The sequence below is a fragment of the Streptomyces sp. NBC_01006 genome (assembly GCF_045162725.1).
In the GTDB taxonomy this organism is placed as follows: domain Bacteria; phylum Actinomycetota; class Actinomycetes; order Streptomycetales; family Streptomycetaceae; genus Streptomyces.
In genome coordinates, this window is sequence record NZ_CP108700.1 from 344,731 (window position 1) to 402,401 (window position 57,671).

At 69.4% G+C, this 57,671-nt stretch carries 50 protein-coding genes, 1 tRNA gene and 5 pseudogenes (2 of these 56 only partly in view); 33 read left to right on the forward strand and 23 right to left on the reverse strand.

All coding sequences use genetic code 11. The features are described from left to right. A protein-coding gene (locus tag OG509_RS01540) for an RICIN domain-containing protein (protein WP_406179390.1) crosses the window boundary here: on the reverse strand, positions 1–738 show its 5' portion. The gene continues 561 nt to the left of window position 1, outside the view; the window shows 738 of its 1,299 coding nt (coding positions 1–738); the start codon lies at positions 736–738; its stop codon lies beyond the left edge, outside the window. Positions 739–2,818: 2,080 nt separating this feature from the next. Beyond that, positions 2,819–4,936, reverse strand: a complete 2,118-nt coding sequence (locus OG509_RS01545; protein WP_406179392.1) for a ricin-type beta-trefoil lectin domain protein — start codon at positions 4,934–4,936, stop codon at positions 2,819–2,821. 120 nt (positions 4,937–5,056) lie between these two features. Here OG509_RS01545 and OG509_RS01550 point away from each other — a divergent pair, with 120 nt between their 5' ends. Continuing rightward, positions 5,057–8,203 carry an ATP-binding protein gene (locus OG509_RS01550; protein WP_406179394.1) on the forward strand — a complete coding sequence of 1,049 codons (3,147 nt, stop codon included), beginning with the start codon at positions 5,057–5,059 and terminating at the stop codon, positions 8,201–8,203. A 206-nt stretch (positions 8,204–8,409) separates the two neighbouring features. On the opposite strand, the gene OG509_RS01555 is transcribed toward OG509_RS01550, so the two are convergent. The 6 genes from OG509_RS01555 to OG509_RS01580 all read right to left on the reverse strand — a co-directional run bounded on the left by OG509_RS01555 (position 8,410) and on the right by OG509_RS01580 (position 14,524). Beyond that, entirely contained in the window at positions 8,410–9,648 is a 1,239-nt protein-coding gene (locus tag OG509_RS01555; RefSeq protein ID WP_406179396.1) for a PucR family transcriptional regulator, read from the reverse strand. 356 nt (positions 9,649–10,004) lie between these two features. After that, positions 10,005–11,135 (reverse strand): phage tail sheath family protein, encoded by a 1,131-nt coding sequence (locus OG509_RS01560; protein ID WP_406179397.1) that lies wholly within the window; start codon positions 11,133–11,135, stop codon positions 10,005–10,007. A 119-nt stretch (positions 11,136–11,254) separates the two neighbouring features. Then, the gene (locus OG509_RS01565; protein WP_406179399.1) at positions 11,255–11,734 is read right to left on the reverse strand and encodes an ATP-binding protein; all 480 of its coding nucleotides are present in this window, start codon (positions 11,732–11,734) and stop codon (positions 11,255–11,257) included. 67 nt (positions 11,735–11,801) lie between these two features. Continuing rightward, positions 11,802–12,743: an ornithine cyclodeaminase family protein gene (locus tag OG509_RS01570; protein WP_406179401.1), complete on the reverse strand. Its 942-nt coding sequence runs from the start codon at positions 12,741–12,743 to the stop codon at positions 11,802–11,804. Continuing rightward, the gene (locus tag OG509_RS01575) at positions 12,740–13,873 is read right to left on the reverse strand and encodes an aminotransferase class I/II-fold pyridoxal phosphate-dependent enzyme (RefSeq protein ID WP_406179403.1); all 1,134 of its coding nucleotides are present in this window, start codon (positions 13,871–13,873) and stop codon (positions 12,740–12,742) included. Before OG509_RS01575 ends, OG509_RS01570 begins: the two co-directional genes overlap by 4 nt. A 6-nt stretch (positions 13,874–13,879) precedes the next feature. Beyond that, a complete protein-coding gene (locus OG509_RS01580; protein WP_406179404.1) occupies positions 13,880–14,524 on the reverse strand; it encodes a transcriptional regulator in 645 nt (214 codons plus the stop codon). 43 nt (positions 14,525–14,567) lie between these two features. On the opposite strand from OG509_RS01580, the gene OG509_RS01585 reads away from it, so the two are divergent. Beyond that, positions 14,568–14,870: a DUF6233 domain-containing protein gene (locus tag OG509_RS01585; RefSeq protein WP_406179406.1), complete on the forward strand. Its 303-nt coding sequence runs from the start codon at positions 14,568–14,570 to the stop codon at positions 14,868–14,870. A gap of 656 nt (positions 14,871–15,526) precedes the next feature. After that, positions 15,527–15,955, forward strand: a pseudogene (locus OG509_RS01590) (TetR/AcrR family transcriptional regulator); the annotation flags it as partial. 35 nt (positions 15,956–15,990) lie between these two features. Here the strand turns inward: OG509_RS01590 and OG509_RS01595 are convergent. Both OG509_RS01595 and OG509_RS01600 read right to left on the reverse strand, forming a co-directional pair. Further along, positions 15,991–16,827, reverse strand: coding sequence for an alpha/beta fold hydrolase (locus OG509_RS01595; protein WP_406179407.1), 837 nt, complete (start codon positions 16,825–16,827; stop codon positions 15,991–15,993). Positions 16,828–16,888: 61 nt separating this feature from the next. Further along, positions 16,889–17,809: an SDR family oxidoreductase gene (locus OG509_RS01600; RefSeq protein WP_406179409.1), complete on the reverse strand. Its 921-nt coding sequence runs from the start codon at positions 17,807–17,809 to the stop codon at positions 16,889–16,891. A 116-nt stretch (positions 17,810–17,925) separates the two neighbouring features. On the opposite strand from OG509_RS01600, the gene OG509_RS01605 reads away from it, so the two are divergent. Beyond that, positions 17,926–18,528, forward strand: coding sequence for a TetR/AcrR family transcriptional regulator (locus OG509_RS01605; protein ID WP_406179411.1), 603 nt, complete (start codon positions 17,926–17,928; stop codon positions 18,526–18,528). Between the two features lie 38 nt (positions 18,529–18,566). Here OG509_RS01605 and OG509_RS01610 read toward each other — a convergent pair whose 3' ends face one another. Further along, positions 18,567–19,853: a serine hydrolase domain-containing protein gene (locus OG509_RS01610; RefSeq protein WP_406179412.1), complete on the reverse strand. Its 1,287-nt coding sequence runs from the start codon at positions 19,851–19,853 to the stop codon at positions 18,567–18,569. Positions 19,854–20,318: 465 nt separating this feature from the next. After that, positions 20,319–20,990, reverse strand: a complete 672-nt coding sequence (locus OG509_RS01615; RefSeq protein ID WP_406179413.1) for a cupin domain-containing protein — start codon at positions 20,988–20,990, stop codon at positions 20,319–20,321. Here OG509_RS01615 and OG509_RS01620 point away from each other — a divergent pair. The 5 genes from OG509_RS01620 to OG509_RS01640 all read left to right on the forward strand — a co-directional run bounded on the left by OG509_RS01620 (position 20,880) and on the right by OG509_RS01640 (position 24,915). After that, the gene (locus OG509_RS01620) at positions 20,880–21,152 is read left to right on the forward strand and encodes an aromatic-ring-hydroxylating dioxygenase subunit beta (RefSeq protein ID WP_406179415.1); all 273 of its coding nucleotides are present in this window, start codon (positions 20,880–20,882) and stop codon (positions 21,150–21,152) included. The two genes, OG509_RS01615 and OG509_RS01620, sit on opposite strands and share 111 nt — an antisense overlap. Positions 21,153–21,364: 212 nt before the next feature. Next, on the forward strand, positions 21,365–22,216 hold the full coding sequence (locus tag OG509_RS01625; RefSeq protein ID WP_406179417.1) for a 2Fe-2S iron-sulfur cluster-binding protein: 852 nt from the start codon (positions 21,365–21,367) through the stop codon (positions 22,214–22,216). Then, on the forward strand, positions 22,213–23,649 hold the full coding sequence (locus tag OG509_RS01630) for an MFS transporter (RefSeq protein ID WP_406179418.1): 1,437 nt from the start codon (positions 22,213–22,215) through the stop codon (positions 23,647–23,649). The genes OG509_RS01625 and OG509_RS01630 overlap by 4 nt, the downstream gene beginning before the upstream one ends. A 42-nt stretch (positions 23,650–23,691) precedes the next feature. Then, positions 23,692–23,895 carry a hypothetical protein gene (locus OG509_RS01635; protein WP_406179420.1) on the forward strand — a complete coding sequence of 68 codons (204 nt, stop codon included), beginning with the start codon at positions 23,692–23,694 and terminating at the stop codon, positions 23,893–23,895. 714 nt (positions 23,896–24,609) lie between these two features. Then, positions 24,610–24,915, forward strand: a complete 306-nt coding sequence (locus OG509_RS01640; protein WP_406179421.1) for a hypothetical protein — start codon at positions 24,610–24,612, stop codon at positions 24,913–24,915. Between the two features lie 71 nt (positions 24,916–24,986). Here OG509_RS01640 and OG509_RS01645 read toward each other — a convergent pair whose 3' ends face one another. Further along, on the reverse strand, positions 24,987–25,463 hold the full coding sequence (locus OG509_RS01645) for a MarR family winged helix-turn-helix transcriptional regulator (RefSeq protein ID WP_406179423.1): 477 nt from the start codon (positions 25,461–25,463) through the stop codon (positions 24,987–24,989). A gap of 70 nt (positions 25,464–25,533) precedes the next feature. Here OG509_RS01645 and OG509_RS01650 point away from each other — a divergent pair, with 70 nt between their 5' ends. The 4 genes and pseudogenes from OG509_RS01650 to OG509_RS01665 form a co-directional block, all read left to right on the forward strand. Then, positions 25,534–26,457 carry an alpha/beta hydrolase gene (locus OG509_RS01650; protein ID WP_406179425.1) on the forward strand — a complete coding sequence of 308 codons (924 nt, stop codon included), beginning with the start codon at positions 25,534–25,536 and terminating at the stop codon, positions 26,455–26,457. A gap of 66 nt (positions 26,458–26,523) precedes the next feature. Next, positions 26,524–26,682 (forward strand): annotated as a pseudogene (locus OG509_RS01655) (IS5/IS1182 family transposase); the annotation flags it as partial. A gap of 468 nt (positions 26,683–27,150) precedes the next feature. Then, positions 27,151–27,474: a hypothetical protein gene (locus tag OG509_RS01660; protein WP_406179427.1), complete on the forward strand. Its 324-nt coding sequence runs from the start codon at positions 27,151–27,153 to the stop codon at positions 27,472–27,474. A gap of 1,007 nt (positions 27,475–28,481) precedes the next feature. Continuing rightward, a pseudogene (locus OG509_RS01665) lies at positions 28,482–28,565 on the forward strand (IS5/IS1182 family transposase); the annotation flags it as partial. Between the two features lie 276 nt (positions 28,566–28,841). On the opposite strand, the gene OG509_RS01670 reads toward OG509_RS01665, so the two are convergent. Beyond that, complete coding sequence (locus OG509_RS01670) at positions 28,842–29,858, reverse strand: endonuclease/exonuclease/phosphatase family protein (RefSeq protein ID WP_406179428.1); 1,017 nt, start codon at positions 29,856–29,858, stop codon at positions 28,842–28,844. A 175-nt stretch (positions 29,859–30,033) separates the two neighbouring features. Here OG509_RS01670 and OG509_RS01675 point away from each other — a divergent pair, with 175 nt between their 5' ends. From OG509_RS01675 to OG509_RS01695, 5 genes and pseudogenes are all read left to right on the forward strand, one after another. Continuing rightward, positions 30,034–30,489, forward strand: a complete 456-nt coding sequence (locus OG509_RS01675; RefSeq protein ID WP_406179430.1) for a hypothetical protein — start codon at positions 30,034–30,036, stop codon at positions 30,487–30,489. 166 nt (positions 30,490–30,655) lie between these two features. Continuing rightward, a pseudogene (locus OG509_RS01680) lies at positions 30,656–30,830 on the forward strand (IS5/IS1182 family transposase); the annotation flags it as partial. Between the two features lie 176 nt (positions 30,831–31,006). After that, positions 31,007–31,762, forward strand: a complete 756-nt coding sequence (locus OG509_RS01685) for a hypothetical protein (protein WP_406179432.1) — start codon at positions 31,007–31,009, stop codon at positions 31,760–31,762. A 513-nt stretch (positions 31,763–32,275) separates the two neighbouring features. Further along, entirely contained in the window at positions 32,276–34,195 is a 1,920-nt protein-coding gene (locus OG509_RS01690; RefSeq protein WP_406179434.1) for a hypothetical protein, read from the forward strand. A gap of 479 nt (positions 34,196–34,674) precedes the next feature. Beyond that, entirely contained in the window at positions 34,675–35,544 is an 870-nt protein-coding gene (locus OG509_RS01695) for an MBL fold metallo-hydrolase (RefSeq protein WP_406179435.1), read from the forward strand. A gap of 492 nt (positions 35,545–36,036) precedes the next feature. Here OG509_RS01695 and OG509_RS01700 read toward each other — a convergent pair whose 3' ends face one another. Further along, positions 36,037–36,573: a GNAT family N-acetyltransferase gene (locus OG509_RS01700; RefSeq protein ID WP_406179437.1), complete on the reverse strand. Its 537-nt coding sequence runs from the start codon at positions 36,571–36,573 to the stop codon at positions 36,037–36,039. Positions 36,574–37,103: 530 nt separating this feature from the next. Here OG509_RS01700 and OG509_RS01705 point away from each other — a divergent pair. Continuing rightward, positions 37,104–38,042: an NADP-dependent oxidoreductase gene (locus tag OG509_RS01705; protein WP_406179439.1), complete on the forward strand. Its 939-nt coding sequence runs from the start codon at positions 37,104–37,106 to the stop codon at positions 38,040–38,042. Between the two features lie 136 nt (positions 38,043–38,178). Here OG509_RS01705 and OG509_RS01710 read toward each other — a convergent pair whose 3' ends face one another. The 3 genes from OG509_RS01710 to OG509_RS01720 form a co-directional block, all read right to left on the reverse strand. Continuing rightward, the gene (locus OG509_RS01710) at positions 38,179–38,409 is read right to left on the reverse strand and encodes a hypothetical protein (RefSeq protein WP_406179440.1); all 231 of its coding nucleotides are present in this window, start codon (positions 38,407–38,409) and stop codon (positions 38,179–38,181) included. A gap of 187 nt (positions 38,410–38,596) precedes the next feature. Continuing rightward, positions 38,597–38,905: a hypothetical protein gene (locus OG509_RS01715; RefSeq protein WP_406179442.1), complete on the reverse strand. Its 309-nt coding sequence runs from the start codon at positions 38,903–38,905 to the stop codon at positions 38,597–38,599. 153 nt (positions 38,906–39,058) lie between these two features. Beyond that, positions 39,059–39,892, reverse strand: coding sequence for an AraC family transcriptional regulator (locus OG509_RS01720; protein ID WP_406179443.1), 834 nt, complete (start codon positions 39,890–39,892; stop codon positions 39,059–39,061). 50 nt (positions 39,893–39,942) lie between these two features. Between OG509_RS01720 and OG509_RS01725 the strand changes: the two genes are divergently transcribed. Beyond that, complete coding sequence (locus OG509_RS01725; protein WP_406179445.1) at positions 39,943–40,416, forward strand: DUF2000 family protein; 474 nt, start codon at positions 39,943–39,945, stop codon at positions 40,414–40,416. A 65-nt stretch (positions 40,417–40,481) separates the two neighbouring features. Next, positions 40,482–40,772, forward strand: coding sequence for a hypothetical protein (locus OG509_RS01730; protein WP_406179447.1), 291 nt, complete (start codon positions 40,482–40,484; stop codon positions 40,770–40,772). Positions 40,773–40,950: 178 nt separating this feature from the next. Here the strand turns inward: OG509_RS01730 and OG509_RS01735 are convergent, their stop codons facing one another. Together OG509_RS01735 and OG509_RS01740 are read right to left on the reverse strand one after the other, a co-directional pair. Next, the gene (locus tag OG509_RS01735; RefSeq protein WP_406179449.1) at positions 40,951–41,454 is read right to left on the reverse strand and encodes a hypothetical protein; all 504 of its coding nucleotides are present in this window, start codon (positions 41,452–41,454) and stop codon (positions 40,951–40,953) included. Between the two features lie 500 nt (positions 41,455–41,954). Then, positions 41,955–42,107, reverse strand: coding sequence for a hypothetical protein (locus OG509_RS01740; RefSeq protein ID WP_406179450.1), 153 nt, complete (start codon positions 42,105–42,107; stop codon positions 41,955–41,957). Positions 42,108–42,194: 87 nt separating this feature from the next. Between OG509_RS01740 and OG509_RS01745 the strand changes: the two genes are divergently transcribed. From OG509_RS01745 to OG509_RS01760, 4 genes and pseudogenes are all read left to right on the forward strand, one after another. Next, positions 42,195–42,268 (forward strand) — tRNA-Trp (locus OG509_RS01745). Positions 42,269–42,346: 78 nt separating this feature from the next. Continuing rightward, positions 42,347–42,802, forward strand: a complete 456-nt coding sequence (locus OG509_RS01750) for an RpiB/LacA/LacB family sugar-phosphate isomerase (protein ID WP_406179451.1) — start codon at positions 42,347–42,349, stop codon at positions 42,800–42,802. A 118-nt stretch (positions 42,803–42,920) separates the two neighbouring features. Next, the gene (locus tag OG509_RS01755; protein ID WP_406179452.1) at positions 42,921–43,085 is read left to right on the forward strand and encodes an IS3 family transposase; all 165 of its coding nucleotides are present in this window, start codon (positions 42,921–42,923) and stop codon (positions 43,083–43,085) included. A 44-nt stretch (positions 43,086–43,129) separates the two neighbouring features. Continuing rightward, a pseudogene (locus tag OG509_RS01760) lies at positions 43,130–43,249 on the forward strand (hypothetical protein); the annotation flags it as partial. 75 nt (positions 43,250–43,324) lie between these two features. Here OG509_RS01760 and OG509_RS01765 read toward each other — a convergent pair. Then, a complete protein-coding gene (locus OG509_RS01765; protein WP_406187849.1) occupies positions 43,325–43,603 on the reverse strand; it encodes a hypothetical protein in 279 nt (92 codons plus the stop codon). A 312-nt stretch (positions 43,604–43,915) separates the two neighbouring features. Beyond that, entirely contained in the window at positions 43,916–44,977 is a 1,062-nt protein-coding gene (locus OG509_RS01770) for a PucR family transcriptional regulator (protein ID WP_406179454.1), read from the reverse strand. A 468-nt stretch (positions 44,978–45,445) separates the two neighbouring features. Between OG509_RS01770 and OG509_RS01775 the strand changes: the two genes are divergently transcribed. The 7 genes from OG509_RS01775 to OG509_RS01805 all read left to right on the forward strand — a co-directional run bounded on the left by OG509_RS01775 (position 45,446) and on the right by OG509_RS01805 (position 54,572). Further along, positions 45,446–47,728, forward strand: a complete 2,283-nt coding sequence (locus OG509_RS01775; protein WP_406179456.1) for a hypothetical protein — start codon at positions 45,446–45,448, stop codon at positions 47,726–47,728. A 73-nt stretch (positions 47,729–47,801) separates the two neighbouring features. Next, a complete protein-coding gene (locus OG509_RS01780) occupies positions 47,802–48,776 on the forward strand; it encodes a hypothetical protein (protein WP_406179458.1) in 975 nt (324 codons plus the stop codon). A 386-nt stretch (positions 48,777–49,162) separates the two neighbouring features. Next, entirely contained in the window at positions 49,163–50,413 is a 1,251-nt protein-coding gene (locus tag OG509_RS01785; RefSeq protein ID WP_406179459.1) for an esterase/lipase family protein, read from the forward strand. Between the two features lie 409 nt (positions 50,414–50,822). After that, positions 50,823–50,957, forward strand: coding sequence for a hypothetical protein (locus tag OG509_RS01790; RefSeq protein ID WP_406179461.1), 135 nt, complete (start codon positions 50,823–50,825; stop codon positions 50,955–50,957). A 159-nt stretch (positions 50,958–51,116) separates the two neighbouring features. Then, the gene (locus tag OG509_RS01795) at positions 51,117–51,608 is read left to right on the forward strand and encodes a 2'-5' RNA ligase family protein (protein WP_406179462.1); all 492 of its coding nucleotides are present in this window, start codon (positions 51,117–51,119) and stop codon (positions 51,606–51,608) included. Positions 51,609–51,971: 363 nt separating this feature from the next. Further along, a complete protein-coding gene (locus tag OG509_RS01800; RefSeq protein WP_406179464.1) occupies positions 51,972–52,274 on the forward strand; it encodes a hypothetical protein in 303 nt (100 codons plus the stop codon). Positions 52,275–52,373: 99 nt separating this feature from the next. After that, positions 52,374–54,572, forward strand: coding sequence for a SpoIIE family protein phosphatase (locus OG509_RS01805; RefSeq protein ID WP_406179465.1), 2,199 nt, complete (start codon positions 52,374–52,376; stop codon positions 54,570–54,572). 60 nt (positions 54,573–54,632) lie between these two features. Here the strand turns inward: OG509_RS01805 and OG509_RS01810 are convergent, their stop codons facing one another. Further along, positions 54,633–56,135, reverse strand: coding sequence for a lipase family protein (locus OG509_RS01810; RefSeq protein ID WP_406179467.1), 1,503 nt, complete (start codon positions 56,133–56,135; stop codon positions 54,633–54,635). Positions 56,136–56,520: 385 nt separating this feature from the next. Here OG509_RS01810 and OG509_RS01815 point away from each other — a divergent pair, with 385 nt between their 5' ends. After that, a protein-coding gene (locus OG509_RS01815; protein WP_406179469.1) for an erythromycin esterase family protein crosses the window boundary here: on the forward strand, positions 56,521–57,671 show its 5' portion. 232 nt of this gene lie beyond the right edge of the window; 1,151 of the gene's 1,383 nt are visible here — the first part of the coding sequence; the start codon lies at positions 56,521–56,523; its stop codon lies off the right edge, out of view.

The window sequence follows — 57,671 nt, forward strand, 5'->3', positions numbered from 1 at the left end:
AGCGGGGGTCATGGTGGATGGAGCAGGGGACGCCGTGGTGGCAGCGGCGGCCGCAGGTATGGGGGGCACGATGCTGGCGTGAGTCGGGGGGGTAGGGGCGGTGTCGGAGGGGCCGGTCGTCTCAATGGCGGTGACGATGGCCGTGGCCGCTACGGTGACGGAGAGGGCTGCCACGAGGAGCGAAGCGCGGGGCCGCGTGACGATCCGGCTGCGGGGACTTGGCACCGGGGGTGGGGAGCCTGGGCCGGCCGTGGCGCTCATGTCGAACGCCGCGGGCGTCGGTGCTTCCGAGTCGACGTCGGGGTTGGCAGCGCGGGGCATGGCTGCGTTCTGCGCCGCGTCCAGGAGAAGGCCGGTGAGTGCTGCCTGGCTTCCGCTGCGAAGGATGGCGAGGTCGGTCCGGGCCTCTGAGCAACTACGACAGGTTGTGGTGTGCTGGGCGAGGACGTTCGATGAATCGGAGACGTCTCCTTGGACCGTGTCGCCCATCGAGGCGGTCAGATGCCGGCAGGTCCGGCTTGGGGCCTGTGCGACGTAGGTGCGCAGGTATGCCTCGCACAGCTGCGTCCGGGCCGAGGGGGTGAAGGAGGTGTCGCGTTCGGGGCGCTCCGCCTGAAGGAGCCTGGTGCTTCCGGGGACTTCGGCTATTTCGGGGCACAGAGCCTGCTGCGATGCGGGGGACAGTGTACGGAAGGCCAGCAGGACCAGGGGGTCCTCGCCGGCAGCCGTCTGGGTCACGGTGCTCCTTGTTGCAAGTACGCAAGACGCCGCGATGTGCGGAGAGGGAAGTCATGAGCCGGCCTGACGGGTCGGGTGACGGGTGGAGCCGCCCGATGAGGGGAACCGCAACGACCTGTGCCTGTGGTTCGACACAGGGACGGTGCGCTCTCCTTGGCCTTCTTGGTGAAATGCAGAGTGCAGGCGAAAGGCAAAGCGAGTCAAGTGGCGAAATCCTGAACGAGGTTGAGCACCGAACTGACTCATTTTCAATAGGTCACGAACAGGTATCAGCTGTCCAACCACTATGCCCCGTTTCAGGATTCCGCCGCATCCTTGGGCCTGACTCGCATTTGGTGTTGGCGGAGGGTGGCCCTATCCGAGGAGGCCGGTGGCGGAGGAGTCGAAGCGCCCTCCGGCCGTTGGGGACGCCGGCAGAGCACCACATCCGGGAAGCATCCCCCTTCTGGGCCGCGCCGGACAGGCCGAAGGCGCAAGCGAAGTCGCTGCCCTGCGCCACCTCCTGACCGTCCGCCGCCGCCTGGTTCCCGGCCGTCGTCCGCGTCCGCGACCGCGCCAATGCGGCGGTGAACGCCAGGACTTGCCCTAGGCAAACGAGCGGTCGATCCCGGCAGTTCGTCGCCGGCGAGGCCATGTGCACGGTCATTCCTGCGGGCTCCCTGCAGAGAGAACAGCGCATTCGGCCCGACTTGGCCGCGCCACACCGCGATCACCCTTTCGACGACCGCCCACAGCCGCACACGAGCAGCTTGCGGGTCTTCAGCATTCCCCACGATTGGACTGTAAGTCCAGACTGGACATAAAGTCCACAGATCGGACCCCTCCCCGCGGCCACGAGGTCGACGTCGGCTTCCGCCCGCGCCATAGATCTTTGTGAGGCCGCATCCGGTTGCCGCCCGAACCTCCTTGGATGCGGCCTGGTCGACGCCCAGCCCGGCCACGAACGGGAGCAGCTGGTCAAGACGATCCGCACGGCCGATGGCCGGCCGCAGCCGACCAGGAGCTGGACCTCTCAGCCCTGAAGTCGCAGGGTCACAGATGTTCGCGTGTACTGCCGTGGCAGGGGCCAGATGCCGGGCCTGGCCGGCTTCTGGCGTGGTGGCTGGTGTTCCCCTGGGGGCAGATGTCCGGATCAGCAGTAGCCGCGGACGCGATGCAGGCGGCGCGGTTGTTCATGTTCACCGTGCTGGACTTCCAGCGGTAGCGGCCACCGCCCCTGGACCTGGCTAGCCATCGGGCGCCCCTCCCGAGTGGCATCCGTCCGCAGGTCAGCGTGCCGGGGCGCGGAAACATGCCGGGCAGGTCCGGGGAGTCGGTTAGCACCGGGTGGGGAAATGCAAGGCTCTGGCCGCAGTTTCGTGAAGCCGGTTCGCCCGCCCCGCCTTGGCTACAGCGGATGCCGTCTTGGATCATCGGTGCGCCTATCCGGGTGCCTTCCGGATCTCCCGCGAGCCAGCGACGCACGGTGGGGGTAGGTCGTTTCGCACGAGGTGACCTTGGGATCCGTGAGGAGATCAGCCGTGTACGCAGTGGTTCGACGGTATGAAGGGGTGACTGATCCTGCCGAGGCGGGGCGCCGAGTGGAAGAGGGGTTCGTACCTCTCCTTCGCCAAGTGCCTGGATTCGTGGCCTACTACTGGGTTGACGCGGGGGGTGGAGTGATGCTCTCTACCAGCGTCTTTGAAGACCAAGCCGGGGCCGAAGAATCGGTCAAGAGGGCCGCTGACTTCGTACGGGACAACCTCGCGTCGCTGCTGCCTGAACCTCCCCAAGTCACGGCCGGCCAGGTTGTGGCTGATGGCTAACGGCCTCCGGATTGGTTCTGGATCCACGCGCCCTTCATACCGGTGACCAGGCATTTCACGGAACTCCGACCAGAGCCAAATGCTTTGCAGTCGGTGTTCTCATACAGGCAGACCGCGACCGGCAGGTCGGGCGCCGCCGCCGACGGGGCCCAGGCCCGTGCCGTCGGCGGCGAGGGCGGCGCGGCGGGACTCGTTCTGTCCGGACGGACTCCGATCCGACGCACCGGTCGTGCACGGAGCCGCACTCGGCGAGTGCGGCTCCGTGCACCGCCGTCTCAGCTGATCGCGATGTCGTCGATGTAGCCGCGGTAGCTGCCGGAGCCCGGGTTCTTCTGGTCGTAGCCGACCAAGATCCGGCTGATCTGCTTGCCCGCGTTCTCGTCGAGGCTGACCGTGACCTGGTTCCAGGCGTCGAGGGTGAGGGCCGTGCACTGTTCGGCGGGGCTGGCCCGGTGGCCCCTCTGGTCCCAGGACCAGCTGTCACGCAGGGTGCTGCCGTCGGTGAATACCAGGTCCACGGCGGCACATGCGCTGTTTCTCGACCCTTCGGTGACCGACGCGGCGGTGACGTGGCTCTGCGGGTAGATCCAGTAGCTGAGGGTCTTTCTGTCAGGCATCGCGGTGCCGATGGCCAGCGGGCTGCTGCTCAGGTCGTAGACCTTCATGTAGGCGTCGGCGTGGTCCGTGCCGGCCTGGGTGGATCCGGAGTACACCAGTGCGCCATTGCCGGTGTGGGCGGTTCCATCGCTGCCGCTGCCCGCCTGAGGGCCGTCGACGTTGTGGAGGCCTCCACCGGCCGTGTCGACTGCGTGGGTCCAGGCCGGTACCGGGTCGCTCGACTCGAAGCCAGAGCGGAAGCTGCTGGCCGTGGCCGGCTTTTGCGGCTGAACGGGAGCCGGTGCGGGCTGATCCGGTGCGGGCTGATCCGGTGTGGTCATGCTCCGGGTCGGTCCGTCACTGACGCAGGCGGGCTGCCGTACCCATTGGCCGTTCTCGTTGAGCTTGTCCGCGGCGACACCCGAGTCGTACATCATGGTGGCCCCCGACCCGGCGGGGTAGGTGACGGTGATCTCGGCGTCGGTGGAGTAGGTCCACTCGTCCCAACTGCCCTTGGCGAAGACGAACCGGCCGGTGTAGGTCTTGCTGACCGGGAAGGCCTTCACCCAGGTCGTGGAGTGTGCGGGCGCCGCGGGGACCACGGCGTGGTAGGTCTTCTCCTCCGTGTTGGTCGTACCGGTCTGGACCGAATGGGTGATCAGCTGGGATGCCTCGACTGCGAAGTCGGCATGCCAGAAATCGCTGGAGGAACCCAGCTTGACGGTGATGGTTTCCTTCGTGCCGTTGGCGATGGAATCCGTCGTGATGGTGGAGGTGCTGTTGGTCACCTTGTAGTCGACGGTGGTCGACGGGATCGCCGCGTCGGTGTGCTGCGCCTGCAGGCACAGGGCCACCCCTGCATCGTTGCCGGTCACCGCTGCCTGCGTCTGGCTGTAGCTGCAGTACGGGTAGGCCGAATGCGCAAGGACGGCGGCATCACATTTGGTCAGCGCGTACTTGGCGGCCCAGTCAGTGGTGAAGTCCTTGCCGCCGCCGAAGCGGGAGTCCCACAACTGGTTCTCCTTGCCGTGACACGGCCACATGTTCAAGTAGTCGGTGTGTCCGGCGAGCCAGCTGCTCGCCACGTCCATGCACTGGTCGTCGACCACGCTGCGGATCATGAACTTCGCTCCCGAGCCTTTGACCTGACCCGGCTCGAAATACCAGTACTGATACTTCTGGGAACCGTCGCACCGCTGCTGCTCCACAGGCCGCATCCGCCACGTGGAGTCCCACCATCCCGGCATCAGACACAACCCGGAATTCGTCTTGATCTGGAAACTTCCGTCACCCTGCGGGTACAACGAAAACACCTGGTTGGAGCCGTCATTGCGGTCATAGGCCTGCAGCCACGCCCCTGAATCGGACGAACTCCAGGGCACGTCCATCGCCCGCTGGTCCTTGGCGAGCATGAAGACACAGTCCTCGGCGCTCTTGCCTTCACCGGCATAGTGGCACTGGTGGGACGTCTCGCCGGCCGCCTGTGCCTGCTGGGCCCCCGCCCCCAGTAGGGCGGCTACCAACGCGAAAATCGTCGACACCAGGACCCCGATGGGAACCGGGGGTCTGGGGCGCCGTCTTCTGGGCACGTGGGCCCGAACGGCATCGCTTCTGTGCATCTGCCACTTCCTCATTCGTCGTGGCCCCCTGCACGGTGCGCCTCCGTCTCCGGGGATCAGAAGCGGCCCCAGGACTTCGCCGCACCAGGTGAGGGCCCGTTCGTTCGATCCGACGGTCCTGCGAGGAGGGGGCCGTCGTAGCACCGCCAAAGTAGGAACGCGCAACTGCCGATACATCCGTCACCTGACGTAGGAATGCTTGGGGTCGGCGGCTGTCCGGGCCAGGGCCATCGGGTGTGGCTGGCCGACGCCGGAGAAAGGCGCCCCGGATTGGCTGTCCGGCCTCCGAAGCCTCTTATGAAGCTCAAATGTGCGCCACCCGGTACGTATCGGAACGGGACTGCGTCTATTGTCTGCTGTCGTGGAGTCAGCTCGACGAGTCGCAGCCCGGCGCGTGTGACTCGTAGAGATGAAACCTGGCCGAATTGCGGGAAGGCGACCATCACCACCTGCTGTCGGGGAAGGGCAGCCAGTCGGAGGCCGCTACCTCTCGTCGGGCAGCTGACTCTTCTGGACCCGACACCGCGGCACCGCCGGTCGGTTCCGGCACGAGGCTGCCTGGTTCTGCAGGCAGACGGCACCACTACGGGAGAGACGGCCGTGCAATTCTTGGGGCCTCGCCTCGTCGGGCGCGATGCCGAAACGGCGATGCTCGCCACTCTGGCGCTACGTGCCGCGCGCGGCTCGGGGCAGGCCGCGTTCATCGCCGGCGAGGCCGGAGCGGGCAAGACAGCGCTGCTTCGGCGCGCGGCGGCAGACGCCGAAGGCGCCGGCCTCCAGCCGTTGTGGGGCTCGGCACGCGAGCTGGAGGCGCATCGCCCGTTCGCGGTGGTATCGGCCTGCCTGGGGATCGATGACGCCCCTACGGACCCGCTGCGCGCACGGGCCGCCGAAGTCCTCCTGGGGCAGGCTCGGTACGGGCTGCCGGGCACGCCGGGAGGCGCGGATTTCCCCACTGTGGAGGCCATGTGCGTTCTGGTGGAGGAGATCTGTGCACAGGGGCCAGTAGCGCTCTTCCTCGATGATCTCCAGTGGGCCGATCGGGCCAGTGCGCTGGTATTGCAGCGGCTCGTGCAATCGGTCGCTCAGTTGCCGCTGCTGATCGTCGGGGCCCTTCGCCCGGTCCCCCGGGTAGCCGAGGTCGACGTACTCGCCCGCGGGCTGCGAGGCAGCAATCGCACGGTGCTGCAGCTCGGTCCACTCGCCTCCTCAGCCGTGCCCTTGTTGGTGGCCGACACGATCGGGCATGAACCCGGCCCTCGGTTGCTTCGGCTGTGCGAGGGGGCGGCGGGCAACCCCCTGTACCTGGAGGAGCTGATCGCCGCCCTTCAACGGGAAGAGGCGATCACGCTGCGCGGGGCCGTCGCAGAGGTCACGGCCGATTGCCCCGTTCCGGCGATCGACACGCTGATCACTCACCGGCTGGCATACCTGCGTGACGAGGTCCTGCAGGTGTTGCGCGTGGCGTCCGTGCTGGGAGCCGGCTGCACACTCCACGATCTGGGAGCAGTACTGGAGGTGCCGGCCCACGTCCTGCTCACCAGCATCACTGATGCCCAAGCGGCCGGAATCCTGACTCCCGACGGCCCACGTGTCGTCTTTCGTCATGACCTGGTGCGCCAAGCTCTGCACGACGCCGTGCCGAGTTCCGTACGCTCGCTGCTGCACATCCGGGCCGCGCAGGCTCTGACCCGGGCCGGGGCGGCACCCGAGCGCGTTGCCGGACATCTGCTGGAAGCTGCCCCTCCGGACGGGGAGTTCCTGGTTCCCTGGATATCCGGGTCCGCAGCGCAACTCACCGCACGTGCACCCGGTCTGGCCCTGCGGCTGCTGGGCACGGCGCTGGAGATCGCCGACCCCGCTGACCCCCGCTACGAGCAGTTACGTCTGCACCATGTCGTCGCGCAACTGTCATCAGGTCTTCTGACCGAGGCCGAGGAGAGCGCCCGCATCGCTCTGGCCAGACCCGCCGATTCCGGTCTGGCAGATCTGTTTCGCTGGATCATCGTGCAGGCCTCGTTCGCGCGCGGCCGCCCCGACATCGCTCTGGCAGAAACCCGTCTTGCGTGCGGAACAGCGGGCCCGCCGACACTCGATGCGGTCCGACTCCAGGCATTTGCATCGGTATGCCTCTTCGCCCTGGGGCGGCTGCCGGAAGCGGGAGCCGCCGCTGCCGCTGCACGGCGAGCGGCTGCCGAGCTGGGCGACGCAATGGCGTTGGCCCATGCCCTGCAAGTGCTGGCCGCCAAGCATTTCCTGGAAGCTCCCGGCCTTGAAGCACTGGAGCTCGCCCGTCAGGCGTCGCGTCTGACACCCGAGACGATCCACCCGGCGCAGTGGCTCGGGCTGCAGCTCGCGCTGGCCAACTGCTACATGGAACTGGACCTGACCCCGGATGCGGAGCGCACCTTGGCGGGCGTCCGCCCGAGCGCCGAGCACCTCGGGGGTGTCTTCCTGCCGTGGTACCACCTGTCCTGTGCGCTGCTGGCGTTCCATGCCGGCCGGTGGGAGGACGCGATCGCAGAGGTGGACGCCGGCCTCGACCCCGGCGTCCACTTTGCGATGAGCCGGGCGTTGAGAGCGCTGGCGGGGGCAATAGCCGTCCATCAAGGCCGACGGGACGACGCCGAGACCCACATGAGCCAGGCTGAAGCGGCACAAGACAGCGGAACGGTCTCCTGGTTCTACGAGTACGTCCTCTTGTGCACCCAGGCCCTGCTGGACGAGGCACAGGGCCATCCCGAGCGCGCCTTCCGCCGCCTGGCGCACAGCTTCGATGCCGGAATCGGGCATCTGCCCGGTCAGCTGATCCTCAGCTTCCTGACACCCGACCTGGTCCGACTCGCGCTTGACCAGGGCGACTCGTCGGCAGCCCGACGTTACGCGCAGGCGGCGCGCTCGCGTGCCGCACACAGCAGCGCTCCCTACCACCTGGGGGACGCCTGCCGGTGCGAGGGGCTCATCGCACAGGACCCGGAGCTGCTGCTGGAAGCAGCCCGTCACTACCGTGAAGCCACACGGCCACTGAACCAGGCGCACGCCCTCACCGACGCCGCCGAGCTGCACGCGATACGCGGCCGGCCCTCCGACGGCCGCGCCCACCTCGAACGGGCCCTGGCGATCTACGCCGGCCTGGGCGCGGTGTGGGACGCGGCACGTGCCACCGCCCGCCTTCGCGCGGTCTCCGTGAGCCGCGGCAACCGCGGCCCCCGCAACACCGCCCGCCTGGGATGGGAAGCACTCACTTCCACGGAGCGCATCATCGCCGGTCACGTCGCTGCCGGACACTCCAACCCCGAAACAGCCGCCCGCATGTGCATCTCGCGCCGCACCGTCAGCACCCACGTCTCCAACATCCTGCGCAAGCTCGGACTGACCTCGCGAGTAGAGTTGGCCACCGAAGTGATCCGCCGCAACAGCCCGCCCGAACACCAGCAGCCCTGAACCGTCAATCAGTCGGCACAGGGCTCCTCGTACACCCACCACCGCGCCATGCCGACGCCGTACGTCCACCAGGTCACCGAACACGTCCACATGCGCGACGTCGCCGGCAAGCCCGCGATGAACAGGTCGCCGTCACGGCGGTCAGCGTCCGGCCGCGGATGGGGCCCCGCCCGAGGGGCGGAGCCCGCCGGGGCGGACCGCTGCGGTCACAGGCCGTTGACGCGGGCGCTTCTTTCCACGGCCAGCGGTGTGAAGTTCGCTGCGGTGACGCGGTCCGCTCTACGGCCCTGCCGCACGTGCGGAATCCGAATCTGCGTCATCAGCCGGCGGCTGTGCAAGGTCATCTCCAGTTCGAACCGGGCACGGGGGTCACGTAGCTGCGGGCCGAAGAGTTTCTCCAGTCGCCGCATCCGGTACCGGACGGTCTGCGGATGCACGTTCAAGGCCTTCGCGGCCTCCGGGGCGCCACCGCATTCGAGCCAGGCGAGCAGGGTCGCCTCCAGCCGCTCGCTCTGGCGTGGGGTCAGGCCTGCCAGGGGCCGCAGCCATTGGGCGGCCAGCGCCTGGGCCAGCGGTTCGTCCTGGAGGAGGATCAGAGTGGAGAGGTGGTCGTCGACGAAGACGGGCTGGGTCTCGGACCCTTGGCGGGCCGGAGTGAGGGTGAGCAGGCGCAGGGCGCAGCGCAGGGAGGACGCGGTGTCTTTCAGGGGAACCTCGTGGCCCACCACTGCGAGGCGTCCGCGCAGCGCAAATCCCAGCCGCGCCCGGGCGTCCGGGCCCGGGCTGGGGCTGAGGCTGGGGACGAGCAGGCAGGGCCGACCGGCGAACATGCCGGCGAGGGATTCGTCCAGCACGGCCGCGAGCTGTTGAGTCTCGCCGGGGGTGGCCAGTACGACACCCCGCACGGCTGGCGCAAGGGGCCAGCCGGCCGCCTCGGCCAGCTCGGTGAGGGAGCGCCGCGGGGCGGCCCTGGCGTCGGTGAGTGCCGTGAACAGTTCCTGACGTGGGCGGGCGCACGGGGCCCGGTCAGACGGTGCGGCGGGTTGTTGTTGGTCCCTGGCATGGTTCTGCTCCGTGGCCGCGTGTCCGCCATGGCGAGCGGGTCCGGGGCCGGTGTGGCGAGCGAGTTCCCGGGTGTCTGGGCGGCTTGCCTCGTGCCTGCCGTCATGTGGGCCGTCGCTCTCGTGGTCGGGGCCGCGATCCCCGCCGCTCGGGTTCTGGTCTTCCGGCCGCTGGAAGCCGAGGGCCGTGAACAGGACTTTTCCCACCGATCGTCTGAGCGATTCATCGTCGATGGTCTCGTTGGCGTTGACGAGTGCGGACAATCCCGGGGTTCCTCGCAGGAGCTCCTCGACTATCTCGTCGGCCAGCACGGTGAGTTCCGTGTGCAGGAGGCGGATCCGCTCGCCTGGGGGCGGGACCAGATGCGGTTCAGGAGTTCGCACATCGTTTCCTCGTCGATTCGGGGTGAGGCCACTGGGGTGGGAGGCGATGAACCCACCCGTCTCTTGAGGGGCCCGGTGCTTGGGGCCGCGGGCCTCGGGGGAAGGTCCGCAGAGCTGGCCGGGGGCCGGTTCGGTATGGAGCGGGATCTTCAGCAGTCCCGTTCTCCACGCCCCGGTTCACCTGCGGTGTCCGTGTCGGGGTGACGAAGCCGAGCCTCATGTCGCGGTCTCTGCAGTGCGGGCACCGCACGCCAGCCGCACTGTGGGTTGGGTCCGGGCCCAGCGGCGCATGAGGATCCAGCAGCGCGGGCCGGTCCCGGCGTTGGGCCGCGTTGTGCTGGCGGCGACTGCCGGGTCTATTCGGCGGCCGTCTGGTGGACGATGACGATGCTGATGAGCTCTGCGGGCCGCAGGGCGGCGAAGCCGACGTGGATGGAGAGACTCCCTTGTCCCGTCTCGGGCGGGTTGTTGCTCTCGTCGCAGATCACGTGGAAGGAATCCTCCGGGGTTTCACCGAGGAGTGCGCCGGTGCGCCACTTGCTCGTGAGGAAGGAGGTGACGTACGCGCGGACGGCGGCTCGCAGTCTCTCATCGTTCCGCCGGCAGGCGGCCCAGCGGGTTTCGCTGCTGATCGATTCCGTGAGGTGGCCGGCGAGGCGCCGGACGTTCAGATAGCGCCAGTCACTGTCCTGGGAGAGGGTGCGGGCGCCCCAGATCAGCGTTCCCTGGCCCGGGAAGGCCCGCAGGCAGTTCACTCCCATGTGGTTCAGTGCGCCCTGCTCGGCAGCGGTGAGTCTGCGCTGCAGCCGCGTACTCCCACGGAGTGCCACGTGGACCGGCGCCGTGTGCACACCGTGCTCGGCGTCGGTGCGTGCCCAGGTGCCCGCGACGTGCCCGCATGGCGGTATCAGCCGGGGCTCTCCTTGGCTGACGTCGCTCACCGACAGCCAGGGGTGGTAGAGCGTGGTGTGCTGAGCCTCCTCTTCGTTCAGACCGAGCAGCTTCGGCAGCGCGGCGGCGTCCGCGTCTTTGGCGGTGTGCAGGAGGGCCATCCGGTTGGGAGCCGCCGTGCAGTGGCGGGCGAGGACCCTCGCGATCGCCGCACCGTCGTCCCCGCCCTCCCACAGGTCCGGGGCGACGACGATGTTCACCTCGGGGTCGAGGCAAGCCAGGGCCACCTCGTATCCCGCGACGGAGCCGTCTTGTCCCGCGCCCACGATCCAGCAGGCACCGCCTCCGTTGGCGAACCAGCCGGACACGGTGGCAGCCAGGTACGGGGATCGCGCCCCACCCGATTCAGCGGCCCGCTTGTCCTCATCTGCCGTCGAGGCGTCCTCGTTGAACTCCTTCCACGTCGTGATCCTGCGGGGCTCGCCCGCTTCCAGGTGGCCGACAAACGCAGCGATCGACGTTGAGGAACCCGACAGCGGCCGAACTCCGCACGACGACGACTCGTTGCCGAAGACGCCGGGTGCATGGTCATTCATGCGGGCTCCTTGCGGGGAGAACAGAGGCTTCGGCCGGACTTGGCCGCGCCGCGCCGCGTTGACCCGTCGACGGTCAGGTTCGGGCGGAGGCCGGCGGACTCGGAGGGACCGACGAGTGTTCAGGCGGCGGCCGGGAGGACTGCCCAGTAGGTGACGGTGTGGGCCAGGATGCGGGTGCCGTGGGCGCTTGCCAGCAGGGCGATGATGCTCACGCCGCGACCGTGCTCTTCCGGTGCGCAGCTGGTGGTCCAGGTGCCCTGATCGGCGGCGGGGCCGCCGTCGCCGACCTCGATGCGCAGGGCGCCGTCGTTTCCGGGGCGATGGAGGTGGAGGGCGACGGGGGGCCGGGCGTGTTCGACGGCGTTGGTGACGAGTTCGGAGACGACGAGCAGTGCTTGGTCGATGGTCTCTTCGGCTACGTCCCATCCGTCGAGGACGGCCGTGGTGATGCGGCGTGCTGTGCCGGCGGACGCGGGATGGTGCGGGAGCTTCCAGACGCATGGACACGAGTCGGCCCGTGCGTGGGTGGCGGGCTGCGGTGGGACGGGCGTCACGGCGGCCGGGGAGGCGGCCGTTTCGATGTCGGTGCTGGCGTCCATGGCAGGGTCCTGGCGGTGGGGGTTGTGAGCGCTGTCGGCGATGCTTCGCCGGTCCGGGCCGCGGTGGTCACCGCAGGAGGTGGTCGAGGATGGCCGAGGCGAGTGCCGCGTCGACGGCGCCCACACCGGTGAGGTCGGCGACCGTGATCGCCGTTTCCGGGCGGTCCCGGGGCGTATTGAGGAGTTGGCCGGCCGCGATGTCGCTGTCGGGGGCGGCGGCTCCGGCGCGAACGGCGTGGCCGAAGTCCCCGTGGTCGAGGCACTGGGCGTGGTCGTCGGTCGCGATGAGCTGCGCACGGGCGAAGAGCGCCGGTGGCAGCTCGTTCTTGTGGGGCATGTCCGTGCCGATGCCGGTCACGTGGGTGCCCTCGGGCACGTCGGCGGCGTTCAGGACGGGTGCTGTCGCCGGTGTGGTGGTGATGATCATGTCGGCTCCGGCAGTCTGCTGTGCGGAAGCGGGCCGGGCTGGGAGGCCGTTCTTGTGGAGTTCCTCGCACAGGGCTGCGGCGTTGTGCAGGTTGCGGCCGTGGACGAGGATCTGGCTGATGGGGCGGAGTCTGGCCAGCCAGACGGCCTGGAGGAGGGCTTGTTCGCCGGTGCCGAAGAGGCCCAGGGTGAGGGCTTCGGGCCGGGCCATGGCGTGGGTGACCAGTGCGCCCGCGGCGGCGGTGCGCCAGGCGGTCAGCATGCCGCGGTCGTTGAGGATGGCCCGTATCTGCCCGGTACGGGCGCTGATGACGCAGACCAGACCGTGGTTGGAGCGGAGGCCGAGACCGTGGTTGCCGTAGAAGCCGGTCGCGATCTTGACGGTGAAGTCGGTGGCGTCGGTGATCCAGCCGGCTTTGACGTGGCAGTCGCCGTCGGCTTCGGGGAATGCCATGTGCAGAGGCGGCGGCACCAGGGTGCGGTCTTCGGCGTGGGCGATCAGCGCGTCCCGGACCGCGTCGAACACCAGCTGCGGGGTGGCGGCCGCTTCGATGGCGGCCGGGTCGAAGACGGGGAGGGTCATCGGCTTGTCCGCATCCACGTGGCGAAGGCGGCCAGGCCTTCTTCCGGGTCGCTGCGGCCGATGCCGATGCGGAACCGGTCGCTCGGGGTGGGGGTGAGTTCGGAGTGGTAGATGCTGGCGGGCAGCAGCAGGACGCCTGCTTCTTCCACCAGACGGGTGCAGAATTCCTCCACCCCCTCGGGGCCGAGGTAGCGGGGGTAGGCGACGCATCCGCCGTCCGGGGCCTGCCATTCGAAGTCGTCCGCGAACTCGGCGAAGAACGCTTCGAACGCCGGCAGGTTGGCTGCGATGAGCGCACGGTTGCGGCGCAGGATCGGCTCGCGGGCCTTCAGCGCGATGCGGGCCAGGACCTCGCTGGGCGCGGAGTTGCAGATGGTGGTGTAGTGCTTGGCCCGCTCCAGGCGCGAGAGCAGCTCGCGGTCGCGGCAGGTGATCCAGCCGATCCGCAGCCCCGGCAGCCCCAGAGATTTCGACGTCACGTTCAATGACAAGGCGCGCTCGGAGAGATCGGTGGCCTGCGGCAGGATGCGGGCCGGGTCGCGTTCCAGGCCGCGGTAGACCTCGTCGCTGAACAGGTGGATGCCGCGCTCGTCGCACAGGCGGGCCAGCGCGGTGAACTCGGCCGAGTCGATGACCTTGCCGGTGGGGTTGTTGGGGAAGTTCACCGAGACGAGGCGGGTATTGGGTCGTATGGCCGCCGCCACCTCGTCGAGGTCCAGGGCCCAGTCCCGCTCGGGGTCGAGGGCTACGCCGGTGACCTCGCACAGTGCGAGCGGCACGGTCTCGGCGGCCTGGTAGTTCGGCGTCACCACCACGGCGTGGTCCCCGGCGTCGAGCAGGACGTGCATCGCCAGGTAGAGGGCCTCCTCGGCCCCGGCGAAGCAGATGACGTCGTCCGCGTCGGCGTGCTCGTAGGTCTGTGCGATCACTTCGCGCAGGGCACGGTCACCGAACGTCTCGGTGTAGCCCAGGGACAGGTTCTCGAAGGCGTCGCGATCCTTGTCGTCGGCCAGCGAGAGGAGCTCGCCGAGTGTCAAGGTCTGGACGTCGGAGGCGGTCAGGTGGTGGCGGGCGGTGAACTCCCACCGCGAGAAGTACGTTTCCAGGCGGAAGTCGGGCAGCCGGGTCATGGTGCATCAGTCCTTCACGTTCGGTGATCTGAGCTCGGCCAGCAGGCCGTAGACGGTGGAACGGGACACCCGCAGGGCGCCGGCGACGACCGGGGCGGCGCGGCGCACCGCGAACACCCGCGCCTCATCCAGCCGGCCAAGGATGGCCAGGCGGTCCTGGCGGGTCATGCGCTCCACGGGGCGCCCCGTCTCACGGACGTAGCTTCCGATGATGTGCTGGATCCGCTCGGACCAGTCCTGCTCGAACAACGGCTCCGGGCGCTGCACGGTGGGCGCGCCGAAGGCCGACAGGACTGCGGCTGCCTGTTCCAGCGGGGTGCGGTCGAGATTGATGCACAGCACCGCCGATGGTTGGCCCTGCGCATCCCGCAGAACCGAGCTGACCGACGTCAGACGGCGGCCGTCGACGAGCAGCCTCTCGTACGGCCCGAACACGTCCTGTGCCGACGGCTCAAGATCGTCCAGCTCGCCGAGCAGCGAAGGATCCCCCGGGCCCCGGGCCGTCATCGGGTTCCAGATCTCCAGAACCTGATCGGTCTGCGGATCGTGCAGGACGACCTCGGCGTACGGGCCGAGCAACAGCGCCACCGCCTGGCACACCGGCCCCCACATCCGAATACGAGGGTCCCGGCCCTCTTCCACTTCACCCATACCTGGACTGTACGTCCAGACTGGACAGAAAGTCCAGAACCTTTTGCGGACGACACGGGACACCGGTCCCCCGCCCCAGACGGCCGGCACCAGCACAGCTGGCAGGCTCGCACTGGCAAACCATCGGGAAGGAGAGCCTGGGCGCGGCCCGGATTTCACCCGCGCGGCTGATCGAGCGGAGCATCGGTGCCGGCCGACTGCCGGTCCGCGCACACGCCGGGGCTGCCGGGGCGCACGAAAGCGCTGCACGGCCATGACCCTGGAGGAGGCGCGCCGGGCCTTGGCCGAAGAGAATCCCGCCTCCCCGCACTGCCGGCCTGACACCGCCCTCGGAATGCCGGAGTGACCGGCCGACTGCACGGTGGAGCAATGCCCCATGCCCAACGCGTGATCGTCTACCCGCCCGATACCGAAGGCGGGCACCGCGTCCGGCGCGACGGCGAGATCCTCGGCCGCGCCCTGGGCCCCGGCGATCTACTGGAGTTCCTGCGGCGCGCCGGCCTGGACCCTGACCAGAAGCCAGCCGGCGCCCGCCGCATACTCGGCCCGTCAGGGCCATGTCCTTCGCCCGGCGCGTGCGCGGGCCGCGCCAACAGCCCCGTAGCGCTGCTCCCCGCAGCCTGCCCCTCGTCGAACACCTCACGCACCGAACGCACCCCCATCGCACACCGCAGCCTGGCTACACCCTCGCCAACAACATCGCCGACCAGTCCAACGTCGCCCTCATCAACACCGCGAGGGTCGCTGAAGACGCACTCGTGACCGCCTGAACCCACTCGCCCGACCGTCATCTGCGGGGTGTGAGACATAACAGGCCCCGAAGCCAAGACGGCCTCTCGCGGGACATGCAGGACGCGGGCCAGGGTCCGCCCTCCGAGCCCTGCACCGATGATCGTGACCGGAGTGGTCATGGCGATTCCTTCCTGGTGCCTGATCGGGGACCGAGGGGGGCACCCCGCAGGAGTGCAATGCCGTTCCAGAGGAGCGGGCACTTCAGGGGACGACACCGACGCGACACCGCAGGAAGCGATCCGCGCCCTCGTGCTCGGCCTGTTCGAAGCGATCGACGCCCACCCGTGGGTCGGCGCACAGCTCGCCCGGACGTCGTGGCAGTCGCCGCTGCTATGGGTCTTCGAGCAGATCGGTCGCCAGGTGCAGGCGCTCCGAGTGCCCGAAGCGGCCCAGTTCACCGTTGCGTCCACGCTGATGAGCTACACCCTCGGAGTGGCGGGCCAGAACGCCGCCAACGCCCGGATGCTCCGGCCGGACACGGACCGGACCGAGTTCCTCGACTCAGTGGCGACCGCTTGGGCGGAGCTCGACCCCGACCAGTACGCGTTCACCCGGAACGTCGCCGGCCAACTGCGCGAGCACGACGACCGAGCGGAGTTCCTCGCCGGGATCGACCTCGTCCTCACCAAAATCACCGCTCACCAGCAGCCGGCCGCCCCGTCCCGTGCGCAGCCTCAACGTGGTGAACCTCCGCTCCCGGCTCGGGCATCGAGCGAGGAGATCCAGTCGCGCAAGGTTGCGGCGTACAGCTGTGGGCCGCTCTGATGCATGGCGTGGCCCGTCTGCGGGAACGACTTGTAGTCGAACCGCTGCCCGGCCCGGATGATGAGCTCGCGGACGTGGTGCACCTGGAGGTCCGAGATGGTTCCCTGGAGTCGGCCCGTCTCCTCGTCGACCTTCCGGAAGTGGTGGGTGAGCATCACCGGGACTTTCACCGCCGCGAGCATTCGGGTGTGGTCGCATGAGGCGGTGGCCGAGCCGCCGGCGAAAGCGCGAGCCCACTCGGGGTCGTACTCCTTCCAGGTCTGCGAGGGTTCGTCGCCCTGGTTCATGGACGGGCCGTAGGGGGTTTGGATCTGCGAGGAGAACAGCGGCGGGTCCTCGCCGAAGGTTCCTCGGAGCATGCGGGGCGGCGCGTACGCGGACAGCCACGCCGCGATGACGCCACCGGATGACAGGCCGCTGACGACAACCGGTCGCCGGATCCGTCCGGAGATGAACCGGACCAGGTCGTTGCCCATGTTGTCGAGGGTGTAGCGCCCCGGGGTGCGTGTCGAGCGCCCCTGCCCGCGCAGGTCCACGGCGAACACCTCGAAGTCGCCTTCGAGCGGCCGCATGGCTGCCTCGTAGCCCCACCAGGACTCCGCTTGCGCCGGTATGAGCGGCAGGGCGGGCTCGTCGGCCGATCCGGTCGTGGCGTGGTTCAGCCTCACCTCGCCGGTGTCGAAGGTCGTCTCGGGGTAGCCGTGCTTGACGTAGGTCGCGTCAGGATCGTCGGGACCGTACTGCATGAGCCATTCCTTTCGCGATGATCTGCGTTCGCCGCCCGGTCGGCGCGAGCGCAGCGCACCGTCAGCCGCGCGGAGCGGGCTCCGTGAAGTAGTCGCCGGTCTCGAAATCGGCGAGCAGGCCCGGGTGGACCGGCTCCCATCCGAGGACCCGCCGGGTGGCCAGGGTGGTCGTCGGGTTGTCGAGGGCGATGATCGCGGCCAGGGGCCCGAAGTGCGCGTGCAGCCGGTCGGCGGGGATGCTCGCGGTGGGCAGGCCCAGGTGGTCGCCGATGCTCTGGGCGATCTCGCGCAGCGGGATCCCCTCGTCGCCGACCGCGTGCCACCGGGTGCCTGCCGGGGCGTTCTCCAGGGCGAGGCGGAAGAGATGGCCGACGTCGAGGGTGTGGCCGGCGGGCCACCGGTTCGTACCGTCGCCCGGGTAGCCGGCGACGCCAGTCTGCCGCGCGATGGCGATGAGGGTTCGGGCGAAGCCGTGGCGGTCCAGTGTGCTGTGGGTGATGGGCGGGATCCGTACGGCCGATGCCCGCACACCCTGTTGGGCCAGGGCGAGCACGGTGTTCTCGTTCTCGGTGCGGCCGCCGGGGCCGCCGGCGTCCTCCTCGGTGCCCGGCCGGCCCAGGCCCGCGGACACCAGGCCGAGCGTGCCGGATGCGGCGACCAGCGGCTTGCCGCTTCCCGCGAGCACCTCGCCGAGTGCCCGGACGACGGCGAGGTCCGCGGCGATCGCTGCGGGCATGTTCCCGGAGAGCATCTGTTCGTGGTTGAAGGCGAGATGGATGACGCCGTCGCAATCAGCGGCGGCCTTGCCGATCGTGTCGGGAGCACCGAGGTCGCCCCGGTGCACGGTGGCGCCGAGCGCGGTCACGGCCGCCGCGGCGGCATCGGATCGCGCGAGGCCGACGACGTCGTGCCCGGCGGCGATGAGTTCGGGGACGATCGCCGAGCCGAGATGGCCGGACGCTCCGGTGACGAAAACGCGCATGGTGACCCCTTGGGAGGTGGTGGGTGAATGACCCGGAACCTGATGGGACCAAGTCCCATCACTTCCCTCACCGTAGCACGGTGATGCGACCTAGTCCCATCACTTAGGATTGCCCCATGGCCAGATGGGAACCGAACACGCGGGAACGCCTCGAACGCGCCGCACTCGCCCTGTTCGCCGAGCACGGGTACGACGCCACGACCGTCCCCCAGATCGCGGACCGCGCGGGATCGACGAAGAGCACGTTCTTCCGGCACTACGCCGACAAGCGAGAAGTGCTGTTCGGCGGGCAGGACGTGCTGGCGCAACGCTTCAGCGACGCGATCCGGGCGGCTCCGCCCACGGCGACGATCGCCGCCTGTCTCGCCGCGGCACTGGAGTCAGCCGCTCCCGGATTCACTCCGGACCGTCACGACCTCGCCTTCCAGCGGCGAGCCGTCATCGCCGCCAACAGCGAGCTGCAGGAACGCGAACTCCTCAAGCTGGCCGGAATCAGTTCCGCCGTCGCCGATGCCCTCGGAGCGCGCGGAGCCGACGACACCACCGCGAACCTGGCCGCCGCGGTGGGTGTCCTCGCCTTCAGCACTGCCTTCGCCCGTTGGGCGGCGCCGGAGAACCGGCAGTCGTACACCGAGATCGCGCACACGGCACTGAACGACCTGCACGCTCGCGCGGCCACCCTCGGCGCAGAGAGCTCGCAGGATCAGCCCCATCGTTAGCCGTCGCACCCGGCGAGCCCGATGAGCACGGTCGGCGGTCAGCCGGCCGCGTGGCTCCCTTCCGGGAGCGGCTTGCCGAGCATGGCGCAGACCGCGGCGTTCACGAGGGTCTGGACCGCCGTCCCGGCCTTCGGCTCGGCCAGGTCGAAGACGCTCGACGCGAAGACGGAGACCGTACGGCTGCCCGTGGCGTCCGTGTAGTCCCAGCTGGAGTAGCCGGGCACCTGGCCGACGTGGCCCCAGACCGTCCCGCACGGAGTGACCACCTGCTCCAAGCCCAGCCCGTACCGGTTCGGGTTGCCAGGCTCCTCCGCGACCGTGGTCAGCATCTCCTTCAGCTGCTCGGACGCCAGGAGCTTGCCGGACAGCAGCGCGGAATCGAAGCGCGCCCACTCCGATGCCGTGGAGACCACGCCGCCCGCCGCCCATTCCGTGCTCGCGTTGATCCGGGTGGTGTCGACGTGGCCGGCGGGCCGGGCGGGGCCGGCGAAGGCGGTGCCGGGCGGGGTACCGGGCGGGAGCAGCGGGCCGATCCTGGCGGCGTCGGGCTCGTAGCCGTGGGCGAGTCTGCGGCTTCCCGCGAGGGACGCGCCGCTGGGAAGGGCGGTGTTCCTCAGGTGGAGCGGCTCGGCGATCCGTTCGCGGATCAGGTCGGACAGTGCACGGCCCGAGGCCTTTTCGGCCACGAGGCCGAGTGCGACGTAGTTGGTGTTGCTGTACGAGTACGCCGTGCCGGGCGGGAAGATCGGATCGTGCCGGACGGCTGCGGCGAGCAGTTCGGCGGGGGTCCACTGGCGAGTGTCCTGGCCGGTGAACGCCTTGAGGACGTCGGGGTCGTTGATGTGGTTGAAGAGGCCGCTGGTGTGGTTGAGCAGCATCCGCAGCGTGATCGCCCGCCCGTTCGGGACGGCCCCCGGCAGCCACTTCTCAACCGGATCGGTGAGCTGCATCCGGTGTTCCGCGACCAGTTGGAGGATCACGGTGGCGACCATCGTCTTGGTGTTGGAGCCCATCCGGAACCGGTCACCCGGTGCCAGCACGCGGTCGGCCCGCGACCAGGCGGCCTGCCGGGCCACCTCCACGGCCGGGCCGGTGCCGTCGTCGACCCGCACGACGATCCCCGGAGCCCCCGCGTCCACGGCCCGCTGTGCGAGCCCCGCCAGTTCGTGCCCCCGCTGTGCTCGCTCCGTGGAACCGGCCGGGGCGGTGGGCGCCTGCGCGCCCGACGCCCCGTGAGCCGCGACCGTACAGGTCAGGGCGGCGGTCAGGGCCAGCACCGATACCGCCCGAAGGCGGTGACCCGAGGGCAGGGCTTTCTTGGTCACGACGCTCTCCCGATGCCCGACGCCTCCCGGTCGGGCCGGCGATTGCCGGCCGTGACGTACCGGGCGTGGCGGGCGCCCACCAGTCTGGTCTCGTACGGAGCACGCAACGATGCGGTGAACCCCCGAGTCCGGCATCCGGCTGGCCCTACCCCTGGAACCCGGCCGGTAGTTGGCGGACGGCCCGGACTCCGCAGGTGAGCCTTTCAGCCGACGGCGGGGTGAGGGCCGTGCGGGAGTGTTCGCCGCCGGGGCAGGCCGATCAGCTGGTCAGTAGCCGCGGGGGCCTTCCCCGGGTGCAGGCGGAGCGACTCCCTTTGTCGCCACGCTCCCGGTGGCTCGCCGTCCTGACGCCGGAAGGCCGCCGCGAACGCGTAGGGCGAGCCGCGGCCGACGTTGCGGGCGATGTCGCGAGGCCGATGTCGCTGGTGCGCAGATGGTCACGGGCCAGGGCCATGCGCCAGTCGGTCAGGAACTGCAGGGGCGTCCGGCCGAGCCCGTCACGGAGGTCCGTGCGACGGCCGCCCGGGGCAGGCCACTGATCGCGGCGAGTTCGGGGACCGACCGGGGATGGCCGGCATCCTCGTGGATGGCGGCTTGCAGCGCGGCGTTCAAGTCGCCGCGGATGGCGAGCACCAGCAGGACGTCGAGGAGCCGGTCCAGCACCGTGGGCCGGCCGGGCTCGGGCTGGGCCAGCTCGCGTGACAGCAGCGCGATCACGTCCCGCAGCGGATCGCCGACAGCCGCTGACAGGGCCAGGACCTGCGGCAGCGCCTCCAGTAGTCCGCTGCCGATGTCGCCCGAGAACCGGTAGGCGCCACCGCGGAAGACCGTCGCCCGCTCGCTCTGCGCCACCGCGCCGCCGGTGTGCAGGGCCCGGAACTCCGCCGGTTCGAGACAGACCGCGCCACGCTCGTGCCCGATGTGGTGATCGGGGTCGCCGCGCACGAGCGTCACCTCACCCGGCACGAGCTCAACCGCGCTGCCCGGACCGTCAGTGCACAGCCATCCCCTGCCCCGGACGACCGTGTGCACAGCCAGGCGGATCGACCCGGCCAGCCGCAGCCCCACGGTGGTTCGGCCACCGTCCGGGCGAAGACCGCACCTGCGGCACGGGCCCCCCGCGCGCGTTCGCGACACTCGGCGTGGGCGGACGACGACACGCTGACCACGGACCCGCAGCGCGAGATCTCCCTCGTCCACTACCCGAGCCGGGCGGGCCTTGAGGACCGCGTCTTCCGGATCCGCACGGATTGCTGCAGCGCTACGAGCCGGCCCGGCCCCGGACGGGGCACAACATGACCGATGTCGAGATCACCGGCCTCGACGGCGATGCGTTGGACGTACGTTCAACTGGTTCACGCTCCACTACCGCTATCAGACGGTCGACACGTACTTCGGCACGTCGTTCCACCGCATCGAGCTCTCCGGCGCCCGGCCCCTCGTCACCAGCAGGAGGGCCGACCTCAAGAACGATCACGTGCACCAGGTCGTCGACATACACCACGTCTGAAATGAGCAACGGCATGTCCTACCAGGTCGCCTTGAACTTCGAGGACGCCGTCACCCAGATCATCGGTTGCCGTCCCGACGAGACCGCCGCCGAGGCCTCCCACAAGGCCCGGATCAACGTCCCACCCGACTGCCGTGACGGCTCCTGCGGGACGTGCAAGTCAATGTGCAAGTCCGGCCGTTACGACGGCGGCGACCACATCTACGAGGCACTGACCGAGGGCGAGGCGGCACTCGGCTACTGCCTGCCCTGTCGGACGACCCCGCAGGGCGATCTGATCCTGCGCATCCCCGTGATCACCGGATCCGCGCGGGGCATAGGCCTTGTCGTCGCCCGCCGGCTCGTCGCCGAATCGGCGGAGGTAACCCTCGTGGACCGCTCTCATCTGGTAGGTCGGTGTCGGCCGCGCTGGAACGCCACGGTCGGATTGACGTCCTGGAGAACGCGCTCACCGCATCGGCCGCCTTCGAATACGCCGCGTCCGGTGTCGGTTCGTCGGCAGCGCGCCGGGCAGAACCGACGCCCGGCCCCGGCCGATGCACTCCCCCCTGCCACCTCCGAACGGGAGAAGACCTGGTTCCAGACGCACATCGTCAACACCGTGTCGTCGTCCCTGATGAAACGCGCCGACACCTTCGACGAGACGAGCAGGCCGCCGCGATCTGTTTCCTCGCCTCCGGAGAAACCTCCTAGGACACCGTCACGGTCCTGCCCGTCGCCGGTGGAGAACTCGACTGAACACAGGCTGGTGCCCTCCACGACCCGATACCGCATACCGCCGGCCCGGCTCCCCCTGTCCACCGGGCCGGCGGAAGCAGACCCGTACGCTCACACAACTGGGGCTCCCCGATGAACACCTCACAGCACATACGGATCAGCCGGCTGCACCGCACGACGCTGCGCTGGATCGTCGCCATCACCACCATCACGCTGGTCTTCGACGGCTATGACCTGGTCGTCTACGGGACTGTGGTGCCCGAGTTCCTGCGCGACCCGAGTCAGATCGGCCACCTCTCCATCGCCCAGGCCGGCGCGCTCGGCTCCTACGCGCTCATGGGCGTCATGGTCGGCGCACTGATCGCCGGAGCGGTCGGCGACCACATCGGACGGCGTCGCATCATGATTGCGGGGATCATCTGGTTCTCCGTCGCCATGGGGCTGAGCGCATTCGCCACGAGCATCACCGTGTTCGGCGTCCTGCGCTTCTTCACCGGCGTCGGGGTGGGCGCCCTGGTGGCCACCGCCGCCGCGATGGTCGCGGAGTTCGCACCGCCCCGCCGCCGCAACGTCTACAACGCGATCGTCTACAGCGGCGTGCCCGTCGGCGGTGTCCTCGCCGCGGTCATGGCACTCCTCACGTCCGGTGGCGACAGCTGGCGCACCCTGTTCCTCTTCGGTGTCGCCCCCCTCGTGGTCCTCCTGCCGGTCACACTGCTGCGCCTGCCCGAGTCTCCGAAGTGGCTGCTGGCGCGCGGGCACACCGAGCGGGCCCACCTGCTCTCCGAGCGCACCGGAGTCACCCTGAGCGAGTCGACACGGGCAGCCGAAGACAAGCAGGTCGGTTTCGCAGCTCTGGCGAGCCGTCGTTACGCCCTGCCCACGGTGCTGCTCGGCCTGATGAGCTGCTCCGGTCTTCTGCTCACCTACGCCTTGAACACGTGGCTGCCCGAGATCATGGGGCGGAGCGGCTTCGGCAAGTCCTACGCACTGGTCTTCCTGCTCGCCCTGAACGGCGGGGCGATCATCGGTGGGGTGCTCGCTTCCCGGGCCGCCGACCGGACGGGCCCGCAGCGCGTGATCACGTCGACGTTCGTGCTGGCCGCCGTAGCCCTGATGCTTCTCACCCTGGGGCTGCCTCTCGGTGCTCTGCTGGCTCTGGTCGCAGTGGCCGGAATCGGGACGATCGGCACCCAGGTCCTGGTGTACGGCTTCGTCGCGAACTACTACGACACGCAGGCCCGCGCTGCCGGAGTGGCCTGGTGTGCCGGGTTCGGCCGGCTCGGCGGCATCGGCGGGCCCCTCATCGGCGGAGTCCTCGTGAGCGCCGGGATCTCGCCGCACCACGCGTTCCATGCCTTCGCCGGCGTCGCCGTCCTCGGCGCGCTGGTGACCCTCTTCGTTCCGCGCCAGAACACTGAGGAGGACGCCGTGTCCGACTCCGCACCCGGCCCGTCGGCCATCGACGGCGAGGACGGGACGATCGCAGACCGGGAGCTGACCGTCGGGTTCGACGACGACCTGGCCGGCGAAGCAACCCGGGGCGCGAACCGGCTGTCGGCCTGCTGACCCCGGATCCATCCGTCGCCGGAACGAGTCCTGGGGCCGCGGTTGCAGCACCCGGCCATCCTCGCCCTGGACGAGCAGACCGGCACCCCTCCGGGGACCGATGCGGCGGCGCGGATCGTCCCGAGCCTGCCCGGATCCCTGACGGCCGTTCTTGACCAGCGCAAACAGCTGACCGGGCGGATCGAGGAACGGCTGGAGGCCCGCCCTCAAATGCAATGCGTACGAGGCTCCGGGCCCGTCCGTTGAGGGCGGAGCCGGTCCTTGCGGAGCAGATGCCTAAGGTCCTTCCGACAGCCCAGGTCTTCCATCACGACAGGCTGGTCCGAACGCCGTATCAAGGCCGCCGGGTTCCCCGCGACAAGTCGCTCCGCAAGTTCGACTTCGAGGTCGACCCCAACATCGACGCGGACGTGATCCACATCCTCCGAGCCCGTCGAAGCGGCCGACGAGAAGCAGCTGACCCAAGACCATTGCCCGTTACGGCCGCGGCGCCGAACTCCCCTTCCAGGTCCTGACCACGTATCCGAAGGTGGAGGCGAGCTCGGCCAGCGGTATGTCCTCTCTCCACAGGCTTCGCCGGGCCAGCCGTATGCGCCAGTAATGGAGTAGGTCACGGGCGGCACGCCGGCGACGGTGAACCGGGCGGCGAAGCTGGTACGTGACATGGCCTTCGTCATCGTGGGCGAGCTCCTTGCACGGCACGAGCTCAGAGCCCGAGTGATCGTCGGCGGACGGATCCCTCTCGACGCCGCGGACTCGGCTGCGGACCCATCGGGTTGCGGTGTGCCGTCTACGATGACCTTGTCATGGCCACAATGAAGTGCTCGGCTCGTTCCGGGTCGAGGTCGAGGTCGACGGTAGCGCGGTTGACGCGGGTGGCAGGCTCGCCCGGATGGTTCTGGTCCAACTGCTGCTCGCCCGTGGGGCGGTCGTGCCCACGGAGCGGATCATCGAGAGGTTGTGGCCGCCGCAATGACCGGCGGGGAGCTGACCGCACTGCTCGACGGGTTCGACAAGGCCGCCGAGGAGATCCGGATCACCCGCAAGACGCTGCTGGAGCTGCCGAATCATCCGGCCCACCAGCAGATCATGGCAGTGTTCGCCGCAGCCGACGCACCGTTGCGGGCACGGGCGGAGCGCGAGGCGATGGGCATGGAGATCGCACCCGACAGCGTCAACAACGTCCGCCTGAAGCTCAAGCGGCTGGTCGAGCGCGGGATCCTGGCCGAGACCGAGCAGGGGGTGTTCAGCCGGCCCCGGCCATAGCTGCCCCGCGAGCCCGCGACCAGGCCACTTGCCCCAACCGAAACCCTCTTCGTCGGGGTTGCGAAAACGCGTCAGCCCGTGGGCGTCCCGATCTGGTCGCGTTCCAGAACGGAACGCAGCTCCGAGAGGGCCTGCGCGGCGGCCGTTACGGGGGACGCCTTGAGTGCGTCCGCGATCAGCTCGGCCAACCGCTCCGTAAAGGTCCCTTCTGCTAGGTCGACCAACTGCATGCCATCGTCGGTCAGTTCCAGCAGTGACGACCGGCGATCCGACGGGTTCGGCATGCGGGCGACCCATCCCTGCCGCTCCAGGCGGTCGACGCCCTTGCTGGTGGCCCCGACGCCGACGGCGAACTCGGCCGCCAGATCCGCCACCCGGGCCCCGGGGTGGTCGCGGAGGTGGCGCAGGAACTCGAATTGTGACGTGACGATCCCGTGCCGCTCGCGAAGACGGTCGTTGAGGGCGTTGTACAGACGCGTCTCGCATCGGACGAGGTCGGCGAAGAAGCTCGGGAGGTCGACCGTCTCGCCGCTCACTTTAGATGCCATGACATATAGTCTACGTTAGATGCCACGGCATATAGTGCGGAAGAAGCTACTTACGGCAGGAGTACGCATCATGAGCAAGGAACAGCGCACGCAGGTCAGCGCGATGCTGCGGCAGCCCCGGCCCGACGGCCCCCAGTCGGTCGAGGCGATCCGAGCCGGATTCAAGGCGATGATGGCCCAGATGGTCGTCCCGGACGGCCCCCGCATCACCAAGACGACGCTCGGCGACCGACCGGCACTGTACGTCGAGCCGGGCACCGAGACGCGCGCCGGGACGATCCTGTACTTCCACGGCGGCGGCTGGGTGTTCGGCTCCCCCGAGACCGCGCTGTCGCTCACGGGGAACCTCGTGGCCAGGACCGGGTTCACGGCGTACTCGCTGGACTACCGGCTCGCCCCCGAACACCCGTTCCCGGCCGCAATCGAGGACGCGCTGAGCGCCTACCGCGCCCTCCTCGACAGCGGCGAAGACCCTTCGACCATCGCGTTCGCCGGGGACTCCGCCGGCGGCGGCCTCAGCGTCACCACCTGCCTCGCCGCCCGCGACGCCGATCTCCCGATGCCCGCCGCGATCGTGGCCTTCTCCCCCGGCCTCGACGCCACCCGGACGGGCGAGAGCATGGACACCAAGGCAGGCATCGACCCGTTCTTCACCCGCGAGAGCCTGGGACACACCGGGGCCATGTACCTGGCGGGAGCCGACCCGCACCAGCCCATGCTCAGCCCCGCCGTCCTCGCCGATCTGACAGGCTTCCCGCCGATGCTCCTCCAGGCGGGCACCAACGAAGTGCTCCTGGACGACTCCACCCGCATGGCCGCCCGCGCCCGCGCAGCCGGAGTGGACGTGATCCTCGACATCACCGCGGACGTACCCCACGTGTTCCAGTCCTTCGCCGGCATGCTCGACGAGGCCGACCAGGCACTGGACCGGGCAGCCCTCTTCCTCACGCAGCACGTCCACATTCCCGACACCGCGGCCAAGTCAGCCCGGTAAAGCTCGGAGCCCTCCGGCCATACAGCAGGCTGGACGGCTCCGACGTTGTGAGAGAAAGCCGACAGCCAGGCCGCCCGCCTGCGCAAAGGCTCACGCGGCGGACGACCACCGGGCTTCGACGAAGAGCGCTACAAGAAACGCAGCACCGTCGAGCGGGCCATCAACCGGCTCAAACAGCACCGGGCAGTCGCCACCCGCTACGGCAAACGCCGTTACGTCTACCTCGGCACCGCCTCCACGCCGCAGAACGCGATGCGCGGGTCGACGCCGTCGATGGCGACGGAAATGGGCCTGACCCAGTCCTCGGTGTCACGGTTCTGGCCGCGGGTTCCGCCTGCGGCCGCACCGGTCGGAGCCCTTCAAGTTGTCGACCGATCGCTACTTGGTCGACGAAGCTCACGATGTTGTCGGTCTCTACCCGAATCAGCCGAAGCAGGCGTTGGCATTGGCGTTGGCGTTGGCGTTCTATGGACGAGAAGTCGCAGATCCACGCCCTGGACCGGTCCCAGTCGATGCCGGCGATGCGGAGGTCCCGGAGCGATCGGCCCATCACCACCCGCGGCGTCGATATCGGCGAGAAAGTGGCACCCCTCCCGAACTGGCGGATTCCCCACTTGTCCAGACCAACTCCGCCCCAGGAGCATCGAGTGGCGACGTCAAGATCTGACGGCACATCACGCATTGGGAGAACACGTGGCTCGCTTACTCACGCGCACCAGCGTCGTCCTGTCCCTGGCCGCGGTACCGCTCTTCCTGTCCGCCACGAACGCGTTCGCCGCAGGCATCCACCACGGCGACGACTACGGCTACAACGTGGGCAACACCGTCTACGCCTGCGACAACGAGCGGGACGGCAACGGCGTGTACGTCGAGTACTGGGGCGAGGGGTCCACGCACGGCCAGGTCTGGGACGGCAACGGTTCCGAGGCAGGGTGCGGCTCCGCCAGCGTTCCGTCGCTGCGGTCCTTCCAGGTTTGCGAGGACCACTCCGGTTGCTCCGGGCGCGTGTACGTCTAGTCCGCGGACTTGTCGCTGGGGCCAGACCGCAGGAGGGCGAATTCCAGGGGTCGTTGCAACACAGGTGATCAACTGGCTGTGGCCGGGAGTTTAGCGAGACGCTCGGCTGGGGTTTTCCCAGCCGAGCGCTTTGCGTGGGCGGTTGTTCAGCTCAGTGGCGACGGCCCCTGCCGTCGCGGCTCACCCGGACCGAGGACCAGACCGTCATCGACTCCAACCGCACCAAGGCCTGCAGGTCTGGTCCAGTAGGTGGCCGTGCAGGCGCCGGCCCACCTCGGGGCGTCGCCGTTGCACGGGGGCCGAGCCGATGGTTACCTCGCCCGGCGGCGGCTGCGCCGTACGACACGAGGAGCGGTGATGACGAACCACCACGCCCCGGTCTTCATCAACTAGGGCACCTTCGGGATCTTCGACCAAGGCGAGGTACCCATCGAAAGCGCCGACTGGTCCGGGGACTTGATCTCTCTCATGTCCGCGGGGCCATGGTGCGCACAGGCATCAACACCGGGAACGTGCACGTGGACTCCTCGAATCCGCCGAGGCATACCTGGTCACACTTCGTGCTGCCCCTGACATGACGGCTCCGACGCTGGTCAGCGTGTCGACCCTGCCCTACTCCTACGAGGAGGGGGCGGGGCACCGCCGTTTGTAGTCACAAGGCGTTGAGCTGTACGGCCAAGCTTCACGCAGACTGACAGGCCGGGCCGGTGGCGGGCTCAGTGGGCCAGGTATGCCCCTGCTGTACGGCACGCTGCCGGCGGGCCGTGCCGCGAGTACCTGCGGCGATGCGGTATTCGGCGTCCGTTCCTGGCACATGGTGCCAGGCAGATCCTTCGAGCCCCCAATGACCGGCCGCCGCGGTGGGCTCGCTGCCGTGACAGCGGTCGACTTCACCCTGACCGGCGTGACAGCTCTTTTTCTGCTGCTCTACGTAACACGGCGCGGCTGCTTCTGAGGTCGTACGACTTCACGTACTGGACTGGCAAAGGGCAACATCCGGCGAATGCCTGGGACGCTCCCGCGGCGGATTCACCACCGAGATCCACCTCGCCGCTGACGGGCGATGCCGGCCCCTCGCCGTCGTCCTGACACCGGCACACCATCCCCTAACGCTTCGACCAGCAAAGGCACCGTAAGAGCCGCGGTTCCCGAGGCGGCCGACCCACCGGCTTCAACAGAGAGCAATACAAGAAACACTGCCTAGTTGGCCCGCCCCGCCAAGCCCTTCCTTCCCATCCGAGCTGATCGACCGGCAGATCGCCCGTCTCAACAACGTGCAGCAGCCTGAGTCCACCTCTTCCCCACCAGCCGGGCTGGGCGCCCCGCGCCCGAGGGGTGACCCGGTGCGATGGGTGTGAGCGGGCGGCTCAGTACCGATAGGACGCCGCCACCGCGCGGTGGTCGCTGCCATCGGCGGGCAGCACCCAGGAGTCGGTCGCGGTCAGCCGACCCTTGCTGAGGATGTGGTCGATCCGCACCGCCGGGAAGGCGGTCGGCCAGGTGAAGCCGAATCCGGAACCGGCGGCCTCGTGGGCGGACGTCATCTGCTCGGTGATCGGGGCGAAGGCGCGGTCCGCCAGGCTGCCGTTCAGGTCACCCATCAGCAGCACCCGTTCCAGCGGCTCGGCCCTGAGCGCCGCGCTCGTCGCGGCGATGCTGTTGTCCCGGAGCTCCGCGCCGAACCCCTTCCCCAAGGTGACCCGGACCGAGTCCAGATGCCCGACGTAGACCGCGATCTCTCCCTTCGGAGTGGCCACCACCGACCGGAACACCGTTCCGCTGCCCTCGCCGGCCGGGCTCTTCGCCATGCCGCTGCCGGTGATCGGGTACTTCGACCAAAGCCCGTCAGCGCTGATGCCGGCCACGTGGTGCGGGTACGCGGCGGCCAGGCCCCGCTCGTACTCGGGCTGCACCCTCGGTTCCAGCTCCTCCAGTGCAATGAGGTCGGCGCCGGAGTCGATCAGCATCTTCACCGTGCCTGGTACATCGGTGTTGGCAGCGGCCACGTTGTGCGTGACGACGGTGAGATCGCCCTTGCCGGTGCTCCGGTCGCCGAGCGTCCCGCCGAACATGGCCAGCCAGACGGCGGCGGGTACCAGCAGCGCGACCAGCGCGGTGGCCGAACGCCGCAACAGGGCGGGCACCAGCAGCACCGGGACGACCAGGCCGCACCAGGGCAGGAAGGTCTCCAGCAGCCCGGCCAGATTGCCGGGGTTGGGCAGCAGGCCGTGCAGTGCGAGGGGGACTGCTGCGAGCACCGCCAGCCCCGCGATGATCCGGCCACGCCGCCAGGTACCGTCCTGCCAGGACTTCCGCCGTATCGGCGCCGACACCGGCGCCGGCTTCCGGACCGTGACCTGCTCTGCTTCGTCGGTTTGCACCATCAGTCCACCCCTACGCCGGTTGGCACGCTTACGGGGGGATAGATGCGGTCCCATCGCCAGAGGTTCCTCATACTTGCGAACCAATCACTCACGTAGACGTCACTTCTTATGACGGCTCGTGTGACCCGTGCTGTGCAGTGATACTGCTTTGGTGCTGTTGACATGGATCGCTGAGGTGGCAGACGAGCCCCTTGTGCTTGAGCCGGATGACCGGCAGGTGGAGCTGGATACGAACACCTGGTGGCTGAGTGCGGTGGCAGGGGACAGGGAATCGCTGTCCCCTTCCGAGGTGGTGGCTGCCTTCGAGCGGACTGCGACCGCCATCCGGGGACGCGTTCGCGAGCTGGGCTTTCCCGGGGTGGCGACGTTCTACGTGTGGCACGACGAGCAGGCCGGGCAGCTGCGATGTTCGACTGGTTCTGTGTCCCCAGATGCATTGCCGTTTACGGGGGATTACGTGGCTTGCAGCGATCTCGGTCCGATCGCCGAGGCGTTCTTGACCGACAGCGAAGCGGGTTTCATCGCCTGGGCGGACCTGGACGACGCGCAGAGCCACTCGGAGGGGACCGACATCGATTCGGAAAACGCACCCTTCGCTGTCTGGGTCAGCAGCGTCGGAGTCTCACACTGAGTCGTCGTGCCCGCTCACAGGGACAAGTCGGCGGTGGCAGATGAGGGGTGCGACTACGCCGACGAAGGCGAGGAAGTGTTCGGCCTTGACTCGTCGCCGGGCGCGGGGTGGTGTCACCGCAGCCTGTCACCGATGTCGAGCGGCTGTGGATCGTGGACGGTACCCGCCGGCTGCGGCGGCCGGGACGACGGTGATCGCGGACGGGGCCTCCCTCGGGACAGGGTGATCGTCCCGCATCCCAGAAGGGCCGGCCGTCCCCTCCTGCGTGGGCAGGAGGGGACGACGCCGAACACCGGCGGGTCAGGGCCCGCGTCGAGCACACCTTCACCCGCATGAAGAACAAGCGGCGGACGCAGGCATGGTCACAAGGTGACGTTTGTTGCGGCGACCCGAAGTCGCGAGCTGTAGCACGCTCACCCCGGTCTTCGCAGCTGCTCATTTCCCGGAATCGGCCACTACACGGAGACGCGGAGGGCTACAAGTGGAGGCTGTCGTACATCGAAGGGGGAGGAACGAGATGGTGGAGGTCGTCCGCTGGATCGTGTGGGCGTTGATCGCCGCGGCGGTGCTGATCTGCTTGCATCACTACAGGTACCCGGGTGGATGGGGTCCCGCGTTCAGTCGCGAGCACGCGGCCAGGCGCAGGAACCTCGCGCGGGCAAGGCGCCATCTCGCACGGCGCGCGGTCTGGGCCTGGGGGCAGCGGGCGTTGGTCCAGGCGCGCCTGCACTCGGCTCAGTCCGCTCACCGGCAGAGCGTCGCCGCCGCGAAGTTGTCCCTACGCCAAGCCCGAGAGCCCGGTCTCGGCGTAAAGGTGGGTGAGCTCGGGCCGCTCGTCCTGCACGAGCACGTCCTCCTCCGTGGGGAGGAGCAACTTCCGCTGGCCAGTCTCGAAGTGAAGCCGCACCACGATGTTCGCAACCACCATCTGATCCTGGTCCAGGACGACGGATCCGTGCACCATGTATCCCTCGCCCGCACAGAGCACGAGGAGGACGCGGTCTTCGCTTTCGTCGCCCTTCTTACGAGTGCCGTTCTACGGGAGAACGCCTTCCTCTCCGGGCAGGGCAAACGGATCGCCCGCGCGGAAGAGCGGCTCGCACGGATCGAGGCGGACACCTCCGCCCAGGACGGCGTGCGTACCGAGCTGGACCGACTCGTCGAAGAGCAGCGGCTCGATCCCGAACAGGCCGCAGCACTTGCCCGCCTGAAAGCCTGTCGCCAGGACTGGCACGAACACACGGGCCGGATGCCCCCGGCGCCACGGTCCTGATGGGCGGATCCACTGCGTTAACGCGTCGGTGTCTCTCGACGCGGTCCACGCCCTCTGCCGGGTGCAAAGGGCTGTCAGGGGGCTCGGCGGTCAGGTCTTTCGAGGCTTGCCAGGTAGGAGACGATCCACTCGTACCGCTGCCCTCCGGGCGGCCGAACACCGCGTTCGGCACTCTGCCGACGGCCTGGTCCACACCGGCCGCGATGTCCGGCCGGGCCGGGGAGGTGAGGATCGCGTCACGGACCAGGCCCTCGGGCATCGTCGCCCTCAGGAGGTCGGCCCACCGGCCGGTGCCCAGCGCCTTCGTCCGCGCGATGTCGTCGGCGACATACGCCTCCACTTCGCCTCCCCGCTGCTGTCCACCGCGTACGTCTTCCTCGCCACCTCCCCCCGCCCCGCCCTCGCGATGAACTACCGCTAGCGCAGGTCCACCGGACCCGACCAGGCCACCGCGGCCCCTGTCAGCGGCGGCCGGTACGGTCGGCACACCTGATCAGCGGAGGAGAACGACCCATGCGACCGCCGGCCGAGCTGGACCACGTCCAGTGGCACACCCTGACCCACGCGTACGGCTCCGCCGAGGACGTACCCGAGCTGATCACGGCGCTCTACGAGGACGACGAGGAGACGGCCGGCGAGGCCCTCTACGAGCTGTACGGCAACATCCACCACCAGGGAACGGTCTACGCCGCGTCGGCGCCCGCCGTGCCATTCCTCGCCCACGCCGCGTGGCACGCACCGGACAAGCGCGGCGAGGTCCTGATGCTGCTCGCCGTGCTCGCCGACCACGACCCGGCGGACGTCGAACTGCCCCACTGGGCGGACACCCCGGTCGCCGCGGTCTGCGCCGAGCTGGGCCGGGTGCTCCACGAGCTGCTGCCCTGCCTCGGGGACCCGGACCGATCCGTGCGGCGGGCCGCGCTGCGGGTGGTCGCGGCCCCGGCCGGGCTGCTGACGGCGGAACAGCGGGCCACTGCCGTCGCGCGGGTCGAGGAGGTGTACGCCGGTGATCCCGTCCCGGCAGTGCGGGCGGACGCGCTGGTCGCCCTGTCCCGGTACGGGCAGGAGGAGGAGGCGGCGGCACTCGACAGCCCGCTGCCCGAGGTCAGGCTGGCGGCCGCCACTCTCGCCCTCGCCCGGTCCGGGCCGCCGTACCCGGCCGACCTGGTGGACGTGATCGCCGAGGACGGCGCCGAACCCGACCCGGGGGACGACGCGTTCCCCTGGCCGGGCACGGACACCACCAGCCCGGACGATCACCTGCGGCACCTGCTCACCGAGGACCCGGATGCCGCGCTCGCCGTGGCCACCCGCTGGATCGGTGCCGGAGACCTGGGCGCGCGGGGATCCTGGCTGGCCGAGGCGGTCGCCGAGACCTGGCGGGACCGTGAACCCGAGGTCGTGGCCCTCATGGCGGCGGCCCTGCCCCACCAGAGGACCGCCATGGCACTCAACGCCCGCCTGCGCACCATCGGCCACTGGATCGACCACCTCCCCGAGCCGGACGCCGGACTCCACGACACCCTCTTCCGGTACGCGGACACCGACGGCGAGACCGCCGCGCCGGCCTTCCTGGCGCTGGTGCACTCCCGTGACCCCCGCGCACTGGAACTCGTACTGCGCCGCACCGCCGCCGGGTCCGGTGACGGCGTGGCGGGGCGGCTGCTCGCGGCGGCGGCGCGGGCCTTCCCCGAGGCCGCCGACCGGCTGGTCCCCGAGATCCGCCGCCTACTGGTGGCCGGCGCCACCGGCAACGAGGCCACCGCCCTGGTCGGCGCCCTCGCGGAGTTCGGCACCACCGCCCACCAGGCCCGGCCGGAGCTGGTCGACTGCCTGCGCACCCGCCGCGCGGCCATCGCCGCTGCACGCCGGCTGGGTGCGGACGCCGTCGCGACGCGGGAGGTCACCGACCTGCTGCACGAAGCCACCGGCTCCTCCGACCCCTCGCTGCGTGGCGCGGCGGCCGCGGCCCACTGCCGGCTGACCGGGGACCCCGGGCCCGCTCTGCGCACCTTCGAGGAGCTGCTCTCCGGTAAGGGTCAGACCTCCTGGTACCTGGGCTCTCTGGAGCCGATGGGCGGCGCCGCCGCTCCCCTGCTGCCGCTCGTCGAGCGGCACCTGGGGGCTGGGGACGCGTGGACCCGGCTGGCGGCTGCCGAGGCCCTGCACGGGATCACCGGCTCTGCGGACCGCAGCGTCCCCGTCCTCGCCGAGCTGGTCGGACCCACGCCGGTGGGCCTGCGCGCCCTCAAGGCGCTCGCCGCCGCCGGCCAGGCCCCGGAGGAGGTCCGCCCCGCACTGCGCACGTTCGCCTTCTCCCCGCGCCGCCTGCTCAGCGACGCGCCGCATTCCGGCAACGGCCACCCGGACACCGAACTACGCGCGTGGGCACGGCGATTGCTCAAAGTCGCCCGGCCTCAGAAGCCGGCATGACTAAGAGCAGGAGATAGAGCACCCGACTGGTATCTCAAACGGTGGGATGACCGGCGGGTGAACAGGAGCTGGGCGGCCCCGATCAGCGTACGTCAGACCGGCTTCCTCACGAAGCGCCCGCAGGCCTTCGGGATGGTCAGAACCACTCGCGGTTGACCTCCTTCACCACCGGTCCGGGCCTGGCCCCCGCGTCACCGGCCGGGCGCGGCGCTCCTGGCAGAGGGGGATCCCACCGACCCCATATCGACAACACGTTCGGTCTGTCGACTGCACCAAGCGGGTGTTCTGCTGGTGGGTGCTGAGCGTCCTTGCAGGTCCGCGTCTCCCGGCCAACATGACCCTGGCGTCGATCGGGATGGGAGAACGCGTTGGGGCCGGAAGTACAAGATCGGCAGGGCCTACCGGTTCCGGCCGCGGGTGGGGTATCCCTGAAAGGCGGCCCCGATCGGGGGTCGTCGCCCCCTGGAAGGACACTTGCCGTGGACGGCTGGTACGTGGATGAGCGCTGCTTCAACTGCGATGTCGCACGACAGCTCGCGCCCGATCTGATCGGCGAGGCTGACGGAAGGTCCCAGATCCTGCGCCCGCCGCGCGATGAAAAGGAAACGCGGGACTTACACGCAGCCGTCTTCGCCTGCCCCACCCGTTCGATCCGTCCCTTTTCCGGGCAACCGGACCAGCGACTCGACCCCTTTCCGATGGCCTTGGACAGCAGCGTATTGCTGTGCGGGCACAACTCGAAGCACACTGCCGGGGCCAATTCCTACTTGCTTCTGCGGCCTTCCCGCACGGTCATGATGATCGACACACCGCGCTGGAGTCGTGAACTCGCCGAACGTTACGCAGCAGTGGGCCCGATCACCGATGTCCTGCTCACCCACCGCGACCACGCTGCACACGGCCGCCGCTACGCGGACCATTTCGGCGCCCGGCTGTGGATCCACGAGGGCGACCTCGATGCGGCGCCAGACGCGGACCAGGTGATACGCGGTCTCGAACCTCTGGAGATCAGTGAGGGAGTCACCGCCCACCCGCTGCCCGGCCACACTCGGGGCAGCGTGCTCTACCTCGCAGATGACCGGTACTGCTTCAGCGGGGACAGCTTCTACTGGTCACGCACCACCGGCGATCTGGAAGTCGCGGACAGTGTGACCTGGTACTCCGTCAAGGAATTGGCCACCTCACTGGCCAGGGCGGCCGGACGACTCCGGTTCGAATGGGTCCTGCCGGGCCACGGCGATCGCCGCCGGCTGCCCGCCGACGAGATGTCGAGGCGGTTGAAAACACTGGCGGAGCGCACTCGGCTGCTGCAGCCTCGGCCGGTTGACTTCACCGCCGTACGCTGGTGAAGGGGCGGCCCGACGCCCGACCGGAGCCGCGCGCCCCACGGCACCGGCCACGGTGCCTCACCCTGGAGCCCCGGTGCAGTGAAGCCACGCTCCGACATGCAGGTACGGGGTCGAGCCTCGCCTCTCTGCGCAGCGTGCAAGGCCCTGCGGCAGGCGCAGTACGGCGGCCGAGCGGTGTCCGAACTCCCGCCCGACCTGCCGCGCCTGCGCACCGTCGTGACCCACCTGCGCGGCGAACTCGTCCGCCCCGAGCGGGCACATCTTGCTGGTCTCGCGCCGGCCGGCGGAACGAGTCGCACGACCAGCAGCGATCGGGAGTCGCATGAGCCCTGGGCAGCCAGCCCCATGATCCCTCACGGAATGTGTGCCAGAACCGAGTTCGGGCAGCACTTGTTGATCAAAGAGTCGGAAAATATCAGCGAGAACTGACACCGGTGTCGCAGGGGTGAGTCCTGTGCAGCGTGGCCGGACGGCCCTCGCGGAAAGGGCCCGTCACATCGGGAGGGAGAACAGACGCACTGGCTCCGAAGGCCAATGCGCATCGTCGCGCAGGGGCGTCACCATGGTCCGCAGTGGCATCGTCACCAGGCGGTCTTCGGGTTGTTCGACAAGTACCTCCTTGTCGAGGGGGTGCCATCCGAGGCGCTGGTACAGCGGCACGAGGGGAGGCCGGCAGAACAGGAGCGCGTGCTGCGGACCCATCGTGCGAGCGTGTTCAAGTGCCGCTGTGACCACACGCCGGGCCAACCCCTGGCCCTGCATGTCGGGTGCCACGGCCACTCCACCGAGGCCCACTACCTCTGTCTCGACGTCGCCGATCGCAACGGGCAGCCGTCGGAGGCCGGCGTGTGCCACAAGCCGGCCGCCGTGACTGATACCGAAGTGTTCTTCTTTGGGCAGCCATGTCAAACCGGCCGCGGCAACACCGAAGGGATCATCGCCGTCGCCGAGGATCTCGTCCTGGTCTGTCTTCGTGTACCGAGGGAGCCGCACCACAGCCGGTGCTGGAGAGGATTGATTCTCAGACATCCCCACATGATGATCTCTCCCCCGAGGACTGGCCAAGTGATCTATCAGCCGATCAACGGGAGAGGGCCGGGTGCGAGGCCGGCAGCCGGAGTCCCGTGCTGCGGGCCGGGCTTGAGTGATGGCGGGACGGTAGGTCGGTGCCGGTCTGGATCAGGTTGCCGTGGCGACCGCGGCGCCCTCCGCTGAGATCCGGTTCGGGCCGTCGACGTTTCCGGACGCGCCGGTCGCCGCCCGGTGCGGAGACAGCCTCCAAACGCAGTACTTATGTCCGTCACCTGCCACGGCGTCACCGCCACGGCACAGTCCGGCGGTACGTGACACCCGCCCGACCGGAATGACGATCAACAGGCCCACAACCAGCTTGCTGCCGATGGATGGTGCTCCGACTCCGGCTTTCGAGCCTCGCCGGGGACGAGCTCCGACACGGCCAACCTTCGAGCCTCAAGAGGGCTGCCCCGGGAGTGCCTTCGAGGCAGTACGGGGGCGAAACCACTTCCGTCTCATGATCATCGGGGCCCAGACTGATCTCCATGACGACGACACGGGTGATCACACAGCAGGCCATCGGCGGCTCCGACGTGCTGGAACTAGCCGAAGTTGCTCTCCCTTCGGCAGGTCCCGGCGAGGTCCTGGTGCGGGTGCGGGCCACCGGGATGAACCCCGCGGACTGGAAGGTCCGCATCGGCAAGGTGGACTTCTTCGGCCCGCCGCCGTTCGTACTGGGCCACGAGTTCAGCGGCACGGTCGAGGCCGTCGGCGAGGGCGCCTCCCGGTTCGCGGTGGGCGAGGAGGTCTACGGCTGGACCGTCCCGCCGCACGGCAGCCACGCCGACCACGTGGTGGTCGCCGAAGACCGCATCGCGCCCAAGCCGCGCACCCTGGACCACGTCGGCGCCGCCGCCCTGCCGATCTCCGGCTTCACCGCCTACCAGGCCCTGGTCACCCTCTCCGACGTACGGCCCGGCCAGCGTGTGCTGATCCACGGCGCGGCCGGCGGGGTCGGCCACCTCGGCGTACAGATCGCCAAGGCCCGGGGTGCGTACGTGATCGGCACGGCCCGCGCCGCCAAGCACGACTACCTGCGCGGGCTCGGCGCCGACGAACTGATCGACTACACGGTGGAGGACTTCTCGGCCCTGCGCGGCATCGACGCGGTGCTGGACACCGTCAGCAACGACTACGGCCCGCGCTCGCTGCCCACCCTCAAGCCGGGCGGCATCCTGGTCGACGTCGTCGGCGTCGGCGTGGACCGCACCGAGGTGACAGCCCGAGCCGCCGAACTCGACATCCGATTCGTGGAGTTCTTCCTCGATCCCACCCCCGCCGTGCTGACCGCCTTCGCCGAACTCGTCGACACCCACGGCGTACGCCCCACGATCTCCGAGACCTTCCCGCTCACGGAGATCGCGAAGGCCCATGACCTCAGCGAAACCGGCCGGGTGCAGGGCAAGATCGTCCTCGTGCCCTGAGTGCCACCGGCGTCGACGCCACTGCCGCATGCCTCATTACCCACCCCGCGCCGCGATCCCGAACAGAAACCCATCGCCCGGATGGGCAGGCCACCGCGTTCGCCGTCCATCCGCTGCCGTCTTGCCCGCGGGCGGTTCAACGGTGACGGCGGCGCAGGAGTGGGAAGGCCCCGACGATCGCGGCGGCGGAGAGAGCCAACAGGATTGCGCTCTCGACCGGTTGCAGCGGCCAGAAGTGGGACTCGGGGTGGTGACGGATCCCGATGCGGCCGGCCTGACGGGAGAAGTTCCAGTTGTCCCCGCCGCGCGGGTTCCCGTCGAGTGCGGACCAGAGAGAGGGGCGGAGCAGGATGAGGGCTGCCCACACGATCCCGACCGCTGTGACGGCCGTGGCTGCGTTTCCCGCCGGATCCAGGCCGCCAAGAGCACGAACGCGGGCAGGACGAGAAGCACGCCGGCGACCGGCACCGCCAGCTTGGCGTCGAGCCAGCGGGCCGGACTGACCGACTGGGTCCACTGGAGTCGGTAGGTCCCGGACTCAAACTCGCGCCCGATCAGCGGCCCCGCGGCGAACGCGCCAAGGAGCAGAGGCAGTACACCCATGGCAAGCCCCACGATGCCGAACATTTTGTGACGTACAGGCTGCGGGAGAGGAAGCCTCGGGCCTGGATGCCGCATCCGCGCACCGTGTGCTCCACTTTGCAGCCGGTTGCAGCGAGATCCTCGGCCAGTGACTGGACGTACCAGCGGCCGGCGGGCAGGGCGATGGCGGCGAGCAGCACGAGGGCGAGTGCGGCCCACAGCACGTGGCGGTGCAGGCCAATAGTGACTCGAAGGGGTCCGCGCAGGTCGGGGAGGGTCATACCGCTGCCTCCATGGCCGGGGTGAGCAGGGCCGGGACGTCCGAGGCGCCCAAGTGGGCGAGCACCAGTTCTTCCAGTGTGGGTTTGATGGCCTGCCAGCCGTCGCCGTCGGTACTTACGGACCCTTCCGGACGAATGCCCTGCCCGAAGGCCTCAGTCGCCGGACATCGGGGAGCAGGTGTAGCGCCCGGGGGTGGTGCCCACGACTCGCTTGAAGTGCCGGGTGAAGTGGGACTGGTCGTGGAATCCCGCCTCGACCGCCACCTCGGCGGCCGGGCGGCCATCGAGGAGCAGCCGGCGGGCCAGGGCGACTCGGCGCGAGATGAGGTACTGGTGCGGGGCGATACCGAAGGCGGCGCTGAACGAGCGAACAAGGTGGGCGGGGTGGGCCTGAATGAGAGCGGCCGCTTCCGGCAGGGAAATGCCCGCGACCACCCGCTCGTCGAGGAGTTCGCGCAGGCTGCCCGCGATGGCGTGGCGGGCGCCGGCGCGGGCGCCGAGCGATGCGGTGTGGGCGCCGGGAAGTTCGAGGCGCGGCTGGAGCAGGACGCGCAGCCGTTCACCGATGAGGGCCAGTCGGCTCTCCGCTTCGAATTCGTCACCGGGAGAGGTCAGGGCGCGGTGGAGCTGCCCAACGCGTCGGCGCAGGACCGAGTCAGCGAGGTCCGGACCGTCTACGGCGGCGCCGATGAAGCGCTCCTCCAGCACCGTCGTATCGAGGTAGACGACGCGCTTGCGGAACCCGTGCGAGGTGGCGGCGGAGCCGTTGTGCGCAACCTGGGGCGGGAGCAGGCTCACGGTGCCGCCCGGGGTGCCGCGCCGGTGGCGGTCCAGGTCGTAGCGGACAGCGCCGTCATCGACGATCAGCAGGGTCCACTCGTCGTGGACGTGCATGGGGTACGCGTGCGCGGTGAAACGGGCGTGGAAAACCTCGACGACACCCGCGACCCGCGGGCGCCAGGCCGAGACTTCCTGCTGGAGCTGCACGCAAAGAACGTACAAGACCGCGCGAGGCCGAGCCCGGCAGTCTCAAGGCCATGAGCAACGAGACGAAGAACGAGAACATCGAGCAGGTCGAAGCCGGCGGCGCGGACATGCCCGTGCGCTTCGACACCAAGATCGCGGTGCTGCTGCGCGACGACCTGGAGACGTGGCAGCGGCTGAATGTCACCGCGTTCCTCGTCAGCGGGCTCGGAACGGCCCTTCCCGAGGTGGTCGGCGAGCCGTACCAGGACGCCGATGGCACCCCCTACCTGCCGATGTTCCGCCAGCCCGTCCTGGTCTTCGAGGGCGGGAAGGAAGCGGTGACGGCGGCGCACGAGCGCGCAGTGCGGCGCGGGCTGCCGACCGCGGTGTTCACCTCGGACCTGTTCGGCACGGGCCACGACCGCGCAAACCGGGCAGCGGTGGCGGCCGTGGGCAAGGACCAGCTCGACCTGGTCGGGATCGCCGTCCACGGGCCGCGCAACTCAGTGGACAAGGTCCTCAAGGGCGCCCGCATGCACAGGTGAGCTGCGCGTCTGGATCACGGCAGGGGCGAGTGATGACGGCGGTTCCCGGGTGGCACCCTGGAGCGATGCGACCTGGAACCGACGTCACCGAGAACGACCTGCGGCATCTGCTCAATGAGTGGGATCCGCTCGGCGTCGCCGACGACGTGAAGGACGAGTACGACTGCATGCTCGCCCCTCTCCTCCAGCAACTCCGTGGTGGCGCGGGCCAGTCGGAGATCGGTGCGTTTCTGCGACACGAGCTGGAGGATCACTTCGGTCTCGACCCTGTGGGCCTGCGGCCAGACGCAATGGCCGCCCGAGTGAACTCCTGGTGGGTATCGGCCGGCAGGGCCGACGGCACCAGTTGCGCATAGCCGCTCCTCGCCCTCGACGCCCGACAGCGAGCTGGCCGCGCCGGAGCCGGACTGCGGTCACGTGGTTCGACAAACTCGCGGTCCGGTACGAAGCCACCGTTCTGATCTCGGTCATCAGCGGATGGCTGTGACCGGCAGCGAACCCGACAGAACAACCTCCTTGGCCTCTGTGTAACGGTCACACGTTGACGTCGAGGAGGTAGTTGTTGGTGATCACGAACGTCACCAGATTCGTCCCCGTACCGAAGGTGCCCGTCCCGGAGTCGCGCGCTTGGCCGCTGGAGCCTCGTTCGGTGGCGTTGCCGGATGCTGCGGATGTGTCCCGGTCGAGACGTCGGTCGATCGTGATCCGGAAGGTCTGCCCCGTGTCTGTTCGCCTGAGGGTGTCGGTGGTCCTGGTCGCGTAGAAGAGGGCACCGCTGCTCGTCACCGAGCCGGAGATCGTCAGTTCGGCCGCGAAGGACCGGTCCGGTGTCGAGCAGCGGAAGTTGCCTCCGCTTCTGCCGTCGACGGCGCCGTTGAGGGGGTGGACGTTCACGTTGATCGAACCCTCGCAGTTGAAGGTCGTCAGTCGCGAAGCGGCGACGTCGGCGGCAACGGTCGGTCCTGAGTCGGCTCCTGCCAGGAGCAGGGCCGTTGCACCGGCGGCGGCCCAACCACGAGTGGACACTGGGAACCTCACGGTTCTCCTTCGGAACGCGCATGTGCATGCGAAATACAACGATGTGCGCACCGTACTGGCCGGTGTCCCATCGCTTCGCGACTGTTCGAGACTGCCTCACCCCGGCGGGTGATCGGATTCACCGGAGAAACGATCACGCCGTGCCTGCCCTCGCCCCGGGCTCAGGGCAGGCCGGTCCGCCTCCGGGTGGATCAAGTGGGATCCGGTCGATGTGGTCGGGCCGGTGCGGACGGCGGCCTGGTCCGGGCCGAGCAGCGCGGCCTCGGCAACCAGCGGGCTCAGGCCCGGGTGCGCGGCCACGTTCTCCACGCGACGGTGGCCCGGACCTGGGCCCGGGCGGCTCCGTAGCCGGGCCAAAGACGGTAGCGCTCTCAAGGCGGCGGCCGCTGCCTGGCCTGCGAAGCAAGGACAGAGACCGCCGCGGGTGAAGCCCGTACCTCGCGCCCCCTGGTCGGCGAGCGGCTCGGCGAACTCGGCGTCACCGCGGCATCCGCATGAGCTCACCGGGCGCCCTCGAACACGGCCGTGGCCTCCACACCACGTCCGGGCGGGTCGCGGAAGCCTTCCACAAGGGCATCCAGGCCCTGGCGCAGTACATCGCCCGGGATGGCGGCGGTGCTCCCAGGCGGGCGCATGTCGAGCGGGCTCGACACCGGCCAACTGGTAGCCCTCGCCCACCTCGGCATCGACTGGGCACGATGAGAGCGGTCCTGGGACCGCCTAGGATGCCGGGGTGGGCAGAGCCGTAGCGCAGAGGTCGACGCGCGCGGTCTCCAAAATCGCGAGGACGCCGGTTCGAATCCGGTCGGCTCCGTCCACGACTGACTGAATCGGCCGGGCCATTCCGCGACGCGCGGCGACCGTCCGTTCCACGGCCGGTTAGTCTCGGGGCATGCGGATCTCCGTTTCCTCGGACATGGACGAACCCGTGGCTCGCGCACTCCTCGGGCAGCTGCGCGACCGCGGACACGACGTGGTGACGTACGGGGCGCTGAGCCCCGGCGACGATCCGCAGTGGGCAGCCTGTTCGGAGGCGGCGGCCCGCGAGGTCGCCGCCGGGAACGCCGACCAGGCCGTCGTGTGCTGCTGGACCGGTACGGGCGCCTCGATCGCCGCGAACAAGGTTCCCGGCGTACGCGCGGCACTGTGCACGGATGCCTACACCGCGGACGGTGCGCGCCGCTGGAATGACGCCAACGTGCTCGCGCTCAGCCTGCGCCTGACCTCCGAGCCGCTGCTCAAGGAGATCCTCGACGCCTGGTTCGCCGCCGAGGCGAGCGCAGACGCCGAAGACCGGGAGAACGTCGCGCGCATCGAACGGCTCGACAACACCAGAACCACACCCTGAATGAAGGCAGTGACGCCGACGGGTGGGGTAGTTCGCTTCCGGCACCGCGGTCTGGTCCGCTCACGTCCCCCCTCGCGGCCGCACACGACATCCGGCTCTCCGTAGGCCGCACGGGCGTGTGCTGGAACACGCCCTCGCCGAGTCCACCTTCGCCGGCCTGAAGAACGAACTCGTCAGCCGACACAGCTGGCGCACCAAAGCAGCGACCCGCTCCGCGATCTTCGAGTACATCGAAGGCTGGTGGCGGGCTTCAACGGCGCCACCGACTTCCGCAACCTGCTGATGGTCTTCGCGATGCCGGCCGGCCGCTAGCTCCCGAACCTCTGCATGTTGGCCCTGGCCGGACGTCTCGCCCGGCAGCAGGCGGTCGTGGTCACCGTCGGCACCCTCCGCGCGCAGGGAGTCAACTTCGTCGTCCTTGCTACCACGGCGGCCGTCATCCTGGCGCTGCTCAACTTCCCGGACACCCCGTGTGCCGCCGACCGCATCCCCGGGGCGGCGGCACACGATGGCTCTGCCCGGTCAGACCGCTTCGAGGACGTCCGCCACGGTGAGGCGGGACAGGCTGTCCGGGTTCAGCCGGTGCCCCTCGACGACCAGGTACTGATCGTCCGCCCCGACGCGGAGCGCGACCGCGTTCTCCGGCCTCCGGTAGAAGTCGGGGCGTTCACCCCGCACGGCATTCAGCGCGAACTCCCGCGCCTTTTCCAGGGACATCGGCTCGGACGTACGGATCTCCGCGCCGTACCGGTTCTTCGCCAGACCGATCTCGGCCACGACGACGTGGCGGCCTTCGCCCATGTTCACTCCTTCTCCCCATCCGATGATCATCTTCGGTTTCGGATCGCAGTCTCCGGACTGCCCCCCGTTACGGCCCGGGCTCGGCGCCCGCTGCGACCTCGCCGTTGCCCGTCCGTCACCCGGATCTCCAGGAAGCCGGGACGGACCGCCCGGTCAGCCCCGCGGTCCGGTCCCCATCACTGTGGCGCTGGGCCTCTGCCGCCGGCCCTGCCGGGACGCGGGTGAGGACGGCGGCGTCGGCGATCACGTCCGGCACATGCTCCGGCGGGCTGGACCGGAGCGCGTGGCCGGGGCCGAGGGGCATCGGGGTTCTCATGCTTCGGCGTCAGGCCAGCCCAGGAGGCGGGCACCGATCACTGCCGTCTGGAGGGTGTAGCGGTTCACCGGGTCAGCAGGGTCAGCGCCGGTCAGGGTGTGGATCCGCTCCAGCCGGTAGGTCAGCGCGCGCACGCTCAACAACAGGCGGCGGGCGGCCTCGGTGGCCACACAGCCGCTGTCGAAATACGCGGTAAGGGTGTCGATGAAGAGCCGGGCCCCGCCCCGGCCCTTGCGCAGGGGCCCCAGCACGCTTTCCACCAGGTCGGCCATCGCCTGCCGGTCCCGCGCGAGCACCGGATACACCAGCATGTCCGCGGCGTACAGGACCGGCCCCTCCAGGCCCATCCGCTCGGCCAAGTCCAGTGCGTTGAGCGCCTCCTCGTAGGAGTGCACCACGCCGCCGGCACCAGGGTGGGAGCGGCCTATCGCGACCCGTCCACCGTCGGTGGCCGCGTACGCCTCCTTCGCGAAGAAGGCCAGAACGTCCGGCCGGTCCCCGGGAGCCACACAGATCAGCCGCCCGTCCTTGGTGGTCAGCAGAACCTGCCGGCCCGCGAACCGGGACAGGACTGCCAACTCGATCCCATGCGCCACCGGGTAGCCGTCGCCGTAGGGCTCAGGTCCACAAGCCACGGCCACCGCGTGGGCCGGGGAAAGCCGCAGCCCGAACCGTTCCGCGCGCTCCGCCAGCCTTCCCAGGCCGCTGCGGCCATAGAGCAGGTCGTCGATGAACTCGCGGCGCGCGGCCTCCTCCTGGCGCACGGCCTGATACTGGGCACGCTCGTAGCCCTCCGCGAAGGCGTCTACTGCCTGTTCGGTCACAGCAAGCAAGGAGCCTGCCTGCTGGATCGGCACCCGTGTGAGGACCTCCTGGGACGCGGCCAGGTGCTCGCGGATCATCACGCGCAGGGTGAGGCCGAGCCCTGCAGCCCGCTCGCCGGCGGCGCGGCGTGCCTCCAGCTCGGCGCGAGTCATCCTGCGCCCGGTGTTACAGGCGTCGCGCAGGCACTCGGCATACTCCGCCAACTGGTCTGGCGGTGCTTCCCGCTCCGTCACGCACTCCCCCGTCCACGTTGCGTCGGCGAACCCACTGACGCGGAATCAGGGTGCCACAGTCAGAAGAAGTCTCCTTCACCAGCAGCGAGTGGTGGGTAATGACTGCCGGTCAACGGCAATGCGCTGTAGCGAAAGGGCAGAGAGGATCAAGGAACGCCCTGTGCCAAGGAGGGCTGTGCCGGTGTCCGGTACCTGCAGATCGCTGCCGCGCTGCAACGCTGGATGCGGCAGGCCTCGACCAGCGCCAGCCCGCAGGCCGCGCGCCATTTGCCGGTTCCGATCGTCCGTAAATATGGGTGTTTTGGCGCTCTGCAGGGAAAATCGTCTTGAGTTGAACGGGGGCGGTCATGTCGGGGGACTTCGCACAGGATCGGGCCTGTTCGCACAAAACGACCTGGGCACGGGGAACGGATTCCGCCCCCCTGAGGACCCAGTCGCAGCTCAACGGTCTGTGAGGGGGAGCAGTACATGCTGACGTACCACGAAGTCATGACGACCGACCTGGGCCTGCTGACTACGGCAGCCGGCAAGTGGGACGAGATGGCGAGCGAGCTGAAGAAGGTCGAGACCCGTTACGGCGACAGCGTCCAGAAGATCACCATGGGGCCGGACTGGAGCGGCGTCAGCGTCGGCGTCGCCCACACGAGCTTCGCCGCGACGCGGTACGAGTACTCCGCCGCCCAGATCCAGGCCAAGGCGATCGCGAGCCTGCTGCGAGATGCCCACACCCAGTTCACCGACCTGAAGAAGCGGGTCGAGTCCGCGCGCGACGACGCGATCAAGGCGGGCATGACCGTCTCGGAACAAGGCACAGTCGCGTTCGACTACGCCAAACTGACTCCCGGCGAGCGCAGCGCCTACCACCACGACCTCGACGGCCAGACCACCATCCGGGACGCGGTCAACAAGTGGCAGCAGCACATCGACGACCAGGCGAAAGCCGTCTCCGAAGCCGACCACGGTGTCAAGATCGCCCTTGAGGCAGCCGTGGTCGACAGCAACAAGGACGCCTTCGGCAAGGGCAACGACCAGACCCTCAACGGCTTCAACGCCGACGCACAAGGCGACATCGAGATCTACGAAGCCCGCAACGCCGAGGACATCGCCACCCGCATCAACAGTGGCGACAAGGTGTCGGCAGCCGACTACGCAGAGCTGGACCGCTCCTTCCGCGACAACGCCAAGAGCACCGAGTTCAACCAGACCTTCCTCAACGGGATGGGCGCGCAGAACACGATCAATCTGACGAACAGGCTCAGCGACCACGCATACGGCGACGACAAAGGCAATCAGCAGCGCTATACGGACCTGCAAAAGGGCCTCGCCCACTCGCTGTCGAACGCGATGCAGGACCCGAAGTCGAAGTTCTACCGAGAATTCCGGGCACAGCTGAAGCAGGCCGGCGTCCAGCAGTTCGACCTGAACCAGATTGCCGACAGCCCCCAGATCGGCACCGGTCACGGGCAGAAGGTCCGCGGCTACCAGAGCCTGGTCACGCTCATGCAGAATGGCGACGGCTACTCGGCAACCTTCATGCACGACCTGGCCGACGACATCCGCAGTGCAGAGGACAAGAAGCGGGGTGGCAACTCCGATATCTGGGATCTGACGAGCGACTTCAGCGGCAGGAACAAGGGCTGGTTCGCGAACGACCCCCTCGACGGACTCCTCGGCATCATGTCCAAAGACCCCGCGGCCACCACCTCCTACCTCGACCCCGGACCCGACGGCAAGAACGACACCCTGCAGTATCTGGTGAAGGACCGCGACTGGAACCACGTCGACACCACGTACTGGATGGGCAACATCGAACACACCGGCAGTGACACCTTCGACAAGGACGTCCGAGCGGGACTGGGACTCGCCTTGGAGAGCGCCACGACCGGCCATGCACCAGGCTCCCCCGGCACAGAGCTCGGACGACACCTTGAGTGCGAGGCCCGCGTCATGCATGAGGCGGTCAACCTGTTCGACTACGGCGACGGCAACGGCAAGGACGACAAGGGAGAGCTGAAGGGGCAAGGCGACAACGTCCTCAAGAGCGAGGAGTACGCGAACGTGCGCGGCCCGCTCGCCCGGGCGCTCTCTTCATACTCGCCCGACATCGTGGACATCATTGCCGGCGATGGGCCCGGCGACTTGGTCGGCAAGGACGATGCACTGGCGAACGGCGACCGCTCGCAGATCCAGAACAGCAGGAGCAGCCTGCTGCGTGTGCTGCGCGGAGTGTCCGAGGACCCGGAGAACTACTTCCTCCTGCACGAGTCCGAGCGGCGCTACATGGCCGAGCAGCTCACCACGCAAGACCTGTCCGACCCTGAGGCACTGAAGAACCGTGCCGCGAAGATCGGTGAGGTCAACGGCGCCATCAACGCGATCGGCGGCGACATCCACCTCAGCGAACGGGATGCCAAGCTCAGTGCGGCCGGTGACATGCGCGTCTACGGCTACCACGTCATCGGCGGAGCGATCACGGGCATCCCCGTCGTCGGCGACATGGCCCAGCGCGTAGTCGACGGGTGCTGGAATGAATGGCTCAAGGGAGTCAGCTCCGAGGAGGGCCTGCTGGCCCGGGAACGCATCAGCTCCGGCAACGACGCGGCACAGACGGACCTCAGCCGGTTCTTCAAGAGCTGGGGCGACGAAAGCCACCAGTCACAGACCACGGTCGGTGCCGCCCAGCGCGAAGCACAGCAGAGTTACACCAGCGGGCGGGAAAGCGCCTACGACGCACTGCGCGAACGGAAGTGACCCCATGTCTGCAATATCCCCAGGAGCACGTCGGCGCTACTCGGTCGCAGGGCTGGCTGCCGCCCTCGTCCTGGTGGGCAGTGGCGGGCTGTTCACTTGGTGGAACACCGACGTGCTGGGGCAAGACCGATTCTGCGGTGACGCCCTGGACTCGTCGGAGGCAAGCACCGTGCTGAGCGGGTTCGGCAGGCTGACGCAGAGCGGGTACTACGAAGAATCGGAGCCGTATTACTCCTTCTCATGCAAAGTCCAGCGCACCAGCAAATTCCTGGGCGGCGACCAGCCAAGACTGGAGGCGGAGCTCTCCTTCGACGAGGCCGACTTCGGGCTGGGAGGTTCACGTCTGTGGAAGAACGCCTCGGCCTCCTCCTACTTCGTCGGCGGAACCACCGGCGCCGCCTCCGAGACGCAGGCATGGGTGCTGCTGCCCACCGGCTGCGCCAAGGAAATCAGGCCAGGCTCCCGCCACGCCGACGTGCCGGTACTCAAGATGAGCCTCACCCGAGGCCGCAGTAACCCCACGGCTCTGGCGAAGGCCGCGATGGCTGCCGCCCAGCACGTCGCCGACGGCCTCGGCTGCACAGGCACCAGCGCACTGAAGATGCCCGCCCGCCTGCAGGGGCCGACGGGCGAAACCGACACGGCCACCCCCTGTGGCGTAAAGGGCTTCCGAATCCCGGAAGCCGCCCTCTTCAAGGGGAAGGCTGAGGCCGGCACGGCGCTTGTCACCGGCCGTGGATCCCGGACACGGGTGTGCGAGATGATGCTTCAAGGTCCCGGTGAGCCTCGCATCACGCTGGCCGTCAGCGACGACCCCGCCGTGACTCAGGGGGTGCGCCGCGATGAGACGGCCACGCAAGGAAGCGGCCGAACCGTCACCGCTTGTGCCTCCGGCGATCTCTACGTCGGCGTGAGTTTCAACGACGCTTACCGGGATGTACTCCTGGACCAGGGCAAGGACGCGTACGAGACGGCGCGCGCCGCCCTCTTCAACTCCTTCCAGCAGGCCGTGGGCAACGACTACGGATGTCCGACCCGCGGAGAATGAACGCGCGGCGGCGCCGGCAGGCCGACGACTGCAGGGCGCCGCCGCCACTGACCGCTATGCGCATCGCGGCCACCTGCTTCTGGTCGACGCATACGGCTGACCAAATCACGGTATGCCCGTAGTGCCGGGGGGCGCTCGAAGCCGTCTCTCAGCCGTAGTTCACGCCCGGCCGAATGCTCTCGGGCCTCGGGCCCGCATCATCGTTTCTTCCCTGTCGGCCCTGTGACCTGCGCGGAAAGGGCGTCGGGTCGTAAGAGTGACGTGGTCTGGATTCGCTGGTAGCGGGATCCGAGCCTCGCAATCATGGGTTCCGCTTTCGACCCTGAAAGCGGCGGCCTCACGGGTGGCTCAGCCCGGCCGCACCATGAGAGGGAGGAACTGGATTCATGTCCATGCCTGTTGTGAACATCTGGGACAACGCCATGCCGGGCGCTCAGCCCGCGTACCCGAGGACTTCCGCGTGGGACGCCACGTGGCCACTCGAAGGGGGAACCGCCTGGGTGTTCTACAGCACGCCGGGCCAGAGCCGGGTCAGGAAGCCGGTGATCCTCTCCGACGGCTTCTCCGGCGGGAAGAGCGATCCCGACGCCCTGTGGAACGCCCTGGAGAACGGCGAGTACCCCTTCGTCTCCTCGCTGCGGGAGGCCGGCTTCGACCTGGTTCTCCTCGGCTTCGACGAGCGGTCCGCGTCCATCATCGACAACGCCGACGTGGCGATCCAGTGCATCAAGAAGGCGATCGACGACCGCGAAGGTACCGCCAAGCTGACGGTCGGCGGTTTCAGTATGGGTGGGCTGGTCACGCGTTACGCCCTCGCGAAGATGCAGCACGAGGGTGACGACCCCGAGACCTCGACCTATCTCTCCTACGACACCCCTCACCGCGGCGCCTGGCTGCCCATCGCGGTACAGGCGTTCGCGCACTGGGTGAAGGACAACTGGGGCTCGATCCCGGGGTTCGGCGAACTCCTCGGCAGCTTCTCCGTGCTGGTCAACAGCCCGGCCGCCCGAGAACTGCTGCGCTGGCACATCGATACCGTCACCGCCGAGGCCGGAGAGGACCGGGCCCGCATCGACTTCCTCGCCGAACTCGAGCGGGTCGGCGGCTGGCCCCAGGGCGTACGCCGGCTCGGTGTCGGAAACGGGACGGGCACCGGCGCCGGAAACAACATCCCGGCCGGCGTGACGGCGATGCGGACCATCGGTCAGGAGCTGACGGGCACCCGTCTGGACACACAGAACACGGGCGAACAGGTCGTCGCCGTCCTGAAAAAGGCCGGAGCCACCGAGATCCAGATCACCACCAGCGGCCTGCCCGACATCGACGGCGCTCCGGGCGGCCTGTTCCCCGAAGCGCACAACCTCCCGGGCCACCCCGGGAACTTCGGAACCGCCGCTTTCCTGGCCGGGCTTCTCGAAGGCCAGCCGGCCGAACTCACCTACAACACGAGCACGTTCGTCCCGAGCGTCAGTGCAGTGGCGTCCGGCGACATCGACGACCACGACACGCTTTACAGCAAGATCGACGCCGCCGACAGCGAACTCGACGCCTTCATGTGCGCCAGCGAGAACGAGGGACACACCCTGATGACCGAGGAACTCGGCGAGTGGATCCTGACCAAGCTCCAGGGCGAATAACCCACTGCCACGACGATGACCGGATCCCGGTCCTGGCACGACCGACGGGACCCGGGATCCGGTCACCGAGCCGTCCGGCCGCCGTCACAGCCACGCGGCCGAGCGCACCAGTCCGGCGAGTGCAAGGGTGCGACTGTGCCCCGTCTGCACCCTTGAAGTAGGCCGGCCACCGGGCGGCCAACCCGGCGGCGGCGCAGGCGCGGGCGGCGGCCCGGCGCTGCAACACCTCGAACGGCAGACGGCCCTCTTCGACGTCCCTGACGACCGGTTCACCATCGAGGACCAGGCCTGTACGGCAACAGCTCGGTGGCCGCCACCAAGTCCGGGAACCGGTCCTGAACCAGCGACCGCGCCGGGTCGGCACCAGCACCCGCCCGCCCGGGTCGGCTGCGGTGACCACGAGCGCCCGGTGGCCGTCCAGCTTCTGCTCGTACGCCCCGCCCACAGTCCGTGCCGGGGCTGGGGCCGGGGCTGGATGCGGCGCGGTGGCGGCACGCACCGCTGGTCCGTGCCTCTGCTCCTCACCGTCCTCCTCGCGGCCTGAAGTGAGACCCCCACGGGCCTCGAACTGCCTCACTGCGGCGTACATTGCGAGGATGTCACCCCGCACGCGCGGGTGTCGGCCGTCCAGTGTCGGGGCTCGTAGCCGGCCTGCGATGATGATGGCGTGCCAGATCCAGGGACCACTGCCGTCGTCATTGTCTTGCCCGATGCCGCCCCGCTCCTCGATGCGGCGTGGCGTATCGACCCGGCACTGGTGCGTCACGGGGTGCCGGCGCACGTCTCGCTCCTCTACCCGTTCGTGCCGGAATCGGCGCTGACAGGTCAGGACGAGAAGGGCGTGCGTTCCCTGGCGGCAAGTTTCCCGGCAGCTGATCTGCTCTTGGAGGAGCTCGTGACGGCGTCCGGGTTCGTCGGCGTCACCGTTCCGCAACTCCAACCGATCGTCGATGCGTTCCACACCCAGTGGCCCGGGCTGCGCCCGTACGGGGGCCGCTTCGGCACGCGGCCCGCCACCCATGTCACGGTCGCCATGGGTGCAGACAACCCGACAACCTCCGCCCAAGTCCGCACTGCGGTCGGCAGCCTGCTGCCGCTACGAACCCGTGCGGCCGCGGTCCAGCTGGTGGTGCTGACGGAGGAAGGCTGGCGGCCGCGGTTCACCGCGCCTCTCGGCGTCCCAGGCCGGCCGTGAACACCACCCGCCAGTCCCTCTCCCCTGGCCGCGACCACAGCCAGAGGCCTGCAGGGGCCCGGTGACCTGGCCGGCGCCATCACCGCCGGCGCGGCCTTCTTCGCCGTCTTGTTCACGGTGATGGGCAATTGCGGGACCGGCGAGCGGGCTAGCCACTCCGAGCCCTCGTCCACGGCCGGTCCGCCGACGGCGAGGCGCAGACCCGCCGGCAGCGCGGGAAGATCGACGGCCGGGCGACACTGCCGCTGTCCCGCGTGCCCCCGGCCACTCCGGCCAGTCCCACCACGACACCGGCCCACGCGCCCAACACAACACGCTCGCGGGCGGCGCCGAGTTCGCGGCGCTGTGGCTGGGCCAGGACGAATGACTCGTCACCGGCCCGACCGGCACGCCGCCGTCGTCGTCGGCGTCTGCGCGCAGCGCACCACCCCGCTCGTCGGCGGGGCCCGGGCCGCCGAGCTCGCCAGGCACGGCTGCTCCCTCGACCTGCACCCCCACTCCCCCGGTTCGGGTTCCAGGCGCTGGTACGCTCCTCGATCGCCGGGGCAGCCACGCCGACTGGGCTTCGACCGCGCCACCATCAAGATCACCGACGGCCGCTTCGGCGACGCCCTGAACGCCTCGATGCCCCCATCCCCTCCGACCCCCGCGCGTGACACCCGGTAACCGTTCGCTCGCACACGGCCGGAGGCGGGCGGGCGCCGCGGGCTCGCCGGGGCGGGGCGGTGCCGACGCGCGGGCGGCGTGTGGGGGGACCATGGACGGGTGCGAAACCTTCCAGGGCGTGACCAGGGAGCCGAGCCCTCCGAGGGCGTCGAACCCGCCGAGGGAGCCGATCAGCGGGCGCTCGGCGAGGCCCTGGTCCGGGCCTGCGCGGCCGCGGGGGCGTCCATCGGCATGCTCTACCTGCCCGACTCCGCCCGGCGCGTCCTCTACCTGGCGATGACCATCGGCCTTGCCCGTGAGTTCGCGCTGCCCTGGTCCCGGGTCACCGTGGACGATTCCATCCCGGTGGCCGACGCGGTCCGCGACGGACGGTTCGTCTGGCTGGGAGGCCAGGAGGAGACGGCCCGGCGCTACCCACGCCTCGGCCTCGTCCTGCCGTACGACTTCGCCCTCGCCGCCGCCCCGCTCGTCCCCGACCCTGCGCCCGAGGCGGCGGAGCCCACCGGGGCCGGTCTCGTCCTCCTGTGGCCCGGCTCCCACGCGCCCCACCTGACCGACCGGGAACGCGACGCCGTGGACTCGGCCTGCGGCCGTCTCGCCAACCACCTGCGCCGGGCCGCCGACGCCGGACACCCCGTCCATCCGCCGGCGCAGCCGGTCATGCTGCGACCGCTTCCCCCTCCCACACCCGGACCGGTCGAGGCGGCCGCCGCCATGGCCTTCATCCGCCGGCTGCCCGGAGGCAGCTGCGCACTCGATCTGAACGGCACGATCACCTTCATCACCGCCGAGGCGGCCGAGCTGCTGGGCGCACCCGTCTCCCGCCTCCGCGGTGCCCTGCCCTGGGAAGCGCTGCCCTGGATGGACACCCCCGCCATCGAGGACCACTACCGGGCCGCGGCGATCAGCCGGCTGCCGCGCAGCTTCACCGCCGCGCCCCCGATCGGCCGCTACCTGCGCTTCGACCTCTACCCGGACGACACCGGGATCAGCGTCCGCATCACCCCGGTCGCCGCCGACGAGCCCGTCCCGCCGCCCGCCCCGCCGACAGCCGTCCCCGCCGAGCCCTCACCCAGCCGAGCCACCGCCCTCTACCAGCTCATGCACCTGGCGGCCGCCCTCACGGAGGCCGTCCACGCCCGCGACGTCGTCGACCAGGCTGCCGACCTGCTCGTCCCCGCGCTCGGTGCCCAGGCCCTGGCCCTTCTGGTGGCCGAGGAGCAGCGTCTGCGCATCGTCGGCTTCCGCGGCTACACGGCCGAGCTCATGGCCCGCTACGACGGCATCCCGCTCGGCATCCACACGGCAAGCACCCATGGCCTGCGCACGGGCGAGCCGCTGTTCTTCGCGGACGCGGGCGAGCTCGCGGCCGCCTTCCCGGCCGTCGTGATCGGGGACGACATGGCGGCGTGGGCCTTCCTGCCCCTCATCGCGTCCGGCCGGCCCATCGGCACCCTCATCCTGGCCTACGCGCGTCCCCATACGTTCGTCCCCGGTGAACGGGCGATCCTGACCTCCCTCGCCGGACTCATCGCCCAGGCCCTGGACCGCGCCCGCCTCTACGACACCACCCACCAGCTCGCTCACACTCTGCAGACCGGCCTGCTGCCGCGCGCCCTGCCCCGCGTCCCGCACCTCGAAGTGGCGGCCCGCTACCTGCCGGCGGCGCACGGGTTCGACATCGGCGGCGACTTCTACGACCTCATCCGGATCGACGACACCACCGTCGCGGCCGCCGTCGGCGACGTCCAGGGTCACAACGTGAACGCCGCCGCCCTCATGGGCCAGGTCCGCACGGCCGTCCATGCCTCCGCCGGCGAGCCCCCGGCGGAGGTCCTCGCCCGCACCAACCGGCTCCTGACCGACCTCGAACCCGGACTTTTCACCAGCTGCGTGTACGCCCACATCGACCTCTCGGCCCGCACCGCCCACCTGGCCACGGCCGGCCACCCGCCCCCGCTGCTGCGCCACACGGGCGGCCCGGCGAAGATGCTCCGCCTGCCGCCCGGGCTGCTCCTCGGCATCGACCCGGACGCCTCGTACACGGCCGTCGAGATCCCGTTCGAGCAGGGCACCCTGCTCACCTTGTACACCGACGGGCTGGTCGAGGTTCCGGGCGAGGACCTCGAGGATGGCATCGCGGCGGTCGCCGCCCGCATCACCGCAACCCCCGAACGCCACCCGGTGAGCACGCTGGCGGACGACCTCATCGGCCGAGCCCGCGGCGGAGCCCCCCGTACCGACGACATCGCCCTGCTCCTGCTGCGCTTCGCCCAGGAGGGGCGGCACCCGTTCTGAGATCGACGTGTGCTGCCTTTGAATACCGGCCACGCCGGGACATCCCGGATCAGGGCGGGTTCAGGTCTGGTGCCACTCCAGGTAGGTGAACTCGTCCGCCGGGCTCGCGGGCGACGAGTAGCCGTTCGAGAGGACGGTGATGTTGACGGTCGCGGGCTTGCCGATGGCGATGGTCGCCTTGGGCACCGTGACGAGCAGTTGCTCGGGGGCGTAGTCGACGAGCTCGGCGAGGGCGTCTCCGAAGTAGACCTGGGAGTCCGAGGCGAAGTAGACGCCGTTGACCTGGACTTGGTCGCCGGCTCGGCCGCTGTCCGGGCTGATGCCGGTGACCACCACGGCGGCGGGGCCGCCGTAGGCGAACTGGCCGCGCGGAACGGCCGGGGAGGTGCCCAGACCACTGGTGACCCGGATGTCGACCACGCCGACGCCCTCCGGTGCCCAGGCGATCATCACGTCGTCGCGGAGGACGTGATTCCTGGTGCTCGACACCGTGCCGAAGTCGACCACGACACCCTGCTCGAATCCGCTGCCGACGATCTCGACGGGGGCACCGGCCGTGCCGACGGGGGTGACGAGGGTGACCACCGGACCCGACTGCACGTCAGGCGCGCCGAGGAGGCCCAGGTAGGTGGAGTTGGCGTGCTGGAAGGCCACCTGGCCCATGAAGTCCTGGGTCGACTGCTTCACCACGTTCGGGTCGACGGGGTCGTAGGTGTTGTTCAGCTGGTCGACCTTGCCCGGCTGGACGTAGACGTTGGGACCGGGGAGGCCGGCGAGCGTCGAGATCACGGCTTTGACGTCGTCGTCCGCCGCCGGGCCCGGAGGACTCGGGTACCACTGGTGGGCCACCGCAAGGTTGTTCCAGGCCTGCGGTACCAGGTCGTTCATGTTGTAGTGGCGCTCGCTCGCTTGCCATTCCAGGGAGTCGACGTAGGCGGCGAACTCCTCTCCGCCGGCGGTGGGGGCGGCGAAGGTGTGCAGCTCGAAGTTGGGCCTCCCGTTGGGCCATGTGAGCGACTGGAGATACGGGGCGACCATGGTCGCGATGCAGCCGCCCAGGCTGTGGCCGGTCACGTAGACCGTCGGGTTCGGCTGCGCCTGGCCCAGGGCGGTGGTGAGAGCCTGCGCCAGGGTGACACCCGCCGTGCTCATGGTCACGACCTCGGTGAACGCCTTCATCGCCCCCTTGGAGACGGGGACCGGGGACGGCATCCCGACGAGGTTGAACGGGACCACCGTGCCGACGTCGAGGTCCTCCAGCAGATCTGTCTCGCTGCCGACGGTGCCGCGGATCACCACGGCGAACGAGTTGGAGCTGTCGGTGTTCTTGGCGAGGTAGGCCATGTTGGCGTTGCCCGGACTCACCCCGAGCCAGCAGAGGACCCAGGTGCCCTGGGTCGCGAGCGAGGTGTCGGCCAGTTGCCGGTTGATGCCGAGGATGATCCGGGTGCTCTGCTCCGCAAGGGTCTCGCCCGAGGGGCGCGGGGTGGCGCCGGTCGCCGCGATCGCGGAGAGCGTCATGGTCACCTGTGGGACGGTCGGCTGATTCGCATCGGTCGCCATGCTCGCTCCTCTGGGATCACCCTGTCCGCGGCCGGAGCAGGTCGCCTCCAACCTACTTTTCGCCGGTGAAACCCGATGGGAGGCGGGTCCCGGGTTCACGCGATCGGGGCAGCAGCCCCTGAGGAAGTTGCTCCCGTCCGGCGGGGAGGCTCCAAGAGTCCGCTGTTCCGGCCGACAGTCGGCGAGCACGAACGGTGCCGCCGACGGCCGGCCGCCCGGTCCCAACCTCGCTCGACCGCACCAGACGATCCGCTCTCACGCATCGTGCGAGTGGGGGGATATCCCCCGGTCAAACCCGGAGGAAGCCACCAGCGCGGACCGCTCCTGCCCCAGGCCATGATCGTTTCACCGCCCAGGGAAACAAGAACGAGCCGAGGAGTTCAGCATGCCCCCGCACCACCAAACGATCGGCCGACGGAGGCTGCTCGCCGCGACGGCCGGGCTCGCGGCCACGGCCCTGCTGGCCCCCACAGCCTCCGCCACCACCACACCCACCCCGCCCACCCCGCCCGCCACCCCGGCGGCGAAAGGCGGGCAGGCCGAGGCGCTCCGCGCGCTGGAGCGCGCCGCCCACCCCCTGCGCTCGACGGAACCCGGCGGCAACACCACGGACCTGCGCGCGCTGGACGCCATGATCGGCGACGCCAAGGTGGTCGGACTGGGCGAAGCCACCCACGGTTCGCACGAGTTCTTCGCCATGAAGCAACGCGTCTTCAGTCACCTCGTCGAGGAGAAGGGCTTCACCACCTTCGCCCTGGAGATGAGCTGGACGGCCGGCCTGCGGATCGACGAGTACCTCCAGGGCGGCCCCGGCGACGCCCGGCGGATCGCCAAGGAGACGCTGACCGGATCGCCCTGGGAACGCGAGGAGTTCGTCAGCCTCATCGCCTGGATGCGGCGCTACAACGACCGCCACCCCGGCCGTAAGGTCCACTTCATGGGCAACGACATCGGAGCGCCCAAGCTCGGCGACGCCGTCTTCGACCGGGTGCTCTCGTACGTCCGTACGAGCCACCCCCAGAACGCCGTACGTCTTGAGGAGCTGTACGCGGGCCTGCGCCCCCTCGACGACGTCTTCGCCCACCTGCGCAAGCCCGTCGCCGAACGTCGCCTCGACGCCGCCACCGCCCAGCAGGCGTTCGACCTGGTCACCGCACACAAGGGGGCCGGCGACGACGCCTACGAATGGGCCGAGCAGCACGCCCGCAGCATCGCCCAGACCTTCGAGTTCACCTCGCTCGACCTGTCCGACCCCGCGTCGGTGTCCGCCGCGGAGCACCTCCGCGACCGGGTCATGGCCGACAACACCGCCTGGTGGCACCGCCGAACCGGCGACAAGATGCTGCTTTCGGCGCACAACGGCCACGTGGGCTACCTGGCCACCGACCCGGTGATGTACCCCACGACCCAGGGCGCCTTCCTGCGCGAGGCCCTCGGCCGGGACTACGCCGCCATCGGTTTCACCTTCGGCCGCGGCTCGTTCCTCACCGCGACCACCCTCGGCAGCCCTTGGAACAAGGTCACCGTCCCCGCGGC

Excerpts from the sequence above, each read along its gene's own strand:
- OG509_RS01545 (WP_406179392.1), bottom strand. The coding sequence starts at position 4,936 with ATGTATCGGCAGTTGCGCGTTCCTACTTTGGCGGTGCTACGACGGCCC.
- OG509_RS01550 (WP_406179394.1), top strand. The coding sequence starts at position 5,057 with ATGAAGCTCAAATGTGCGCCACCCGGTACGTATCGGAACGGGACTGCG.
- OG509_RS01560 (WP_406179397.1), bottom strand. The coding sequence starts at position 11,135 with ATGAATGACCATGCACCCGGCGTCTTCGGCAACGAGTCGTCGTCGTGC.
- OG509_RS01565 (WP_406179399.1), bottom strand. The coding sequence starts at position 11,734 with ATGGACGCCAGCACCGACATCGAAACGGCCGCCTCCCCGGCCGCCGTG.
- OG509_RS01570 (WP_406179401.1), bottom strand. The coding sequence starts at position 12,743 with ATGACCCTCCCCGTCTTCGACCCGGCCGCCATCGAAGCGGCCGCCACC.
- OG509_RS01575 (WP_406179403.1), bottom strand. The coding sequence starts at position 13,873 with ATGACCCGGCTGCCCGACTTCCGCCTGGAAACGTACTTCTCGCGGTGG.
- OG509_RS01580 (WP_406179404.1), bottom strand. The coding sequence starts at position 14,524 with ATGGGTGAAGTGGAAGAGGGCCGGGACCCTCGTATTCGGATGTGGGGG.
- OG509_RS01595 (WP_406179407.1), bottom strand. The coding sequence starts at position 16,827 with ATGCAGTACGGTCCCGACGATCCTGACGCGACCTACGTCAAGCACGGC.
- OG509_RS01600 (WP_406179409.1), bottom strand. The coding sequence starts at position 17,809 with ATGCGCGTTTTCGTCACCGGAGCGTCCGGCCATCTCGGCTCGGCGATC.
- OG509_RS01605 (WP_406179411.1), top strand. The coding sequence starts at position 17,926 with ATGGCCAGATGGGAACCGAACACGCGGGAACGCCTCGAACGCGCCGCA.
- OG509_RS01625 (WP_406179417.1), top strand. The coding sequence starts at position 21,365 with ATGAGCAACGGCATGTCCTACCAGGTCGCCTTGAACTTCGAGGACGCC.
- OG509_RS01630 (WP_406179418.1), top strand. The coding sequence starts at position 22,213 with ATGAACACCTCACAGCACATACGGATCAGCCGGCTGCACCGCACGACG.
- OG509_RS01645 (WP_406179423.1), bottom strand. The coding sequence starts at position 25,463 with ATGGCATCTAAAGTGAGCGGCGAGACGGTCGACCTCCCGAGCTTCTTC.
- OG509_RS01650 (WP_406179425.1), top strand. The coding sequence starts at position 25,534 with ATGAGCAAGGAACAGCGCACGCAGGTCAGCGCGATGCTGCGGCAGCCC.
- OG509_RS01670 (WP_406179428.1), bottom strand. The coding sequence starts at position 29,858 with ATGGTGCAAACCGACGAAGCAGAGCAGGTCACGGTCCGGAAGCCGGCG.
- OG509_RS01685 (WP_406179432.1), top strand. The coding sequence starts at position 31,007 with ATGGTGGAGGTCGTCCGCTGGATCGTGTGGGCGTTGATCGCCGCGGCG.
- OG509_RS01690 (WP_406179434.1), top strand. The coding sequence starts at position 32,276 with ATGCGACCGCCGGCCGAGCTGGACCACGTCCAGTGGCACACCCTGACC.
- OG509_RS01700 (WP_406179437.1), bottom strand. The coding sequence starts at position 36,573 with ATGTCTGAGAATCAATCCTCTCCAGCACCGGCTGTGGTGCGGCTCCCT.
- OG509_RS01705 (WP_406179439.1), top strand. The coding sequence starts at position 37,104 with ATGACGACGACACGGGTGATCACACAGCAGGCCATCGGCGGCTCCGAC.
- OG509_RS01715 (WP_406179442.1), bottom strand. The coding sequence starts at position 38,905 with ATGACCCTCCCCGACCTGCGCGGACCCCTTCGAGTCACTATTGGCCTG.
- OG509_RS01725 (WP_406179445.1), top strand. The coding sequence starts at position 39,943 with ATGAGCAACGAGACGAAGAACGAGAACATCGAGCAGGTCGAAGCCGGC.
- OG509_RS01730 (WP_406179447.1), top strand. The coding sequence starts at position 40,482 with ATGCGACCTGGAACCGACGTCACCGAGAACGACCTGCGGCATCTGCTC.
- OG509_RS01750 (WP_406179451.1), top strand. The coding sequence starts at position 42,347 with ATGCGGATCTCCGTTTCCTCGGACATGGACGAACCCGTGGCTCGCGCA.
- OG509_RS01765 (WP_406187849.1), bottom strand. The coding sequence starts at position 43,603 with ATGGGCGAAGGCCGCCACGTCGTCGTGGCCGAGATCGGTCTGGCGAAG.
- OG509_RS01775 (WP_406179456.1), top strand. The coding sequence starts at position 45,446 with ATGCTGACGTACCACGAAGTCATGACGACCGACCTGGGCCTGCTGACT.
- OG509_RS01785 (WP_406179459.1), top strand. The coding sequence starts at position 49,163 with ATGTCCATGCCTGTTGTGAACATCTGGGACAACGCCATGCCGGGCGCT.
- OG509_RS01800 (WP_406179464.1), top strand. The coding sequence starts at position 51,972 with ATGACTCGTCACCGGCCCGACCGGCACGCCGCCGTCGTCGTCGGCGTC.
- OG509_RS01810 (WP_406179467.1), bottom strand. The coding sequence starts at position 56,135 with ATGGCGACCGATGCGAATCAGCCGACCGTCCCACAGGTGACCATGACG.